This is a genomic window from Parabacteroides sp. Marseille-P3160 (assembly GCF_900162725.1).
Lineage (GTDB): Bacteria > Bacteroidota > Bacteroidia > Bacteroidales > Tannerellaceae > Marseille-P3160.
This window is the reverse complement of sequence record NZ_LT799418.1, coordinates 2,530,300-2,587,970: the sequence shown is the minus strand read 5'-3', so window position 1 is coordinate 2,587,970 and position 57,671 is coordinate 2,530,300. Positions and strand designations below refer to the sequence as shown.

Genomic DNA, 57,671 nt, shown 5'->3' with positions numbered 1-57,671 from the left:
ACAGAAGGTACAGGCGTAGATATCTATACGCATAGCGAAATGCTTCCCGCCCATTACTATCCGCAATTAAAGAAATACAAGCATCTATTCGGTAATTACGGTGGCGCCTGGTGGCAACAGAAGCAAGACTTCGAGACGTTTAACGGCCCGATTCTTTTCACTACCAACTGCATTGTCCCTCCAAACAAAAATGCCTCTTACTCCCACCGTATCTTCACCACCGGAGCCGCCGGCTTGACCGGAGCGCGCCATATCCCGGAACGGAAAGACGGAATGCCGAAGGATTTTTCCGAAATCATTGCTATGGCTAAAACCTCGCAACCACCGGTAGAGATCGAATCCGGCAAGATCATCGGAGGTTTTGCGCATGCACAGGTATTAGCCTTGGCGGACAAAGTGGTAGAAGCAGTCAAATCCGGCGCAATTCGTAAATTCTTTGTGATGGCCGGATGCGACGGCCGGATGAAAGACCGTAACTATTATACGGAATTTGCAAAGGCTTTACCGGACGATACGGTCATCCTCACCGCCGGATGCGCCAAATATCGTTATAACAAACTACCATTGGGGAGCATTGGAGGCATTCCACGGGTACTGGATGCGGGACAATGTAACGACAGTTACTCACTTGCCGTCATAGCCCTCAAACTGAAAGAGGTATTCGGGTTGGAAGACATCAACCAGTTACCGATCGCCTTTAATATCGCCTGGTATGAGCAGAAAGCAGTTATAGTGTTATTATCTCTTCTCCATTTAGGGGTTAAAAATATCCATTTAGGGCCGACCCTTCCCGGATTTTTATCCCCGAATGTAGCCAAAGTCCTGGTCGACCACTTCGGCATTGGAGGCATTTCCACCGTAGAGCAAGACCTGGAAATGTTTATGGCCGGGTAATTGTCCAGCCATCCGGCTCGTCCCGTCCCCGCCAAGAGGCGGCCATACTTTCTTTTTCAACCATCTCCTCCTTTCAATTCTCTATGCAAAAGCAGAGATATCGATCAAGAGGAGATGGTTTTTGCTTTCTAAATAATACCCTAAACAGATTTAAAATATACCGTAAATGCGGTATATTATATTCACAAAATCTCTTTCATCTTTGTAGCATCAACAATAAGTTGATGTTTTTAACTAATATTACAGCAATGAAAAATTCATCATCAATTATCACTCTATTGCACAAATGGCTTTATGATATTCCGACACATACCTTACCCCCTACTCCATTCCATCTTTCCTATATACGAATTCATATTCTACTTCGGCAGATGTAGAGAGACAAAGCACTAAAATATGATAACCGGATGAAACAAATGGAAAAGTTATTCTACATCGGCATTCCTTGTATTTTTGCGAATTGTTATTCTGAAAGTACATCAATAGATAAAACGGAAACAAAGGAACAGCGTCCCAATATTGTAATCATTTATACGGATGATATGGGCATAGGCGATCTGTCTTGTTATAACAGCGGTTGGGTTACAACTCCCAATATAGATCGTTTGGCTGCCAATGGGCTTAAATTCAATCATTATTACACAGCATCTCCTGTGAGTTCTCCTTCGCGTGTATCTCTAACCACAGGAATGTTTCCCACTGAGTGGGGAGTGAATACCTTTCTACATGAAAGAGCCGGAAATGCAGAATGTGAGCAGGTTGATTATCTGGATCCGTCAGCTCCTTCCATGGCTAAAGTGCTGAAAGATGCAGGTTATTCAACCGCTCATATAGGCAAGTGGCATATGGGTGGTGGACGTGATGTAAACGATGCACCACAGATACCCCTTTATGGTTTCGATGAATATGTGTCGACTTATGAAAGTCCGGATCCTGACAAACTAATAACTGCATCCGATTGGATTTGGAGCAAGCAGGACAGCATCAAGCGTTGGGAACGCACCGGATATTTCGTTGATAAAGCCTTAGATTTCTTGTCACGCCATAAGAATAATCCTTGTTTTGTAAATCTTTGGCCAGATGATATGCACGACCCTTGGATTCCACAGGAGGAATTTTTCGATGAAAAAGCAAGCTGGACAAGCCGATCTAATTTTGTTGCTGTACTTAAAGAATATGACAGGCAGATAGGGCGTTTTATAGATGGGTTGGAAAAATTAGGAATATTAAAAAACACGTTGATTATCTTTACAAGTGATAACGGGGCTTTGCCAACATTCGACCAAATCCGTACAAACGGCTTGAGAGGTTCAAAAGTCAGTCTATATGAAGGAGGAATAAGAATGCCTTTCATCATCAGTTGGCCCGCGAAGATAAAAGAAGGTGAAATAGAAGATGAAAGCGTGGTTTGTTCAGTAGACATTCTACCTTCCCTTTGTGCAATTACCGGTGCAAAGATGCCGGAAGGATTCAATTATAGCGGTGAAGATATGAGCAAGTCGTTATTAGGTATCAAAGCGCAGCATCGTAAAAAAGACCTTGTATGGGATTTTGGTCGTAATCGATTCTTTGGTCGTCCACCGCAGGTACATCATCAGAGCCCACATCTAAGCATACGCCGGGGTGATTGGAAAGTATTGGTAAATGCTGACGGAACCAATCTTGAGTTATATAACATCAAAAAAGATCCGAACGAAACTACGAATATGGCTAAGAAACAACCGAAAATAGCGTCAGAGATGTCGGAGAAAGTGATTAAATGGTATTTTACGAAACGTAAAATAAGATATACCATAAATAGATTATAAATATACCATAAATAAGGTATATCATGTTAATTTAAACTACCACATCTTTGCAATATCAATTAATAGGTTAATTTTTTTAATTATTAGTCAACATGGAATATTTATTCTCCCTCATTACTCTATTGCAGAAATGGCTGTACTATTTGTTTATTATTTTAGTTTTTATTATCTCTCGAAGAGTTATTAATGCAAGGCTATGTAATAGTTGTTGTTATCATTAAAATTCGAAAAAATAATAAGCAATCATTTCTATCCTTCCGGATGAGATAAATTTCAAAATAATTCTTATAAATTTTCTTAAGAAAAAAAATGAATTTATTCTTCTGACTTTTTAGAAAGGACCATTTGAAAAAGCAGAAGCATCGTTGTTCGGAAGAAAATACAATACATAAGAGAACAAATAAAAGAAAAGGTGCCCTCTCTACCGACTGCAATTGGATTCGAGGACACCCTGACTTTAATAAATTAAAATCATGGTAAAAATATTATTTTTTTCCCGAGGAATCAAATTATCGATGATATCCTTTATGGTATTATTAATATTTCTCTCCCCGCTTTCTATTTTTGCTCAACAATCCGGCACCAAAATAGAAGGAAAAGTCGTTGATGCAAGAACAAACGAGCCCGTCCCTGGAGTGAACATCATCTTGAAAGACGAAAAAACCGGAACCGCGACGGACATCGACGGGAAATTCACTGTTTATGCTAAGTCATTACCTACCGAACTTAGTGTTAATTTTTTAGGTTTTCGTAATGAATCAGTAGAGATTTATGAATATACGGAGCCTCTCCTCATTAGTCTCAAAGAAGACCTGAACCTATTAAATGAGGTTGTCGTTATCGGGTATGGAACTCAAAAAAGGAGCGATTTTACAGGGTCGCTGTCTTCTGTTTCGACAAAGGAATTGACGCAACTTCCTATTAGTTCATTCGATAATGCCCTCCAGGGAAGGGCTGCCGGTGTTCAGGTAACGCAGACTTCAGGACAGCCGGGTGCTGCTGTCAGCATACGGATACGGGGAGGAAATTCAATAAATGGAGGTAATGAACCACTCTATGTTATAGATGGTTTCCCGGTTTACAACTCAAACAGCGACGCGAGTTCAGGGACTATTAGCGGAGCCAGTATCAATGCTTTGTCTACGATTAACCTTGGTGACATCGAATCGATAGATGTGCTGAAAGATGCATCTGCTACAGCTATATACGGAGCCCGCGGAGCAAACGGGGTTGTATTAATCACGACAAAAAAAGGAAAAGCGGGCAGTAATACGATAACTTATGATGCCTATTTAGGAAATCAGTGGATCGGGAAAAAGATTCCTCTTCTGTCTGCACAAGAATTTGCCTCACTAAAAAATGACGCCGTTACAACCTCTAACGATGTTGTAAGGTTTACAGGAAAAGGGACAATCCGTGAACTTCCTTTCTCCCAATCCGATATCGATGCATTGGCCAATGTGGATTATGATTGGCAGAATGCTGCGTTCAGGGAGGCATTGACTCAGAACCACCAGCTTTCATTTACAGGTGGAGACGACAAGACGCGCTATGCTTTATCTACAAACTATTATAAGCAGGAAGGGATTATCATCCATTCGGATTTTGAGCGTATTTCTGCAAGAGTTAATCTGGACCGGAAAATATCAAAGGATCTGACAATTGGAGAAAACCTGATAATTAGCCAAATAAAAGCTAATGAAGCTCCAACTGGCATTATAAATACGGTATTAGCTGTCCGCCCCGATTTTCCGATTTATAATGAAGATGGCTCTTTTACACTTAAGCAGCCAGGTGAAGCCGCATTAGGAAATCCGATTGCGACATTAACTTTACAAAAAAACTTTGCCCGTACTTTCCGGGTATTGGGGAATGCATATGCGGAATATAAATTCATGAATGACTTTAAGGCAAAAGTCAGTTTTGGTATAGACCAGATTCATAGTAATGAATACCAGTATATTCCGATATCTTTATATGAAGGGCAGTCTGTCAGCGGAGGAGGACAGCAGGGAAATAAGGTTGTACGTTCATGGTTAAACGAGAACACGTTAAATTATAACAAACAGTTGGGCGACCATTCCTATGATGCGCTGATCGGCTATACGCAGCAGCAGTACAAAGCCGATGGAAGAAATGCTTCGCAGGGAGGGTTTACAAGCGATGCGACGCAAGACTATGATTTAGGAGCCGGAGCGATAAATAAGGCGGCCTCATCTTCTTATTCAGCTTGGCAGTTAGTCTCATATCTCGGACGTGTCAACTATAACTATAAAGAAAAGTATTTCGTGACATTTACCGGACGGAGCGACGGTTCTTCCAGGTTCGGTAAAAACAATAAATGGGGATACTTTCCTTCCGGCGCTCTTGCCTGGAATATTAATAAGGAAAATTTCCTGAAAGGGGTTACCCCGATATCGGCACTCAAACTACGGTTAAGTGCGGGAATCACAGGAAATCAGGAAATAGGTGTATATCAGTCTTTGTCTAATATTGCAACCTTTAAATATATTCTGGGTGACCAAGTAGTTATCGGCGGCGCTCCAGGACGAATTGCGAATGATGATTTGACTTGGGAAAAAACAACACAGTATACGGGTGCTTTTGACTTGGCCCTATTTGAAGACCGTATTAATTTGTCCGCTGATTTTTATTATAAGAAAACGACGGATTTGCTCTTGAGCGTATCCATTCCGGCAACTTCCGGGCATTTGACGGCGCTTCAGAATTATGGTTCTGTTGAGAATAAAGGTATAGAGCTTACCTTGAATACGATTAATACAAAAGGTCTTTTTAATTGGAATACGAATATCGTATTCTCAACAAATAAAAATAAGATTTTAAGTTTAGGGGAAGGCATTGATTATATCATTTCAGACCCATCCATAGCTAAAGTTGGAGAAGCGGTCGGTTCTTTTTATGTTCTTAAGACGGATGGAGTTTTCAAATCGACGGATGATATAGCAAACCTGCCTAAAAACAAAGCAAATACTTTGCCGGGCTATCAGCGTTATATTGATGTTAATCAGGATGGTGCGATTACACAGGCAGGCGATCGTACGATCGTAGGAAATGCACAGCCGAAGTTTATTTTTGGAATCACGAATAATTTTTCATATAAAATATTTGATTTGAGTTTCTTATTGCAAGGTTCCTATGGCAATAAACTGTATAACTATACAGCTGCTTATCTGAACCTGGGTACGGGATATACAAATGCAACGACACGATTGCTTAACCGGTGGACACCAAGCAATGAAAATACAGATGTTCAGCGCGCAATTGAGGATCCGGCAGTTCTTCCATCAGATATCTATATTGAAGACGGTTCTTATATAAGGTTAAAAAATATAACTTTTGGAGTCACAATTCCTGAAAGACTGATGAAAGCAGTCAAGATAAAACAACTGCGCCTTTATGTTTCTGCTCAAAACCTAATTACGTTAACAGATTATACAGGTTATGATCCGGAAGCTAGCCGGAATGAACAAACGACATTAACCCAAGGCTATGATAATGCTGTATATCCTATCAGTAAAACAGTATTAGGTGGTTTAAGCATTACATTTTAATTCTATTCAGTTATCATTTGAATTGGCAACAAGGGTGTTTGAAGAAATATTATACTCTTATAAAAATACCTGCTTGCCATAAACTAAAAAAATATGGATACAATAATACAAAAAAAACAATTGGAGAAAAGGTTATTCAGTCCCTTTTACTATTTATTATTTATGGGGGGATTATTTGCCCTTCTACCGTCATGTACTTCTTTAGATGAAGATGCCAGAAGTTTTGTTTCATCTGAAGGCTACTACAAAACAGTAGCTGACGCAAAAGCTGCGGTTACGGCAGTCTACTATGGACTTAATTATAGCGGTTCGCAAACGCCATATAATATTCTTTTCGTCACGGGGCAAGAATTTATGGCGGATGATATAAAGATGGGGCCGGGAGCAACAAATGCCGATGTGAAAGCGCAATCGACATTAGACCATTCTCCTTCGACATTACGTGTCAAGGAAATCTGGCAACAGCATTATATAGCAATTAATAAAGCGAATATAGCGATTGATAAAATACCTTTAATTCCTTTCACTACCGCTGCTGAGGAGGCGCTTTTAAAGCAATATGTTCTGGAAGCAAAGTTTTTGAGAGGTTTATATTATTTTAATTTGGTTCGTTTGTATGGTAGTGTTCCTCTAGTTCTGCATGAAACGACTACTTTGGACCAAAACACTCTTTTAGTATCCCGGACAAGTGCAGAAGAGGTATATGATCAGGTAATCCAGGATTTTACAGATGCAGCGGCCGGGCTTCCCTGGTACTTTGATCAAAACGGTTCGGATGCCGGTCGTGCAAATGCTGCAGCAGCAGAAGCTTTCTTGTCATTAGCTTATTTAACATTGGCGAATGTGAGTTTGGATGATAACCAGCGGGCTTATAATATTTCAGTGATAAAAAACAGGGAAGAGTTGCTTAAAAAAGCAATAGATCATTCCAATAACATTATAAAGCGTTCCGATCGGTATTATGATCTTTTTGAGGATTATGCTGAAGTATTTAATAAAGCGACTAAAAATGGAAAGGAGCATTTGTTCTCAGCGCAGTTCAATTCTTCCACATTAGCGAATGGAAATGGTTTCGGAAACCGTACGGCTCCTTTGGGGATTAAGGCATTAAATGGAACTTTTGCAGATGAACCGACTCCTGATTTGATTAAGCATTTTTCGGATAATGATAAAAGAAAAGCTGTTTCATTGACAACTTCTTATACTATCGGCGGCGTCACTTATACAATCGATCCTAAACAAAATGATGGAAATAGCTATGCTAGTTACAAATATTATGATAGTGACGTACCTACAATGCTTGGACAATCAGGGATTAACGTACCTATTATTCGCTATGCGGAAGTATTGCTGAATAATGCAGAAGCAAATAATGAACTTTATGGACCGAATGAAGAAGCTTATCAAAACTATAATTTGATTCGGAAGCGGGCAGGATTACCTGAATTTAAAATTGGAAGTTTGACAAAAGACCAATTCCGTGATTCCATTTATCTGGATCGTCGCTTGGAACTTAACTTTGAATATCATCGTTGGTTCGACCTTATCCGCCAAATTAATAAGGACGGTGATCATATTATGGTTAAAACATTAAATGATTTTGGTAAACCGAGTGCAAACGATAAACACTACTTATATCCTATTCCACAGGTTGAAATAGATATTAATTCAAAGTTGGTACAGAATCCCGGTTGGTAATTGTACGGCAGCATTCGATCTTGGAAGAACTGCATTTTCTAAGGACTATCAATTTATCAATTATTCTCACTCTTTCAGTTTTCTAACATAATCCGGATAAAATTAAAACAATTAAAATATGAATACACTCAATTTGAAACAGACAAAAATACTTCCACTGACGCTTGTCGGAAGCATTACATTTGGCACAAATATATGGGCCCAAAATCAACAACCTTTCCAAGGGAAAATCGGCAAAACCTATGAAGAATCGACAGAAGCTTGGACAAGAAATCCGAAAGCCCCTGAAAACGCGCCAAACGTAGTATGGATATTAATCGATGATGTGGGTTTTGGAGCAGCCAGTGTTTTCGGTGGATTAATTCAAACGCCTAATTTGGAAAATCTGGCGAATCAAGGTTTGCGTTATACCAATTTTCATACCTGCGCAATTAGCGCACCTACCCGTGCCGCTCTGCTAACAGGACGTAACTCGCATGCCGTACATATGGGAGGATTCGGACATGTAGCTATGTCAGCCGGATTCCCAGGATGGGACGGACGCATTCCGGCGGAAGCCGGTACAATAGCCGAAATTTTACGTGAGAATGGATATAATACGTTTGCCGTAGGTAAATATGGGATTGTTCCTGATGCCGACGTTACAGATGCCGGTCCTTTCGATCGTTGGCCTTCAGGTAAAGGATTTGACCATTTCTTTGGTTTTCTCGGATCGGCAACCGACCAATATAAACCCGATTTGGTAGAAGACAATGCTCATGTATCTCCTGACGGCCGTCACTTAAGTGAACAAATAACAGACAAGGCAATCAACTTTATCTCCCGTCAGAAAAAAGCGGCTCCTAATAAACCCTTCTTTCTATATTATGCACCTGGGGCGACCCATTCACCTCATCAAGTGGCAAAAGAATGGAGAGATAAATATAAAGGTCAATTTGATGAAGGCTGGGACGTATATCGAGAAAAGGTACTTGCACGTCAGAAAAAACTGGGAATCATTCCTGCTAATGCTAAACTACCTCCCCGTGACCCACGGTTAGAAGCTTGGAATACACTCTCGAACAATCAAAAACAACTATACGTACGTTTTTTTGAAAATTATGCCGGTTATTTAGAGTATACTGATTATGAAATAGGACGTCTGGTTAACTATCTAAGACAGTCGGGAGAACTTAATAATACAGCAATTTTTGTAATTATCGGTGATAATGGAGCGAGTAAGGAGGGCAATTTTGACGGAATAGTAACACGACTATCGGCCGGAAAAACAAGAAAGGAAGTCATTGAATATAATTTCCATAATATTGATCAAATCGGTACACCTGAATCGAATGTAAACTATCCTTTAGCTTGGGCGCAAGCGGCGAATACTCCTTTCCGTAACTGGAAGCAAGACGCACATAGCGAAGGAGGTACACATAATCCTCTGATCATTTATTATCCGAAAGGTATTAAGGAAAAAGGTGGCATTCGTAACCAATATGGACATGTCATTGATTTATTACCCACCACTACTGAATTGATTGGTATCAAGCAACCGGAGTATATCCGAAGTGTCAAGCAGGACCCGATTCACGGCGTTTCCTTATTCTATTCACTGAATGATGCAAAAGCCGTTTCTAAACATACATTGCAACATTATTATATTTTTGGATCCCGTTCGATTTATAAAGACGGATGGAAAGCCGCAACAGCACATCGGCCGGACAATATCGACAGGGGAAATTCTTCTACACCTACAAATGAAACGGAAACTCCGGATCCCAAACGATTTGAAAATGACATCTGGGAACTTTATGATATCAACAATGATTTTAACGAGTTAACTAATTTGGCGGATAAATATCCGGACAAATTGAAAGAGCTCAAAGAATTGTTTGATCAACAAGCTGAGAGATATAATCTCTATCCTTTGATTGATCGGTATGATCTCCAAACCAGTTTACAACGCAGAAGGCAAGAAACCATAAATAAATAATTTTCCAAATCTAATCATATAAATGCAAGAATAATGAAAAAGGTAATTTATAATAGAAATATAGGATTGATCTCTTCTGCACTGTTGCTTGGAGTCACATCTGACAAAGCAATACCTTCCGGTGAGGTGACGTTTGAAGCAGATGTAATTTACAGTGGAGAAGAGGATTTTAATAAAACTATCTCTCTTTATATTAACGGAGAAAAAGTAGGAACGAAAGAAATTGGAAGCATTACCAATGCCGGAGGGAATCTCCTTCAGGCAGGACGTAATTTCGGAACGCCTGTATCTCCGTCTTATAAATCCCCCTATATTTTTACCGGGAATCTCAAAAAAGTAACTGTTGATATCCTATAAAAAATTAATATGGAGGGAAATAGGTTTATTGCAAGAGAAATCAATATTTCATTTGCAATAAATTCAGCAGTAAAAGCTTGAAAGATTCCGTTTCCACTAAAATAGCAAATATATTATGGAAAGTAAAATTAGAAGTACATTATTCATTGGAGGAGCTGTCTTGTCTACTCCCGGCCTGCTTTTTTCACAAGAAAAAATCCGTCCGAATATTATTTTAATTATGTCGGACGATATGGGTTATTCCGATATTGAAAAGTATGGAGGTGTTATTCATACTCCGAACTTGAACAAACTAGCGGAAGAAGGGGTTAGCTTCCGACAGTTTTATAATACCGCAAGAAGTTGTCCGACAAGAGCAAGTTTACTCACTGGATTACATCCACATCAGGCAGGTATCGGACATATGATGAACGATAGGGGAAAAGAGGGCTATCGAGGCGATTTGAGTTCAAATAGCGTAACGATTGCAGAAGTATTAAAATCGGCAGGCTATAAAAATTATGCAGTTGGCAAATGGCATGTAACCAGCTATATAAGAGAAGGCGAATCAAAGCATAATTGGCCCCTGCAAAGAGGTTTTGACAAATATTACGGTATCTTGTCAGGTGCCGCAAGCTATTACGATCCGGGTTCATTGTGTCGTGATAATACGTTAATTTCTCCGTTTGCAGATAAAGAATACCATTATCCGCAAACAAACGAGGAAGATTATTATTTGACAGAGGCATTAGGTGACAATGCAGTGAAATTTATTAAAGAACATGAACAGAAAAATAGCAATAACCCGTTTTTCATGTATGTAACCTTTACGGCTGCACATTGGCCGATGCAAGTTCCCGAGCGCTATATAAAGCCTTACTACGGCAAATTTGACAAAGGCTGGGACCAATTGAGAAAAGAAAAATACCAAAACCAATTAAAAGAAGGTATAATTGACTCCAAATGGGTACTATCGGAAGATAGTACAGTTACTCCTTGGGACAGAGTGGAAGATAAAAAATTTGAGACACGCTGTATGGAAGTCTATGCTGGTATGATTTCCTGTTTAGATCATAATATTGGGAAAATCGTAGAGGAATTACGCCGAACCGGACAGTTAGATAATACGGTAATTCTTTTTTTACAAGATAATGGAGCCTGTGCTGAAACTGTCGGTCGGGAACGGCCTTTATATTACAATCCAATACCGGAAGGCAAAACACTTGGACCCATGCAACCGGATGAATTGCAAACTAGCGGACAACCTTGGCAAACGCGTGAAGGTCAATTAGTAAGAAGAGGTTATGGGGTTTTACCCGGCGGACCGGATACATACATTGCTTATGGCAAAGGATGGGCATATTATAGCAATACTCCTTTCAGGGAATACAAACATTGGGTACACGAAGGGGGCATTTCCACTCCTTTAATCATCCGATGGACAAACGGAATTAAAAGCAAAGGAGCAATTCGTCAAACACCCGGACAATTGCCGGATATCTTAGCAACATTGGTAGATATTTCCGGAGCCGTTTACCCCAAAATATACAACGGAAATAATATCATACCATTACAGGGAGTAAGCTTGAAACCTGCATTTGAAGAAGAGGTGAAAAGCGACCGTTACTTGTTCTGGGAACATGAAAACAATAAAGCAATCCGTCAGGGAAGGTGGAAATTAGTTTACAAGTTTACAAAAGAAGATAAATATATAAATGTTGACGAACCAACACCATATAACAAATGGGAGTTGTATGACATAGAAAACGACAGGACGGAAATAAAAAATCTTGCCTCAAAATACCCGGAAAAAGTAAAACAGTTAGCCGACAAATGGGAACGCATTGCTTGGAAAAGTCTTGTAAAACCTTATCCGGAGAAAAAATATTTTTAAACGATGAAACAAATTTATTTATTTGCAATACTTATTTGCAGTCCAATGTGCCCGATCTTGGCTCAGAACAAATCATTAACGATAAAAGAGTTCGCCGAAAAATTGGATAAGGCCGTCCATCCTCAAATATTGGATGCGCGTTCACCGGAAGAATTTACACAGAATCGTATTAAAGGAGCAATCAATGTCAATTTAGCGGACAGCATAGCATTGAAGAATATAGTTGATAAATTGAAACCCCACTATCCGACTTTCACGTATTCTATCAATACGGGCCGTAGTACAATATTGGCAAAGAAATTATTAGACCAAGGATTTAAGGAAGTCTATGCTCTACCGGGCGGACTTGCTAACTGGGTAGGTTCCGGTTATCCGCTCGAAACTTCCAAAGGTTCGGGGTTGACCACCGAACAATTCAAACAACTCACCCAATCCGACAAATTAGTATTGATTGATTTTGGTTCCAAATATTGTGGCGGATGCCGCCGATTGATTCCCGTGTTGGATTCATTGAAAAATGAAAATCAAAAAGGGTTAAAAATAGTACGGCTTGAGCTGGATGAGAATCCCGGATTGATTAAAGAACAAAAAATTGAAGTTCTACCGACACTTCTATTATTTAAACAAGGCAAACCGGTATGGAAAAATAAAGGTTTTATCACCGCATCTGCTTTATTTCAAAAAATTCAAGAACATATAGAATAATAAGCATATATAATAAAAATAGAACGGTATCTGTAAATATTAATTATAAGATGAAAAAGTTACATTTAACAGAAGACTGGGCGGCTACACTTACCGGTTTGTTGTTTGTTTTGATTAGTTTGGGGGCGTTTGCTTTGTCACAGTATACTCCGGAATTCGCTACTTTCGGATGGAAGAATGGGGAGGAACTGATAGCTTTGTTTTCTGCCGAAAACCTCTATAACTTACTACTGGTTTTTATCATAAGCTATGTGCTCTTGGTCTTGGCCTACTTCTTTCAGGGAAAACCAATAAAAGAGACATTCGGTTATGTCGGAGTCTTTTTATTGACGGCCGCCGCCTCTCTATTGGGTGGAAATAAAATGGCAAACGATTGGGGACTGGAAACGGTTATATTCAGTTTAGCCATAGGGTTGCTAATTAATAATCTTTGGGGGACTCCCCAATGGATAAGGAAAGCATTATCATCCGAATTATATATCAAAATCGGATTGATCTTCTTAGGCTCTACTATCCTTTTCCAGAATTTACTGAAGTCCGGCGCATTGGGATTGATCCAGTCGGTGGTGGTGGTTTTCAGTATATGGTATTTTTCTTTCTGGTTATGCAAGCGATTTAAAATAGATAAAGAGTTGTCCATAATGCTTTCGAGTGCCGTCTCCATATGCGGTGTGTCGGCAGCAATAGCCAGTGCAGGAGCCATCAAGGGCGATTCAAAAAAGCTATCCTACGTCGTTTCGCTCGTGCTGATCGTTGCCGTGCCGATGATTATCATTATGCCGATCTTAGCCAAGTTGATAGGGTTAAACGAAACCATTGCCGGAGCATGGATTGGCGGAACTATCGATACAACCGGCGCCGTTGTCGCAACCGGTGCATTATACGGGGAGGAAGCGTTGAGAATTAGTACAATCGTGAAATTTTCGCAAAATGTATTACTGGGTATCGCTGCATTTTTCATTGCGCTTTATTGGAATTACAGTAAAAAAGAGAAGACAGATGCTTCGGGAGAGAGACCCGGTCTGCAATTAATGTGGGAACGTTTCCCGAAGTTTGTATTGGGCTTCATTCTGGTATCGTTACTATTCTCCTTTTTTTTCGCTGGCGAAGGATATAAACCGGTTACCGATTCATTGAAAAAGTTCCAAAATCTCTGGTTTACTTTAGGTTTTGTTTCGATCGGTCTGGAAACAAATTTCAAGGCCTTAATTAATGCAGAAAATAAAAAGGCCGGATTTGTCTTTCTTGGAGCGCAACTATTCAATATTCTTTTTACGCTTCTGGTGGCTTATGTGGTTTTTGGGATCCGATGGGAAACAATCTTCAAATGACGCAAAAACGTATTATTCGACAAATAAAACTTGACAATATTAATTATAAGACAAAACAGCATGAAAATAATATTTTCATTTTTACTTTTAATATCGAGTGCCTTTCTTAGCGCACAACAAATACCTGACAAGGATTTTGAACCGTCCATTGCCAATCCGGCCTATTTAACGCAATCCGGCTCTGTAATCTTATTGGATGAAGCCCATTATAATTTTCATACGGCGGAAGGGAGATACTTCATATTTACTAAGATCTTGAAAAAAGACGGATACCAAGTTATATCGAATGCCAATGCATTTACACCGGAACGATTGAAAAGTGCCAAAATACTTGTCATAGCGAATGCCCTTAACAAGATAAACAGTGATGAAAGCGGCAATGAAACGCCATGGCAACTACCAACCCCGTCAGCATTTACAGTTGACGAAATCAAGTATGTAAATGAATGGGTTAAATCAGGCGGTTCATTGTTTCTCATTGCCGACCATATGCCATTCCCGGGAGCGGCTTATGATTTGGCCAAATCCTTTGGTTTTATTTTATATAATGGATTTGCATCAGAAATTAAGCCAGATCAAACAAGTAATCAAAGATTAAAATTTGATGCATTCACAAAGGAGAACAAAACATTGGCCATACACCCTATCACAACCGGGAGAAATAGTAAAGAACAAGTGGAACAAGTTGCAACATTTGGCGGACAAGCATTTGAAATACCTTCCGAAGCAATTTCATTGCTCACTTTTAATGAAAATTATAGAGTATTACTTCCTGATACCGCATGGGTTTTTAGCGAACACACAAAAACCATTCCTGCAAAAGGGTTATCACAAGGCGCTATACTTCAATATGGCAAAGGGCGTATAGCAATGTTTGGAGAGGCCGCCATGTTTTCCGCTCAACTACAAGGTAAAAACAGACTACAAATGGGGTTAAACTCACCTGATGCCAAACAAAATGTGCAATTTTTATTGAACCTGGTTCATTGGTTAGACCATTATGATAAAAAATAGTCGATATGCCCCCGAAAGTGACATTGCAATTGCTGAGTTGAAAAGATCATTCAAAATAAATAATAGGATTCAAGAAAAATGAACCAGATGGAAGAGTTTGTTTTTAGCCAAAATCCGAATTTCTTTTTTGTGAACTTCTATCAGACCCTCGTCCTGCATGCGACGCAGTTCGCGGGCCAACGATGGGCGGGAAACTCCAAAATATTGCGCCAATGCGGCTTGGGAGTACTCTGTCCGGACTATAGTCTCCTCTCCCTGCACTAAACTTAAGAGATAGGAGGCTATCTTCTGACGGATTGTACGGAAAGATATTAAATATAGTTTCCGGGATAAAGCCGACGCAAAATAGGCACATAAATCCAGGTAATTTTTCAGTAAGGCTTCATTCATCCGCAACATTTTCAAAACAGAAGATTTGGAAATAACCAGCGCTACGCCTTCCTCCCGTGTCGTTACCTGAACCGGAAAACGGTTATTTTCTCCAAAAAGATAGAGAATTGCCAAAGGACTAGGAGCCTCAATATCCTCGACCTTTACCACTTTCCCGGCAGGAGAAGTCATTTCGGCTGTAATGCTTCCTTTTACCAATATAATAAGCCGGTTGCATAGCTCGTCTTGTTTTGCCAAGACTTCCCCTTTATGAAAAGGAACTTCCTCTGCATCTACCGCAAGTAATACTTCCTGTAATTGAGTCTCTTCAACCCCTCTAAACAAGACACACTTAGCTATCTCTTTTATATTCATTTTCCTTTTCTTATTTTACAAACGCACACAAAATAATTATTTTATCGGTATTTTCAATCTCTTCGTCGATTTATTTTCCTGGAAGAGATAATTTAATCTAAATTTGGAACCGAAAGTTGATAACTTAAAATGAAATCATTATGAAACAGTTATTCTTTACTTTAGCTATCATTTCTTGTATGAGCCTGTCGGCGCAACCGCCTCAGAGAGGAAGTTACGGAAGAGGAGGCGGAAATCGTCCTCCTATGGAGAGAAGACTGAAGCCTTCCGAATTAAGGGTGGGTATCCTCACCCTGCCGGAAATTCCCGGCTTGGATGACAAACAGCGGGAAAAATTAACCAAGACTCTATCAAAAGAGCAAAAGGATATCAATAAAATCAATGAAGAACGGGAAAACATACGGATCCAGATAGAGAATCCCTCCCTCAAGGCAAATGCAAAGGCGAACGGCGAAAAACTATTGGTCAAGTTAGACGAGAAAGTTGAGAAAACAAGGATAAAATATGACAAAAAATACCGGTCTATCCTGACGGAAGAGCAATATCAAATCCTCACCCAACACTGGAAGGAGATCGAATTCCGCAAACCTCCGCGGCAAGAGAGTTTCCCAAGGGCTCCCCGTCAGGCTCCCGCCCCAGGTCAAGAAAGGGATTAACGCACTTCTTTCTTCTTGATGAATAAACAAAGGCCGAGAAAAGTAAGGGTGGCGTTCATGATCAGAAGTTCATAGCTGAACCGGTAACCATTAAACCAGGCTTCCGAGTTTTTGTCTATGATCAAGCAGAGTATAGGGGAAAGAAGGGCGACAAATGGAATATATTTATCGTAAACCTGTTTTTTCGTAAAAATACCGAAGATAAACAATCCGAGAATCGGGCCGTAAGTATAGCTGGCCAACACATAGACTGCATCGATAACCGATGTATTGTTCAACAAGTTGATAATGATGATAATGATTCCCATCACGACGGCCATCGCTACATGTACCCGTTTACGGGTATCCGCTACCTTACGGTCTGTTTCTTTTTTTATATTCAGAATATCAACGGTAAAAGAAGTGGTCAAAGCCGTCAAGGCGGAACCCGCTGCCGCATAAGCTGCGGAAACAAGGCCGACAATAAAAAGAATGCTGACGATTGCAGGGAAGTAATCGCCGGTAGCGATCGCCGGGAACAGTTCGTCACTTTTCCCGGGAAACGGTATATTTTCACGCATGGCGAAAGTATAGAGTAAAACACCCAGCATTAAAAACAAGAGAATGACAAACAGTTGCATTACTCCGCTGATGACCATGTTTTTTTGGGAATCCTTATAGCTTTTGCAACTTAACGTCTTTTGCATCATGTCCTGGTCCAATCCGGTCGTTGCAATAACTGTAAAAATACCGGCGAGAAACTGTTTGAAAAAATACCGGCGGTCATTGATATCATCAAAAAAGAAAATCCGGGACATCTTGCTTTCCTGAATCGTGGACAGCATCCCCGAGAAGTTCAACCCCAGGTCTTTGGATATATAATAGATACAAGCGCCTACCGAAACCACCAGGCAAAACGTTTTCAGCGAATCGGTCCACACAACCGATTTGACTCCTCCTTTAAAAGTATAAAGCCAAACCACCCCTACCGTAAAGACTACATTTACCCAAAACGGCAAATGGAAAGGCTCGAAAACCAATAGTTGAAAGACAATACAGATAAGAAGAAGTCGGACAGCGGCTCCCAACATCTTCGAGATAAAAAAGAACCAGGCGCCGGTCTTATAGGTGGAAACACCAAAACGGCTTTCCAGATATTCATAGATGGAAGTCAGATTCATCTTATAGAAAAGCGGAATCAGAACAAAAGCAATAATAAATTGGCCGACCATAAAGCCAAGCACCATCTGCAAGTAGGCAAAACTATTACTTTCCACCATTCCGGGAACCGAGACAAATGTTACGCCGGATATCGCAGACCCGATCATGGCGATCGTCACCAGATACCAAGGGGATTTACGATTTCCCGTAAAGAAACTCTGGTTATCCGCCTTTCGACCGGTTAAATACGAGATCACAAACAGCAGAACAAAATAGGACAAAATTGTCAGAAGTATCAGTAGTGGTGTCATTTGTATATTATCTTAGATATGCAGACGACAAATCTACACAAAAAGAGTCGATTTCAATATCCCCGCGTAAGGAAATAACACATTATTCGTCCCCAATATAGTTAAATAAACAAAAAATTAGTACACCAATCACAATCCCCCTTTTCCTCCTCTGAAAGAAATATCGCTCCGTTTACCGGTAAAACTCCTTGCGCTTCATTCTCACAAGGGTTCCGAAAGAGGCCAGACGCTTCATATCTATCCGTTTCGAATTGCCGACAACGATATAAACCGGTTGACTCCCTTGCATATATATTTGATGGAAACGTACGATATCCTCTATACCCAATGTTTCAAGATTGTTAAACAAAGTCTTATTCGGATCGTTGGCATAGCCATCCCGCTTATACCCTGCAATGCGGGTCGAGATCTCACGCAGTGTCGGATAACCGTTGCTGATCTGATTCAGGATAGATTGTTTTACCGCTTCGATTTTATCCGGCTGCTCCGGCAAATGCCGGAGTAGGGAATCCAGGACAATCATGGCATCCACCGTCTTGTCATTTTGCGTAGACAGGAGCGACACAAAACTGACGGGTTGATCTTTATAGCGCACCGGAGGCAATTGGAATCCCCCGTATGTATAGTAAGCATACGAACGGAATTCTCTTATCTCCTGAAACATAATACTGCTCATGCCACCGCCGAAATAGACGGAAAAGAGTTTGGAGGCATGACGAGTCTCCTCATCAAAAGGTCCTCCAAGGAAATAGCCGTAAACAATGCTTTGGGATATATCCCGCATATCATAAAAGAAAACCATCGGTTTCTTGTAATCGATCGCGGTGCGGTAAAAAGGAGAACGGGAACTGACCGTTATCTGTTCCAACGGCAGATATTCTTTTATCCGCTCGCTCACTTCCAACTCACTTAAAGTACCGCAATAATGTACGCTGCACTCCACCCGCTGGACTTCGGCAAAAAGGCGAAGCAACTCTTCTCCCGTCAGTTCTTTTATATCCGACAAAGATAGTTTCCTCAGATAGCGGGACTGATCACCATACTGCACACGTTCGAACAGAGCAGCCGCCACCTCGTTACTGGATTTGAAGAAAGCCTTTTCCGTCACTTTTGCATTATCAACCAATACACGCAGGCGTTCTCTATCCACTTTGGCATGGTTGAAAAAGTCCTGGACAACCTCCATGGTTTCCTTGAAATTCTTATCGAAGCCACTAACTTTAACCGTAAAGTTATTGTCATCGACATCGAACATCAGCGTGCTGCCTAACGTCTGCAAATGACTCCGGAACTCTTCGTACGTATAACGGTCGGTTCCCAGATAAGGGAGATAGATAGCCAACTGGGATAAGAGCGGACGTTCCAGGCAGCCGACGCCATAGGAAAAATTCAGCGTAAAGATATCGTTCACCGAATTATACTTCGTGTAAAGAGTTACCTTATCCGCCAATTGTATTGTTTTTACGTCCTTTTCGAAGTCGACAAAGCGCGGAACGACTTCACGCACCGGTAACTTCTCCAACTCTTTGGCATACTCAGACGTTGCGTCCGTATGCTTAGGAACAATGGGCGCAAAGTTCGGTTTTGGCAAATATTCCTTCTTATATTTTCCAGTCTTCTTCCGGACATATAAATAATTAGCTCCAAAATATTTATTTGCAACACGCATGACATCCTCTTTCGTCAGCTTGCTGATATTATCCAGTTCCTTCATATAATCATTCCAACTCTTCCCTTGGGAGAAGAGGCGTATCATGACCTGGGAACGGGAATTGATATCTTCCAATCCGGTCATATGCTGGCGAAGCTGTTCCAACTTCAAACTATTGAATGTATCTTCCGTAAAATCGCCTTCCTTAACCCTTTCGATCTCATGCCAAACCAGCTTTTCGGCGTTGCGGTAAGACTGGACAACCAACTGGGGTACGACAAACACCGCCAGGATACCGGCGTCATTCAGGCTCTCATTGATGGACATAGCCGTCATCACCTTTCGTTCGACCGTCAGTTTATCCAGATACCCCGTCCCGTTGGTATTGTTCAATATCCCCACAGCGATATTCAAGGCCGCCTGGTCGGGATGATCTGAAGGCACCCCGCGAAAGCCGAAAGCAAAAGCCTTGATCAGAGGAATTGGAAATTTAGCTACAGCCCTTTCCCTTCCCTTAAATGGAGGAGGAGGAGCAATTACGGAACGGGGAGCTTCTCCCTGCGGAATGCGCGAGAAAGTCCCTTCCAACAAAGGAAGTGTCGTTGCGGTATCGAAATCACCGCTTAGGATCAGCCCCATATTCGAAGCTACATAATATTCTTCAAAAAACTTCCGCATTTCCGACAAGCGCGGATTCTTCAGGTTCTCCGTACTCCCGATGATCGGATAAGCGTACGGATGAGGATAAAAATAGCGCTCTGTCAGTTTTTCGATCGCCTGCCCGCCGATATAATCTCCGGTCATGTTCTTCTCTTCATAAACTGTTTCTAATTCGCTCTGGAACATTCGGAAAATAGGATTTAGCAGGCGTTCGCTGTTTATTTCCACCCATTGGGCAATATATTGGGGGGAGAAGGTATTATAATAAACAGTATAGTCATATGACGTCCCCGCATTAATTTTGCTCCCTCCGTATTTGGAAACCAATTTATCGAATTCATTGGGAATCACATATTCAGCGGCTTTGACGCTCAACCGGTTTATTTCGTATTGGATGAACATCCGCCTTTTCTTATCTTTTGTCTGTCGAAGATCGTCGTATTTACGGGCGATTGAATCCAGGAATACCTTTTCCGCGGCATAATCTATTGTTCCGATTTTGTCCGTACCCTTGAACATCATATGTTCGAAATAGTGGGCGATGCCAGTGTTCGGGCAGTCCTTAGCTCCCGCCTTTACCACTACGGCACCGAAAACCTTCGGCTGGCTATGGTCTTCATTCAACCAGACTGTCAAACCGTTACTCAATTTATACTCATTCACATGAAGTGTCCCTAGAGTTTGAGAAGATGCAATATTTAGAGAAAGAGCCGCAGTCATCACCACATTTACATATTTCATTTTAACTTCTATCGAAAAGTGCAATGAGATACATTCTCATCCGTTATCTCCAGAGGAGAAAGTTCTCTCTGTTATATAAACCTTTGAAGGGACTTATTGTTCAGCTTCTTTTTTGAAAACTTTCAAACGGGATGCGAGCCAGGGCAATCGGCAAAATAAACTTGCTCCCCAACTTCGAAATAACGAAATCCGAAATGAACATCTCACAGATCTGTCCGAGCGGCAGCATGAGCAAAACGGCTCTCCACGTCGTATTATCCAGTTTCAAAGCAGTTTTGATATATGGTATCTGGCTGGCCAAAGAGGAAAAACACAATCCCAAATAAAAATAATTGATAAAAACTGCCAATCGAATCCGTTTTAGAGAAGACGCACTCTCACTCATTATCTTTGCATCCTATTAAAAACCGCTGCAAAATTGCAAAAAAGAATTCAAACGATGGCCTCTTTCCGAAGAGTTATTATTTTTAATTTAGATGAAGCCAAAAGCAGGTTAACCTACTTTTAGCTACCGATTTTGCATAAACAGCTTCTTATATTCAGAAGGGACCAATCCGGTTCTATGTTTAAATACCTTATTGAAATGGCAAATTGTATTAAAACCACATTCAATGCTGATCTGTGAAATATCGTAGGAAGTGCTGAGGAGCAATTTGCAGGCATAGCCTATCCGGAGTTCTTGTACATAATTGACATATGATTTTCCAGTTTTCTGCTTGAAATAACGGCAGAAGGCCGAGGTATTCATAAACATGATCGAAGCGACGTTATCTAACCTTAGATTCTCCGTGTAATGGTAATTCAGATAAGAAAGCAGCTTTTCGATCCGACTGTCGGAAACCTCCGATAGTTTATCACTAAAGCGGGGACTGCACAAAAGACGCTTCGGATGGAACTTCGCCATCTTATCCAATAAAAACAGCAGTCCGACAATCCGATCAAAGCCTTTGGCGGCAGGCAATTCTTCTATGAAAGGGATTATTTCCTTATTTTCGGGATACGGAAAATGAATGCCCCTCCCCGCCTTCTCCAACAAGGTCTTTATATGAATAAAGTCCGCATAATGACCGATTGCCCACGACATGAAATCGGCGGAGAATTGAATGACGGCTCCTTTCACCCTCAGCTCCGGATCCCCCTTGTAAAAGAGTTCGTTACTTCTCATATAATGAGGTAAATTACTTCCTATCAAGATCAGATCTCCCGCCTGGTAGTACTCCATGTTATCCCCGACAAATCTTTCGCCAAAGCTTTCCTTCACATAGATAATTTCATATTCCCGGTGAAAATGCCAAGGATAAGTAAAATAGTCATAGTCATAGAATCTTGCTATAATGGGATTTTGCTCATTAATAGCAAGTTGCTCATTCATCATGGGAACTTCCATCTCTTTTATTTTTAGATGTTGAAAAACATATTATCATGATTCAGTATGCAAATATAATTATAAGTTATGCTAAAATAGTATATACTATAAAAATAAAAAGACTTTTAATTTGCAATATATTAATATAACACATCACAAATTGTTAAAGAAACGCATTATGATTAGAGTTAAGTCATAACATCTTAGAAGACTATTTAATATATCAGGAAAGATAAAAGTAAACACAATATCAAAGAGAGAAATGCTATTAACCTTATTGTCTAATACAAATTTTAAATCTATGCTAAAAAAAAGATTTTCAACTCCCTCTTATCTATCTATACTGCTTATAGCGGCCTCGCTCATAACTGAAGCGAAAGGACAAAATTACGTAGTAACTGGAACTGTAAAAGATATAGAAGGTCATTCGTTAATTGGTGTAAATGTAATCGAAAAAGAAACCACGCGGGGAACTTTAACTGATCTGGATGGAAAATACTCGTTGGAAACGTCGGGGAGAAATATTGTATTAACTTTCTCTTATATTGGCTATACTCCCCAGGAGATCTCTATCGGAAATAAGAAAGAAATAGATATTATCTTACATGAAGATGTCCAAAAACTGGAAGAAGTAGTCGTAATCGGATATGGTACAGCAAGAAAAAAAGATCTAACAGGTTCCATCTCTTCTATTCGAACAGAAAAATTAGAAGCGGAGGCTCCCCGTTCTGTACAAGATTTACTTCGTGCAAATGCTGCAGGTATGATTGTTGGAATGGCAAATAGCGCTAAAGGAGATGCGACTTTATTGATCCGTGGAGACGGAACACTGAAAGCAGATAGCGGCCCGTTATATGTAGTAGATGGAGTAATTTTTGATGGCACTTTCGCAGATATCAATCCGAACGATATTTCATCCATCGATATCTTAAAAGATGCAAGCTCTGCAGCCGTTTATGGAGCAAAAGCCGCTAATGGTGTCATTTTACTTACTACAAAAAAAGGACAGTCAGGAAAACCACGTATTACATTTAATGCCAATATGGGCTTTGTGGAAAATTCGAATATGCCCCGGGTGATGAATGCTCCCGAATTTCTAGACTATCGCTATGACTATGAAATCGGAAAAAGAGCCAGCGATTATCTGGCTAAATATCCGCAAATGTTTGTTGACCCAAGAAAACTAGAAGGCGTCAATCAATTGGATTGGTACAATTATGATCAAAAAACGCCTGTTACATCCGTGACAGAAGAACAATTATTACGCACTTGGCTAAGTCGCTTAGAGTTAAAAACTCCGGAAACTGAGAATTATCTGACCAATAAGATTACAGATTGGCAGGGCTTAGTTTTTCAAACAGGTTTTCAACAAGATTACACAGCAAGCATATCGAACCGGAGCGATAATCTATCTTATTACTGGTCTTTGAATTATGTAGATCGGAAAGGTATTATAGTAGGCAATCGTTTCCAAAATATTCGTTCCCGATTAAATGTGGAATCAAAGATCACAGATTTTTTGAAAGTCGGTTTAAATGCTAATTTCGCAGATCGTAACGAAGGTTTTTTGCAGGCAGACTGGGAAAAATCCGCTGTTATCTCCCCTTATGGCTCAGATAATAGAGATGATCCCAATAGTATTTATCAACGCTTACCGACAGGAGATCCAACCCCGGTAAATCCATTCTATGATAATCAATATCGGGATCGTAGAAATCGATACAATACATTTAATGCAAGTATTTATGCAATAGTATCTCTCCCGTACGGTTTCGAATACCAAGTTAATTATACCCCCTCTTATATATGGCACGAATATTTCAATCATGAATCTTCACAAAATCAGGAATGGAAAGCTAAGGGAGGAAATTCGGAACGACAACATGAAAAAACTTTTAATTGGCAAGTGGATAACATTATCCGTTGGAAAAAAGAATACAATGATATTCATAAATTTGAAGTGACATTATTGCAAAATGCTGAAAAAGGCCAATATTGGCAAACTATAGCGAAAACATCTAATTATAGTCCGTCGGATATACTTGGATATCATCGTTTACAAGCAGGTACGGTTCCTTTAGTTTCAAGCAATGATACTTATAAGACCGGAGATGCTTTGATGGGAAGGATCTACTATTCATTACATGACAAATATATGCTGACAGCCTCCATACGTCGCGATGGCTATTCTGCATTCGGATTGAAGAATCCACGGGCGACCTTTCCGGCTGTTGCTCTCGGTTGGGTATTTACTTCGGAAGATTTTATGAGAAAGACAGATAGTTGGTTGAATTACGGTAAGTTACGTCTATCTTGGGGGAAAAATGGAAATAGAGATTTGGCTGATCAATATACGGCATTATCCGATATGACCTCCGGCTTGCACCCCTATATTGACCAGAATGGCAATATCTATCTTTCTTCTTATCTATATGTAAATCGGATGGCAAATTCTGGTCTAAAATGGGAAAGCAAGGCAGCCTATAACCTCGGGTTGGATTTTTCTTTGTTCAAGGATATTTTGTCTGGGTCGGTTGAGGTTTATACGGCAACAACACATGACTTACTGGTCGACCGTGCTTTACCTGAAATTATAGGGTTTAACAGTGTAGCTGCCAATTTGGGAGAACTTCAAAATAAAGGTTTTGAAGTGACTCTTAATGCCAATATAATGAAAAGGGAAAACTTTGAATGGAGTGGTTCCGCCAATTTTTCGTTGAACCGTCGTGAGATTAAGAAGTTATACGGGGATATGGTGGACGTAAAGGACTCCGATGGAAATGTAATCGGCCAGAAAGAGGCAGACGATATAAAGAACCAATGGTTTATCGGACAGGATCCCGACCGCATATGGGATTACGAACGGATTGGCGTATGGCAACTGGGAGAAGAAGACGAAGCTGCAAAATATGGTTGCCAACCTGGTGATTTCAAATATAAGGATCAGAACAGAGACGGTGTGATGACCGATAATGACAAGGTGTTCCAGAAATATAAAACTCCACGTTTCCGTTGGACTTTTCGTAATGACTTCCGCCTATTTAAGGATTTTGATTTATCTTTCCTTCTATATTCATATTGGGGATATTATAATACATTCAATCGGGCAGCGAATAATTCCAATTTTCCAGATCGTTGTTCAGGTTATGCTTTACCTCGCTGGACACCGAATAATCCTATTAATGACTATGCCCGTGTCGGTTCTAAAAATATTGGGAATAATTATGTCAATCGCTCATTTATACGTCTCGATAACATTACAGCTTCTTACAATGTTCCTCCTAAATTCTTGAAAAAATTCTTTGTTCAGAATATGCGATTAACATTAAGTGTGCGTAATGCTGCAATGTGGGCCCCCGAATGGGATTTTGGAGATCCGGAGTCAGGAGCGGATCCTACTCCTCGTACATATAACCTTAGTGTAAACTTCACTCTTTAATAAAAGAAGATATTATGAAAGCAAATCAAAATACAATCAAACTATTGACATTCTCTATGTTATTACCTCTGTTATGTGCATGTGGAGAAAGTTGGTTGGATCCGAAACCTTTGTCTTTTTATGAACCTGGCGTTGCCCTATCGAATACCGCGGGATTGTATTCGGCATTAAGTACCTGTGAACGTAATNGTACGGTTTCGAATACCAAGTTAATTATACCCCCTCTTATATATGGCACGAATATTTCAATCATGAATCTTCACAAAATCAGGAATGGAAAGCTAAGGGAGGAAATTCGGAACGACAACATGAAAAAACTTTTAATTGGCAAGTGGATAACATTATCCGTTGGAAAAAAGAATACAATGATATTCATAAATTTGAAGTGACATTATTGCAAAATGCTGAAAAAGGCCAATATTGGCAAACTATAGCGAAAACATCTAATTATAGTCCGTCGGATATACTTGGATATCATCGTTTACAAGCAGGTACGGTTCCTTTAGTTTCAAGCAATGATACTTATAAGACCGGAGATGCTTTGATGGGAAGGATCTACTATTCATTACATGACAAATATATGCTGACAGCCTCCATACGTCGCGATGGCTATTCTGCATTCGGATTGAAGAATCCACGGGCGACCTTTCCGGCTGTTGCTCTCGGTTGGGTATTTACTTCGGAAGATTTTATGAGAAAGACAGATAGTTGGTTGAATTACGGTAAGTTACGTCTATCTTGGGGGAAAAATGGAAATAGAGATTTGGCTGATCAATATACGGCATTATCCGATATGACCTCCGGCTTGCACCCCTATATTGACCAGAATGGCAATATCTATCTTTCTTCTTATCTATATGTAAATCGGATGGCAAATTCTGGTCTAAAATGGGAAAGCAAGGCAGCCTATAACCTCGGGTTGGATTTTTCTTTGTTCAAGGATATTTTGTCTGGGTCGGTTGAGGTTTATACGGCAACAACACATGACTTACTGGTCGACCGTGCTTTACCTGAAATTATAGGGTTTAACAGTGTAGCTGCCAATTTGGGAGAACTTCAAAATAAAGGTTTTGAAGTGACTCTTAATGCCAATATAATGAAAAGGGAAAACTTTGAATGGAGTGGTTCCGCCAATTTTTCGTTGAACCGTCGTGAGATTAAGAAGTTATACGGGGATATGGTGGACGTAAAGGACTCCGATGGAAATGTAATCGGCCAGAAAGAGGCAGACGATATAAAGAACCAATGGTTTATCGGACAGGATCCCGACCGCATATGGGATTACGAACGGATTGGCGTATGGCAACTGGGAGAAGAAGACGAAGCTGCAAAATATGGTTGCCAACCTGGTGATTTCAAATATAAGGATCAGAACAGAGACGGTGTGATGACCGATAATGACAAGGTGTTCCAGAAATATAAAACTCCACGTTTCCGTTGGACTTTTCGTAATGACTTCCGCCTATTTAAGGATTTTGATTTATCTTTCCTTCTATATTCATATTGGGGATATTATAATACATTCAATCGGGCAGCGAATAATTCCAATTTTCCAGATCGTTGTTCAGGTTATGCTTTACCTCGCTGGACACCGAATAATCCTATTAATGACTATGCCCGTGTCGGTTCTAAAAATATTGGGAATAATTATGTCAATCGCTCATTTATACGTCTCGATAACATTACAGCTTCTTACAATGTTCCTCCTAAATTCTTGAAAAAATTCTTTGTTCAGAATATGCGATTAACATTAAGTGTGCGTAATGCTGCAATGTGGGCCCCCGAATGGGATTTTGGAGATCCGGAGTCAGGAGCGGATCCTACTCCTCGTACATATAACCTTAGTGTAAACTTCACTCTTTAATAAAAGAAGATATTATGAAAGCAAATCAAAATACAATCAAACTATTGACATTCTCTATGTTATTACCTCTGTTATGTGCATGTGGAGAAAGTTGGTTGGATCCGAAACCTTTGTCTTTTTATGAACCTGGCGTTGCCCTATCGAATACCGCGGGATTGTATTCGGCATTAAGTACCTGTGAACGTAATATGCGCCATGAGTATTTTGGGGATGGTGCTCCTATCCTGACGGAAATGATTCAATCGGAAGTAGCGGTCGAAGGTACAACTGATAAAGCCGGGCCACAAATGAACATGGATATTTCCCTTTTGCCTGATGCTAGCCTGAATGATGTAAATTATACAAAAGTAGGGTGGTATTGGTATGAAGGTTATAAGGGAATCAAATATGCCAATACCACTATCTCTCGCATTAATGATGCGACATTCAAAGATGAAGCGGAAAAGAATGCCGTTTTGGGAGCTGCCTATTTCCAACGGGCTTACCGTTATTTCAAATTGACCCACCAGTTTGGGGATATTCCTTATATGGATTGGGAAATTTCCGAACCCAAATATGATTTTTATTCCTATGACCGTTGGTCAATCTTGGAACGGATGAGGAAAGATATGGAATTTGCCTATCAATGGGTACCCGACAAAGTGGATCGGGGTAGGACTTCAAAAGGAGCATGCGGTATTCTTCTAATGAAACTTTGTATGGTGCTGGGTGATTTTGACCGGGCGATCGAGGTGGGAAAAGAAGTGGTTGCAGCCCATCCTTTGATGACGAAACGTTTTACTGCAAACCAAAGTAAGGCGAGAACGAATCTGATGCATGACCTGCACAGTGTGGAAGCAAAACTGGACATAAGCAATACGGAAGGGCTGATGTATGTCGTGTCTTATCCGGAAGTAGACGGTTCTGATCGTATTCAGACCATGCGTAATGGAGTCCCTTTATGGAGTAGTGGAAATATCAAGACCCCCGACGGACAAACCGGAACAAGTATTACGATTGCATCGGGCGAAACCGATCCTGAAATGGATTTGAACAAGACCTACGGACGTGGTATCGGCCGTTTACGCCCGACCTGGTACTTTACGAATGAGATTTGGCGTGCAGATAAGGAAGCGAATGATTTACGGGGTATCTTCAACCGGGATAGCTGGCGTAAAATGGAGGATTTGCTCTACAATAACCCGAGCCTGAAGAGCTCCGGCAATCAGTGGTACGGAAAGAATTTCGTAAAAAGCCCCTCCATGTCTGTGGAGGACACAATCCGTCTATGGTTTTCGTGGCCTCATTATAAATTGTTTGTTCCCGATCCTTTGCAGACGCAATGGGCAGGTGGCGAAACCCCTTGGTACATTTACCGGTCGGCCGAAGTTTATTTGTTGATTGCCGAATGTTATTATTGGAAAGACCAACCCCAATTGGCTGCAGAAGCATTGAATGTCGTCCGTAACCGTGCGGGAGCATCTCCTCTTACGGCTGCCGATATCAATATCGGCGAAATCTTGGATGAACGTGCCCGTGAACTTTATTATGAGGAGAATCGGCATCTTGAATTGGTCCGTATATCCTATATTTATGCGCGAACGGGGAAACCCTGTGAAATATTCGGCGGACGTGTATATAAACTGGATAATTTATCCGGTCCAGGCGGAACCAATTCGAATGTAAAGCAAGAAGGGTATAATTTCTGGTATGACCGTGTCAATGCCCGTAGTAATTTTTATAACAAGGGAGTAATACATAAATGGGCGGAATACAAGATTAGCGTGCATCACATTCTTTGGCCGATACCGGCAAGTGCGATCAATACGAACACGAAAGGAATAATCAACCAGAACATCGGTTATCCGGGTGCGGAGAAGAATGTTACTCCTTTGAAGGTGCCGGAGGAAGGTACGGTCTTAGGACCTCAGTAAAATGTATTACCTAAAATCAAATATAAAAATGGAAATATCAAGAAGAAATTTTATTAAAAAAGCTGTCACTACAGGTTGTGGATTGATAGTAGCCCCCGCTATCGTTCCGCCTTCCGTTTTTGGGAAAAACGCACCTTCCAATCGAATCAATATTGGAGCAATTGGAACCGGACGTATTTCCCGGGACCATGATATGCCGGGTGTTTGGAAATATGACGATGTGCGGATAATAGCGGTAGCAGACCTTGATGCTCATCGAGTAGCCGAAGCTAAGGAATTAGTAGAAGGTTACTATACTAAAAAATCAGGAAAACCTTACAGAGGAATTACTACGTATGAAAACTATATGGATTTACTGGCCAATAAAGATATTGACGCTGTATTAATCAGTACACCTGACCATTGGCATGCTAAAAATACCATTGATGCGGTTCGAGCAGGTAAAGATGTTTATCTGCAAAAGCCAAGTTCTCTGACAATTGAGGAAGGAAGAAAAATGAGTGATGCTGTAAATGCATCCGGGCGTATCCTTCAAATCGGTAGTCAACAACGATCAATGGAACAATTTCGCTTCGCTTGTGAATTAGTTCGTAACGGACGCATCGGGCAATTAAAGATGATTGAGGTCCGCTTGCCGGGCGACCCCGCTGGAGGAAATGCTGAAGAAATGCCCATTCCAAAGGGATTTAACTATGATATGTGGTTGGGACAGACACCATATGTTCCCTATACAATTGACCGCGTTCATCCGCAAAAAGGGTATGGACGTCCGGGCTGGTTACGTTGTGACCAATTTGGTGCAGGTATGATTACCGGATGGGGAGCACATCATTTCGATATTGCACACTGGGCTATGAATACGGAATACACAGGCCCAATTGAAGTATCCGGACATGCTGAATTCCCAACTTCTGGGCTTTGGAATGTCCATGGTACATTTGAAACGAGCATGTTGTATGAGAATGGCGTTATTGTAACTGGGGTAACTGAAAGTAAAGAAAAGCCAAACGGGGTGTTATTCACCGGTACAAACGGATGGATATTTGTTAGCCGAGGCAATTATAGTGCCTCGGCAAACGACCCGAGCACCAGTAAATCAAAAGCGCTTATAGCTTCCGATTCCAAAATTTTATCTCCATTAACAGAAAATGATCCGGTACGGCTTTATCAAAGTACTGATCATCATGGCAATTGGTTGGAAAGTGTGCGAACTCGTAAGTTAAATATTGCCCCGGCGGAAGTGGCACATCGTTCATGTACTGTTTGTCTCATTCAGTATATTGCAATGAAATTGAACCGGAAACTATACTGGGATCCTGTTTTGGAACGTTTCAAGAACGATGATGAAGCAAATACTATGATTTCACGTCCGTACAGGCCGCCTTATAATTTTTAATATGATAAAGATGAAAAAAGCTTCGTTAGTTGTCTCGTTTTTATGTTTGTTATCTTTAAGCATAAACGCAGGAAATAAAAAAAGCATAATTGTTNGAAATCTTGGATGAACGTGCCCGTGAACTTTATTATGAGGAGAATCGGCATCTTGAATTGGTCCGTATATCCTATATTTATGCGCGAACGGGGAAACCCTGTGAAATATTCGGCGGACGTGTATATAAACTGGATAATTTATCCGGTCCAGGCGGAACCAATTCGAATGTAAAGCAAGAAGGGTATAATTTCTGGTATGACCGTGTCAATGCCCGTAGTAATTTTTATAACAAGGGAGTAATACATAAATGGGCGGAATACAAGATTAGCGTGCATCACATTCTTTGGCCGATACCGGCAAGTGCGATCAATACGAACACGAAAGGAATAATCAACCAGAACATCGGTTATCCGGGTGCGGAGAAGAATGTTACTCCTTTGAAGGTGCCGGAGGAAGGTACGGTCTTAGGACCTCAGTAAAATGTATTACCTAAAATCAAATATAAAAATGGAAATATCAAGAAGAAATTTTATTAAAAAAGCTGTCACTACAGGTTGTGGATTGATAGTAGCCCCCGCTATCGTTCCGCCTTCCGTTTTTGGGAAAAACGCACCTTCCAATCGAATCAATATTGGAGCAATTGGAACCGGACGTATTTCCCGGGACCATGATATGCCGGGTGTTTGGAAATATGACGATGTGCGGATAATAGCGGTAGCAGACCTTGATGCTCATCGAGTAGCCGAAGCTAAGGAATTAGTAGAAGGTTACTATACTAAAAAATCAGGAAAACCTTACAGAGGAATTACTACGTATGAAAACTATATGGATTTACTGGCCAATAAAGATATTGACGCTGTATTAATCAGTACACCTGACCATTGGCATGCTAAAAATACCATTGATGCGGTTCGAGCAGGTAAAGATGTTTATCTGCAAAAGCCAAGTTCTCTGACAATTGAGGAAGGAAGAAAAATGAGTGATGCTGTAAATGCATCCGGGCGTATCCTTCAAATCGGTAGTCAACAACGATCAATGGAACAATTTCGCTTCGCTTGTGAATTAGTTCGTAACGGACGCATCGGGCAATTAAAGATGATTGAGGTCCGCTTGCCGGGCGACCCCGCTGGAGGAAATGCTGAAGAAATGCCCATTCCAAAGGGATTTAACTATGATATGTGGTTGGGACAGACACCATATGTTCCCTATACAATTGACCGCGTTCATCCGCAAAAAGGGTATGGACGTCCGGGCTGGTTACGTTGTGACCAATTTGGTGCAGGTATGATTACCGGATGGGGAGCACATCATTTCGATATTGCACACTGGGCTATGAATACGGAATACACAGGCCCAATTGAAGTATCCGGACATGCTGAATTCCCAACTTCTGGGCTTTGGAATGTCCATGGTACATTTGAAACGAGCATGTTGTATGAGAATGGCGTTATTGTAACTGGGGTAACTGAAAGTAAAGAAAAGCCAAACGGGGTGTTATTCACCGGTACAAACGGATGGATATTTGTTAGCCGAGGCAATTATAGTGCCTCGGCAAACGACCCGAGCACCAGTAAATCAAAAGCGCTTATAGCTTCCGATTCCAAAATTTTATCTCCATTAACAGAAAATGATCCGGTACGGCTTTATCAAAGTACTGATCATCATGGCAATTGGTTGGAAAGTGTGCGAACTCGTAAGTTAAATATTGCCCCGGCGGAAGTGGCACATCGTTCATGTACTGTTTGTCTCATTCAGTATATTGCAATGAAATTGAACCGGAAACTATACTGGGATCCTGTTTTGGAACGTTTCAAGAACGATGATGAAGCAAATACTATGATTTCACGTCCGTACAGGCCGCCTTATAATTTTTAATATGATAAAGATGAAAAAAGCTTCGTTAGTTGTCTCGTTTTTATGTTTGTTATCTTTAAGCATAAACGCAGGAAATAAAAAAAGCATAATTGTTAGCGCCGGTGAATATGACAGAGATAATACAGTCATTTCAGCAGAGATCTCAGTTTGGTCCTTAGACAATAAGACAGATATCATTTTATTGGAAAAGCGGAACGGAAAACAAAAAAAAGTTCCAGTTCAAATTTATATCGATGACATGGGACGTACCTTTTTATATTGGATATTGGATGGCCAAACAAAAGCAGGGGAATCACGAACTTTCATCGCTGAAACAAAGAAAAAAAAGATGCAAAGAAAAAATCCAATGGATGTCGAGGATACTCATAAAGCATTAATACTTAAGAGGAATGGAAAAAACATCTTACAATACAACTACGTATGGATGGATCCTCCGGAGGGAGTCGATAAATCGTTTGGAAGAAGCGGGTTTATCCATCCGGCTTATACCCCTTCAGGTTATATCCTGACACGGATTCAACCAAAAGATCATTATCACCATTATGGCATATGGAATCCATGGACACACGTCTTATATGATGGCACAATGTATGATCTCTGGAATCTCGGTGATAAGAAAGGGACAGTACGTGCGCGGAAAATAGAAAAAATATATAAAGGAGAGGTATTTTCTGGGTATGAAGCAAGCTTAGATCACTATATCTTTTCGACAGTTGGAGAAAAAATTATAATGGATGAATTATGGAATGTAAAGGCATGGAATACACCAGGAGGTTTCTTATGGGATTTCGAATCAACCCTTCACCCTTCGACTGTCTTACCTATTATATTGAAAGAATATCGGTATGCCGGGTTTAGTTTTCGTGCGACCGAAGATTGGACTAAAGACAATTGTGAAATGTTGACATCAGAAGGATATGAACGCCCGGAGATCGATGGAACAACCGCTCGTTGGATTTATGTTAATGGTAATACGAAGCAAGGGCGTTCCGGATTATTGTTCTTATCCAATCCCCATAATTACAACTCTCCGGAACCGCTTCGTATATGGAATGAAAAGGCAAATGGAGGACGTGGAGATGCGTTTATCAATTTTGCACCAACCAAAAATAAAGACTGGACACTGCTTCCCGGTAAACAGTATAAATTACGTTACCGGGTCTTAACTTATGACGGTACTATGACAAAAGAACATGCAGAACAATTGTGGAAAGATTATGCTTATCCACCCCAAGTTAAAGAAACAAAATAGACATTTGAAATGAAAAGGAATATAAAAAAAACACTTTCGTATATTATTATCTGTTTATCAATTTGCCGGATGAATGCACAAGAACAAATGCTCTCCGCCACCTTGGTTGGAGACCGCATTGATGTTTTAATAGGAAGTACTTTCTTTACCAGTTACCATTTTGCGGAAAATGAAAAATATCCTTATTTTTATCCAATAAATGCACCAATATCTGGAAGCAGCATCACTTCTATGAGAAATGGAGAATACCCGCATCATAGTTCTTTATTCTTTGGCTGTGACAAGGTTAACGGAGGGAATTATTGGCAAGAAGGCCTGGAGCGTGGACGGATCATCTCAATCGGTGCCCGGATTATTGAAGCAAAAGGGCCTAAAGTCATAATTGAAGACGAGTGCATCTGGAAGCGTCCGGATGCACCTTCGCCCATTATTGACCGCCGGTTGATTACGATATCGGCTCCAGATAAGAACCTTTATTTGATTGACTTTGAAATCAATATGGAAATGTTGATGGATGTGACTATCTTAAAAACCAACCATTCTCTCTTCAGTGCGCGCATAGATGCGGATTTAAGTGTAAAACAAGGAGGGAAAATGATTAATGCCGAGGGACAAGAAGATGAGAAAGGAACTTTCGGTGTATCATCTCCTTGGATTGATTGCTATGGAAACCGGAAAACCGGAACTGAAGGTATTGCTATTTTGCAACATCCTTCTAATAAAGGGTATCCTTCCAAATGGTTTACACGTAACTATGGATTTATTTCACCTACACCTATGTATTGGCCGGATGATGAATCAACTCACTTGAAGAAAGGAGAAAAAATAAAACTTCGTTATCGTGTATTAGTTCATGCTGGAACAACAAAGGAAGCTAATATTTCTGCTCTTTTTGAGAAATATAAACATGAATAAATATAATAGACTAAAAAGTTTTGTCTGAAATAGAGCCGGGTGTAAAAAGATAGTGAAAGGATAATGGATTTTATATAAAATATTTTGATTATGAGAAAAAATGGTCTATTAATTATGATTGGTAGCGCTTTACTCTTTAATATTTCCTGTATATCAAAGAGTAAAGAAGCAGATTCCAATAAAGAAGAAGTACGATTAATAACGCTTAATCCAGGGCATTTTCATGCGGCACTCATACAAAAAGTCTCCTATCCGGGAGTTAGTAAAGACGTTTATGTATACGCACCAGAGGGAGAAGATATAAAAGAACACCTAAAAAAAATAGAAAGCTTCAATGCACGGACAGATTCACCTACGCAGTGGAATGAGATTGTTTATATTGGTCCGGACTTTCTCGAAAAGATGATTGCAGAAAAGAAGGGGAATTTAATGATAACAGCTGGTAATAACGGCAAAAAAACAGATTATATCCTGGCAACATTAAAAGCAGGAATTAATGTTTTATCCGACAAACCAATGGCAATTAACTCAAAGGATTTCGAAACTTTACAAACCTGCTTCAAGACAGCTCAGCAAAACAATTTGCTTCTTTATGATATTATGACAGAGCGTTTTGAAATTACAACAGTGCTTCAAAAAGAGATATCGCTTATTCCGGAAATCTATGGAAAACAGGAAAAAGGAACGCCGCAAGATCCGAGCATTTACATAAAAAGTGTGCATTACTTTTTAAAGGAAGTGGCAGGTAGCCCATTAATACGGCCAGCTTGGTTCTTTGATATAGAACAAGAAGGAGAAGGTATTGTAGACGTGGCAACACATCTGGTTGATTTAATACAATGGGAATGCTTTCCGGGTGTCATTATTGATTATAATAAAGACATTAAGATACTTGATGCTAATCACTGGAGTACGCCGATTTCGCTTAACGAATATAAGAGAGTGACGAATACAAAGCAGTTTCCTGATTTTCTAACTAAATATATATCACATGATACTTTGCATATTTATGCTAATGGAGATATTCTTTATAAAATAAAAGATATTCACGCTAAGGTATCTGTCCTGTGGAATTATTCTTCAAAAAGGGGAGGCGATCTTCACTTTTCTGTCATGAAAGGCAGCAAGGCCTTGTTAATCATTCAACCGACCGAAGGGATGGGTAATCATCCAGAATTATGTATTAAGGCTAACCTTAAAGTCGATGTCGCTAAGTATGCAAAAAAAATAGAGCAGGCCTTTCAGGTAATCGCAGATAAATATCCGGGAGTAACTCTCAAAGAAAAAGAGAAAGGTTTATGGCAGGTCGAAATTCCAGATAAATATTTTAACGGGCATGAATCTCATTTCGAACAAGTGACAGAAAAATTCCTCGATTACTTGAAGAATCAAACAATGCCCGCATGGGAAATTCCCAATATGATTGCGAAATATTATGTGACTACAAAAGCGTTGGAGTTAGCAAAAAAAAAGAGTGTTACCGGGAACGAATGACCTTACACTATTCTTTCAACCCAAAAGACTCACACTTATAACATAGAATTAGTCACTTAATTATAGTAAAGAGAAGAGGACAAAAACAATGAAAAAAACGTGGAGATGGTTCGGTAAGAAAGACAAGATCACGCTTGACATGCTCCGGCAGATCGGAGTCGAAGGAATCGTTACGGCCTTACACGAAATTCCGAATGGGCAGGTTTGGCCGCCAGATGCCATCAACGAGATGAAAACTTACATCGAGTTACACGGACTCCGTTGGTCGGTTGTGGAAAGCCTTCCGGTAAGCGAATCCATTAAATATGCCGGGCCGGATCGTGACTGTTTAATCGATAATTATATAATAAGTTTGGAAAATTTAGGTAAAGCCGGAATAAAAACAATCTGTTATAATTTCATGCCGGTATTGGACTGGGTGCGTACTGACATAGAGCATAAATGGGTGGACGGTTCCTCTTCTCTTTATTTTGACAAGATTAAATTTGCTTATTTCGATATCCATCTCCTTGAAAGAAAAAATGCCATACAGGATTATTCTCCTGAAGAGCTGGCCAAAGTAGAAGAACTAAACAAGACCATTACAACGACGGAAAGAGATGAGTTGATCGACACCCTGATTGTAAAAACGCAGGGATTTGTCAATGGAAACATTACCTCAAAAGAGCAGCAACCGATAGTCAAGTTTAAAAAACTGCTTGCCCTATACGATGGAATTGGGCGGGAAGAACTCCGGGAAAACCTAACATATTTTCTGGAAAAGATAATGCCTATATGTGAATTATATGGCATCAGCATGTGCATACACCCTGATGACCCTCCAATGCAGTTGCTTGGCCTTCCTCGCATCGTAACGAATGAGGAAGATATCTGTTGGTTGCTGAAAGCAGTTGATCATCCGTGCAACGGACTGACCTTCTGTGCCGGTTCATTAAGCGCCGGATTACAGAACAATGTGCCTGCATTGGCACGTAAATTCGCTTCGCGAACCAAATTCGTACATCTGAGAAGCACTCACATTTTACCTAATGGAGATTTCGTAGAGGCAAATCATTTGAAAGGAAGAGGACATTTAATTGAGGTAGTCCGGATATTCGAAAAGGAAAACCCAGCATTACCAATGCGTGTGGATCATGGCAAGATGATGCTGGATGATGAAAATAAAGGATACAACCCCGGTTATTCTTTCCATGGGCGCATGTTGGCCCTTGGACAAATAGAAGGTGTTATTGCTACGGTCCGGGACGAATTAAAAAACAAACAAAAGAAAATAAGATCAAACAAAAGAAACCAATGAATGAATTATTTAGTGTAAAAGACCAAATCATTTTAATCACCGGAGGGTATGGAGTTTTAGGTTCAAATGTAGCCAAGTACTTAGCTACACAAGGCGCAACCTCCATTATTATCGGTCGTTCCGAACAAAAAGGACAAGCTCTTATGAAAACAATCGAATCATCGGGAGGCAAAGCCGATTTTTTCCAATCTGATGTCCTGGATGTAAAATCTTTATCTAAAAATAATGATGCGATCATAATGAAATACGGCAGAATAGATGCTTTGGTCAATGTCGCCGGAGGAAATGTAAAAGGGGCTACATTGACTCCCGAACAAAGCATTTTCGATATGAAACTCGCCGACTGGGATAAGGTAGTGGATTTGAATCTCAATGGAACGGTATATCCGACACTGATTTTCGGTAAAACAATGGCCACTCGAGGAAAAGGTTCCGTCGTCAATATCACTTCAATGGCTACTTATTCCGCCATCACACGCGTATTGGGCTACTCGGTTGCCAAAACCGGAATTTCAAGCTTTACCCAATGGATGGCAATGGAAATGGCACTGAAATTCGGAGACAAGATAAGAGTAAATGCCATTGCTCCCGGATTCTTTATCGGAGAACAAAATAAAGGAGTGCTTGTTAATCCCGACGGTTCGCTGAGTGAAAGAAGCCGGAAAATACTAACCAAAACACCGATGAAGCGCTTCGGCAACATTTCCGAACTAAATGGTGCCGTCCAGTTTCTTTGCAGTGAAGCCGCCAGTTTCATCACCGGAGCAATCATCCCCGTAGACGGAGGATTCAGTTCTTTCAGCGGGATATAAACCTATCAGAACCAGCTTTCCAACCGGACATTGGCTTCCATCTGCTTCTCTGTCTCATCGGGGAGAAACGGGAAGAAATCAATGCCGGTCACTTTTTCCACACTGTCGATTGGAACAGCCAACGCCTGTAAGGAAGTCTTTCCATATCCCCTGTTTTCAAAAAGGAAGCCGATACCGGAACGTTCCTTATCCCTTGTCGTACAAATCACTTTATAAAATTGGCGAGGAATGCCGATCCTATTTTTTCCCAATCGCTTCAAGTCGGGTTCGATGACCGGTCCGGTAACTATATACAAGCTCCCCTGCTCCACCGCCCACTGGCGGCTTAATTCTTCCAGATCTTTCCAAAGGCCCTGGTTCAATTTCGGTTTCTGGGGACAAATATTGCTAAAATAAAAAGATTCGCGCATGGCCTTGGCCGACCATTTCATATCCCCGGCAGGGGCCAAATGCCCCCGGTCGTATCCCGTACCTGAATAATCTTCTTGTAAGGCTGTAGCGCCTTCCACATCCGGATCTGGAACAAATTTATTGGAACGCTCCACTGTGTTTTTGCGCACCTCTTCACCCGTCAGCTCATATGCTACCCAGTTGGCGATCCGGTAATCCGAATTATAGGAAACCGTATATCCTTCATGTTCGATAATCTGTTCCCTTTGGCCGTTTTGCAATATTGGTATTTCCAGCGCCAAACCATCTCCTGAAAGCGCTTCCGACGGAGAACCGCCCGCTAACGGATCAGTCGCCAGACTCTTCTCTATGAAAAAGGAAGAGGTGTCAGGTTTCGACCTCCCGGAGGCATAATTGAATATATAAAGGACTAATAAAACACAAGCGACGAGGATCACTGCCCAGATAAAAAGATTACGTAAACTAATCCATAAGGGAGAAGCCGCCCGCTTCTTCCGATGGATTGTGCGCCGGGACCTACGCCGTACCGGAGATTTCGGGACAGCCTGCCCGCGTGTTCTGCTTATTTTCTTTGCCATTCCGACCGATTTAACTAATCTCTCGCAAAATTAGGAAAAAAAACAATCCGCCGTTAACGTAAAAAGGGCGCAACTGAACGAGAAAAACTGTTAACCGAATCCGTCCAGTCAGTTAGTCGACTGAAACGATTCGGTCGAGTGATTGATTTGTTCATTTCTTCCGCTTTGAAATAAAGAATGTTTAATTACTTTTGTAACCCGGTAGTGTGATTATTCCGATTATCTAATATACCATAAATAATAATATGAGTTTTAAAATTATTGTATTAGCCAAACAGGTTCCGGACACGCGTAATGTCGGCAAAGATGCCATGAAAGCGGACGGAACCGTTAACCGCGGGGCGTTGCCCGCTATCTTCAATCCAGAAGATCTCAACGCGCTCGAACAGGCGCTCACGCTGAAGGACCGTTATCCGGGTACGACTATCACGCTATTAACCATGGGGCCCGGACGTGCGGCCGAAATTATTCGTGAAGGTTTGTATCGCGGAGCGGACGGAGGATATCTATTAACTGACCGGGCTTTTGCCGGCGCCGACACATTGGCGACTTCCTACGCCTTGTCCATGGCAATCCGGAAGATCGGAGCATTCGACTTGATTCTCAGCGGACGCCAGGCCATTGACGGAGATACTGCACAGGTAGGCCCGCAGGTCGCTGAGAAACTGGGGCTTTCCCAAATCACTTATGCGGAAGAAATCCTGGATATGACGGAAAAGAGCATCACGGTCAAGCGCCGTCTCGAAAGAGGCATCGAAATCGTAACCGGCCCGCTGCCGATCCTCGTAACCGTTAACGGAAGTGCATCTGAATGCCGTCCCCGCAATGCAAAACTGGTACAAAAATACAAGCATGCAAAAACGGTCACGGAAAAGCAGGAAGCAGCAGCTGATTATACGGAACTATTCAGCCACCGCCCCTACCTCAATCTGGAGGAATGGAGCGTAGCAGATGTGCAGGCAGATGTGGAACAATGTGGCCTCTCCGGTTCTCCTACAAAGGTGAAGAAGATCGAAAATGTCATCTTCCAGGCCAAGGAAAACCTGACACTTCAGCCGACTGACGAGGCGATCGATCAATTAATGAAAGAGTTAATAGCAAACCATACGATTGGCTAATAAATAAAAACAGAATGAACAATTTATTTGTATACTGCGAAATAGAAGACGGCATTGTATCGGATGTCAGTCTGGAATTGCTGACCAAAGGACGTTCCCTGGCCAATACGCTGGGGTGCAACCTCGAAGCCATAGCGGCCGGCTCTCCGTTGGACAAGGTGGCCGCACAGGTTTTCCCCTACGGAGTAGACGTACTGCATTTGTTTGAAGACAAAAGGCTTTCCCCCTATACTTCCCTTCCCCACACTTCCGTCCTGGTCAACCTGTTCAAAGCCGAAAAGCCTCAGATCGCCCTTATGGGAGCAACCAGCATCGGACGGGACTTGGGACCGCGGGTATCTTCCGCTTTAGGCAGCGGATTGACGGCCGACTGTACCTCGCTGGAAATCGGCGACCATGATGAAAAGAAAATCAACAAAGTCTATAAAGACCTGCTCTATCAGATCCGCCCCGCTTTCGGCGGTAATATTGTGGCCACCATTATCAATCCGGAGCACCGCCCTCAGATGGCTACCGTGCGGGAAGGGGTGATGAAAAAGGCTGTTCTGGATCCGAACTACAAAGGAGAAATCAAGACATACGACGTCAATCAATACGTGGACGAAACGGACTTTATCGTAAAAGTGATCGACCGCCAGATCCAAAAGAGCAAGATTAATATCAAAAGTTCCCCGATCGTCATCTCAGGCGGTTATGGAGTCGGTTCCAAAGAGAACTTCCAACTGTTATACGAGCTGGCCGGAGTGATCGGTGCCGAAGTCGGCGCATCGCGCGCGGCAGTCGATGCCGGATTTGCAGAGCACGAACGCCAGATAGGACAGACCGGCGTCACGGTTCGGCCTAAGCTTTATATCGCCTGCGGTATTTCAGGTCAGATCCAACACATTGCCGGAATGCAAGAAAGTTCGATCGTGATTTCCATTAATAACGATCCGAACGCTCCGATCAACACCATTGCCGACTATGTCATCAACGGTACGGTGGAGGAAGTGCTTCCCAAGATGATTAAGTATTACAAACAAAACACAAAGTAAGATGGGTAATTTTTATTTAGATACTCCCGGATTAAAGCATCACCTGCACCACCCGCTCATGAAGCGGATTGTGGAACTGAAAGAACGCGGTTATGCGGATAAAGACAAATACGACTATGCTCCCGTCGATTTTGAAGACGCAATGGACAGCTACGAGAAGGTACTAGAAATTGTCGGTGAGATTTGTGAAAACATCATCGCTCCCAATGCGGAAGATGTCGATAAAGAAGGCCCTACGGTATCGAACGGGCGCGTAACCTACGCTTCCGGTACGCAACGGAACCTGGAGGCCGTCCGTAAGGCCGGCTTGATGGGCATTTCGATGCCACGCCGTTACAACGGATTGAACTTTCCGGTCGTACCCTACATTATGGCCGCCGATATGGTCTCCCGTGCCGACGCCGGATTCGAAAATCTGTGGGGACTACAGGATTGCGCCGAAACGCTCTATGAATTCGGCAACGAAGAGCAACGGCAAAAATATATTCCGCGCGTATGCGAAGGCTCCACCATGTCGATGGACCTGACCGAACCGGATGCCGGTTCGGACCTGCAGTCCGTCATGCTAAAGGCTACCTATTCCGAAAAAGACCAATGCTGGCTCCTGAACGGAGTGAAACGATTCATTACGAACGGCGACTCGGACATCCACCTCGTATTGGCTCGTTCGGAAGAGGGGACAAGAGATGCACGCGGTCTTTCCATGTTTATCTATGACAAGCGGAACGGGGGAGTTAACGTACGCCGAATCGAAAATAAAATGGGAATCAAGGGCTCCCCAACTTGCGAGCTCGTCTTCCGGAATGCCAAAGCCGAACTTTGCGGGGAACGTAAGTTAGGCTTGATCAAATATGTCATGGCGTTGATGAACGGAGCCCGGCTCGGAATTATGGCGCAAGCCGTTGGATTGAGCGAAGCCGCTTACCACGAAGGATATGCCTACGCAATTGAGCGGAAGCAATTCGGCAAACCCATCATCGAATTCCCGGCCGTCTATGAAATGATCGCCTTAATGCGCGCAAAGGCGGATGCTTCCCGGAGCATGCTTTATGAAACCGCCCGCTTTGTAGATATCTACAAAGCGCTTGAAGATATCTCCAAAGATCGTAAACTGACACAGGAAGAGCGGACGGAAATGAAGAAATATGCCAAACTGGCTGATGCCTACACCCCTATGGGTAAAGGAATGACCACCGAGTTTGCCAACCAGAACACCTACGATGCCATACAGATCCATGGTGGTTCCGGCTTCATGAAGGACTATGCTTGTGAACGTCTCTACCGGGATGCGCGGATCACGAACATCTATGAAGGGACAACGCAGCTGCAGGTAGTTGCCGCTATCCGACACGTAACGACCGGCACGTATCTGGCACAGATTCGGGAATATGAAGCCGCCAACTACAAACCGGAACTGGAGGACCTGAAGAACAAACTGATCGCCATGACTGCCGTCTACGAGTTGGTTTACACGCAGGTTGCCGAATATAAAGATCAGGAATACATGGACTTCCACGCACGCCGCCTGGTGGAAACTGCCGCCCATTGTATTTTAGGGTATTTATTGCTGCAGGATGCCAATACAGATGAGAGCTTCCGCCGTTCCGCTGAAGTGTACATCAACTACGGGCAAGCGGAAGTAAACAAAATTGAATCTTTCATCAAAAACTTCGACCGCGAAGACTTGGGATACTACAAACAGGTATAAAATAATTATAAAGCCGTGCCCCAGTATGGAGCACGGCTTTTTTAAAATGAAAGCCGTGGGATTCACATCCGACGGCTTTCTTCACTAACCCTTAACTTTAACCAATGAAAAACAATAATCAAACTCTATTATTTTATTTTAATACAGCTAATGCTTTTTCGTAATCCGGCTCCTGTGTTATTTCGGGAACTAACTCCGTATAAACAATCTTGCCCTTTTCATCAACTACGACTACACTCCGTGTCAACAGCCCTTTCAACGGCCCATCCGTCAACAATAATCCGTAGGCATCTTCAAAAGAAGAATTACGGAAAGCCGAAACCGATGTCACGTTTGTAATGCCTTCTGCCGTGCAGAAACGTCCGCTGGCAAAGGGAAGGTCTTTCGAGATCGCCAATACAACCGTATTATCCAATGAAGAGGCTTCTTTATTAAAGCGGCGTACGGAAGCGGCGCATACAGAAGTGTCCAAACTCGGGAAAATATTCAATACAACCCGTTTTCCCTTTAATTCCGATAGGGAAATTTCGGATAAATCACCTTTTACTCCCTTAAAATCGGGAGCTACCGACCCTACTGCGGGCAAATTCCCGTTGGTATGAACATCTGTTCCTTTAAATTTTATCGTAGCCATTATTTATATTCTATTTGTTCTTTATAAGTAAAACAAGGAGCAGAAAAGATTGTTTGAAGTTAAATGAAGTTTAACATCTTTTATAGGCAGAAGAATTTGGGAGAACTCTATCTTTGACAAAAAGTATGTAAAAATGGATTATTTTATACTTGCGATTCTCCTCATCATCCTGATTCTTCAAATTATCTTCCGTCCGAAAAACAATAAGACAAGTTATGAATTGAAACAAGCGATCGACAATTTGCAACATTCTCTGGAACGGATTGAAAAAGGGCTCAAGGAAGATTTCCGTATTAATCGCGAAGAAAGCCGGGCTATGACGAAGGATAACCGTGAAGAATTGTCCCGCACTCTCCGCTCTTTCCAAGAATCCTTCGAACGTTCTGTCCAATCGATGAACGAACTCCAACGGTTGAATTTCCGGAGTATGGATGAAAAGCAGCGGATGCTGATCGAACATACAGAAAAGCGGCTGGAGGAAATCCGGGCCACCGTTGACGAAAAGTTGCAGAAAACACTGAACGAACGGATCGGACAGTCTTTCCGCCTGGTCACCGAACAGTTGGAGAACGTACAGAAAGGTTTGGGCGAAATGCAAAACCTTGCACAGGATGTAGGCGGATTGAAACGGGTGCTGAGCAATGTGAAGACGCGCGGAAATATCGGGGAAATCCAATTGGGTATGTTGCTGGAACAACTGCTTGCCCCGGAACAGTATGAGACGAATGTCCGGACAAAAGCGGGAGGCAGCGACTTCGTCGAATTTGCCGTCAAACTGCCCGGAAGGGAAAACACGAACGACTTTGTCTACCTGCCGATTGACGCCAAATTCCCGAAAGACATATATGAACAATTGCAAGACGCCTATGATGCGGGCAATCCACCAGCCATCGATGCCGCCGGCCGCCAGTTAGAAAATACCATCAAAAAGATGGCAAAGGATATCTCCGACAAATATCTGAACCCGCCGGCGACTACCGATTTCGGTATCCTCTTCCTTCCCTTCGAAAGCATTTATGCCGAAGTCATTCGCCGTTCCTCTCTACTGGAAGAGCTGCAACGTACCTATAAAGTTGTCGTAACAGGCCCCACCACCCTGGCAGCGATCTTGAACAGCCTTCAAATGGGGTTCCGCACACTGGCCATCCAAAAACATTCGGGCGAAGTCTGGCGGATACTGGGCGCCGTGAAGAAAGAGTTCGAGAAAGTGGGCGGTATGCTAGAGAAAGCGCAAAAGAATCTGCAGATCGCCAGCGGACAAATAGATGAAGTATTAGGCACACGCACACGGGCTATCCAGCGCAAACTGAAAGATGTCGACTCGCTGAATGACCTCGAGGCACGCTCTATGATGCCAGAAATCGGTGATATCGAAGAAGATACGGATCAAAGTATTAACAAATAATTGCTCATAGATCCAAGAAAGCCTTCCCGTGGTATTCAATCCGAAAACCCGTATCGGGAAAAGGAAATAGAATGCCGATATTAATAATTAAAGCCGAAATACCACAAGGGAATGATATTCTTATAACCGTACTCGATATCGTCTTTCACGACACATGCGTTTTCAAGATTCAATATTTGTTTTTGCCCCTTGCCTTTTCCGCCCACTTCAAATGTGTTACCTTCAATTTCGAAATCCGCCTCTGGGGATAAAGTCACCATATTGGCAACCCGCATTTGCGAAAGAAAGGTACAGCTTGATGTGTTGCAGCAGCATAGTTGTTTTCTCCACACCACGGGAACCTACCATCCCTACCATCTGCGCCGACCAGTCGATGTCGTCATACAGGTAACGAACGTACGATGTATCCGTCAATTGGAGTAACCTCCGGAAGAGTTCAAAGAATTATTCCATCTGAATTCAAACTTAAAATTGAGAATAAAGGTATAAAAAGCACTGTTTTATTTTTGCAATGTGATTTTATATTTTTCAATTGGCTTTCCATAAAAAAAAGCCGACAATCTTAGAGGGCCAGTATAATTTACCAAACATACGAAAAAGAGGAACTTGCAACCCCTCCTTCCTATTTCCGTATCTCAATATATTCCGAAGGCCTGACCTTCTGTAAATAAAAAGATTATGGAAATCCATATGAAGATGCCTCCTATTGCTTGAAAAATGCATGGAAACACTCCAAAGTATGTCTGATAAAATATTAGCTAATATTCTTATAATTAGCATATTGGTGCGAATAGCGAATCAACCGCAGGATTTCCCCTACTCTCTCTCGGTCAATGAAAAGAAGAAATAAGATAATGAAATTGTCATAGTTCAAAGAGGCCATCTCAATGTCAGATGGCCTCTTTTTTGCTTAAAAAGTACAGCTAGCAGTTACAGAAAATATTGATTTTCTTCTTTCAGTCGCTTCCTTAAATAATGGACATCAATCTTATGCACATCATTATCAGATTGTTTAATTGCATGTTGGGCAGCCATACCTGCAGCTTCACCTGTAACCAGGCAAGGTGGCATAACCCGCAAACTGCCAAATGCTTCTTCATCCGTAGAAATACATCTTCCGGCAGTTAATACATTTTTCAGTCCTTTGGGAGTCAGGCATCGGTACGGAATCCCATGGGATTCTCCCTTCTTATAATGAATTGATTTGTGCCCGGCTTTATGCACATCAAGATAATAACTATTCCGACCAATTTCATCTTCAAAAGTTCTTCGCTGAAGCCAATCATCTACGGTAAAAATATAATCACCTTCAATTCGCCGGCTATCTCGCACACCTAACAAACTTCCGGTTTTGACAATAAAAGCACTTCCGAATGTTTTAGGTTGTAGATCCTTCATGGCCTGAAGATACTGTTGAGCAATATTTCTTCCTTTAATCATTGCCTCAGATACAGCCCAAGGGTCTGTACTATCCATATTCACAATATGCCCTGCATTAAACTGAACAACATTCGGACCTATTAAATTATTACAGAAATGAGAATCAATCAAAGGATATTTACCTGATTTAACAGCTTCATGTATCGGACTATTGGCATTACCTCCATGGAGCGTTGGTCCGTTTACATAGTTATAGGTATCAACATTAGCAAAAGAGAAACAGAGCGTGGAACTCTGAACAACTCCGTTCTCATCTCCTTTTTTAAATGTAGCACCTGCCCATGCAGCCAAATCACCATCTCCGGTGGCATCAATATAAACTTTCGCTTTAAATGCGGTTAACCCGGATTTATTAGCAATGACCAAAGCATCTACCGTATCATTAGCTTTCATTTTGACGGAAGCTAAGCGTGAGAAAAAAAGAACTTTTACTCCTGCTTCCGTAACCATCTGATCATAAACAGTCATTAAATATTCGGGATTTATACTTACCCAGTCTAAGCGGTCTTTTTTCTCATGGGCAACACCCTTTTTTGACTCTATGAAAATTTTCTCTGCCAAACCTCGGTAAATTATTTTTTCTCCATCGGAGAAAGGACACCACGCTGGAATCATACCTGTAGTTCCCATTCCTCCCAGTTGACCCATTCCTTCAATCAGTAACGTTTTTGCACCTTCCCTTGCAGCAGAGATTGCGGCAGTACAACCACCCGGCCCTCCACCAACTACAATAACGTCCCATCCATCCTCTACCTTAATTGAGGATTTTGGAAGAGTATATCCACTAGTCTTATTAATAGCAGGAAGACTTGATACAGTAGATACTAATCCTAAAGCACCCATGTTTTTTATAAAATTCCTTCTTCTCATAAATTCAAACTGTTTTTTACCATCCCGGATTTTGTTCCATTAATTTATTTGCATCTAATTCTGTAATAGGAATAGGAAGGAGATAGTGTTTCTCTTCAATTACAGACCCGATTGTTGGATTCTGTTTCATCATGGCTTCTTTCAATTTATTTGTTCGTAGCAAGTCAAACCGACGTTGTCCTTCAAATGCAAATTCTTTCCGGCGTTCTAATAAAATGACGTCTAAAAAAACATCTTTGGTCAATCCGAAAGGGATATCAATCTCGGAAGTTTCATTCATATCTTTCCCAAAACCTCTCCTCCTTACCGTATTTAGTAAGTTGTATGCTTCCTTATCTCCCGGATTTATCGCATTAAGTGCCTCCGCCCGCATCAAAAGTATATCTGAATAACGTATTATAGGATAATTATTCTCACTACTACCTACGCTGGCATCGACTGATAAATCCTGATATTTATTTACATAACAAGGAAAGATTATGCTTGCCGGAATATTAGTATATTCACTCCTATTATATAACTTAATATTTACATTTTTCCTTAAATCCCCTGTTTCATAACAATCGTAATGATCTTTCGTTACGGGATTGTCCCCATATCCAGTCCATCCGTTAATTTTCAAAAAAGGTGGACGAAAATAACCACTATAATAACTTCCACTGACAGTAGGTGTATTTCTCTTATATTGAATTTCAAAGATGGATTCTTTCCCATTTTCTTTTTCTACATCAAAGTTATCTGCATAATTATTCCAAAGGCTATATCCCATAGACATTACCTCTTCTGTTTTTTCAATCACTTTTTGATAATTTTTCTGCGTCAAGTAGACTTTTGCTAAAAGTCCTTTAGCTGCACCTTTAGTCGCTCTTCCCAAATAATCCGCCGGAATATCTTTTTTATCAGGAAGTGATGTTTCTGCATCTGACAAGTCATTGATAATTTGCGTATAACATTCTTCCAAGGTATTTCTCGAAACATCTAATCCCTCAAGACTTACAGTCTCTTTTAGGATTAAAGGTACTCCTCCATAAATTCGAACCAAATTAAAATAAGCAAGTCCCCGTAAAAATTTTGCTTCTCCTATAATTCTTTTTTGAGAAGACTCCGATATCATTTCCAAGCTCATTTTCTGAACATTCTCTATTGTAAAATTAGCCCGATTAATGGTGGAATAATGTCTATTCCAAACAGCATAGACCAAATTAGTACTTTCATTAAACTGGAACTTATCCAATGCATTCTTGTCCAAATTTTGGGTACTACGGCCTTCTCCCCACTCGGCATCATCGGTACCCTGAGACTGCAATACTTCCGAAAATTGGTTGTATATATCATTATGCTGAAACCCGGCATAGACACCAATAACTGCAGCATCGGCATCGGCCGTCGATTGGAAAAAAGTTTCCGGATTTAAATTAGATTCCGGTGCCAAATCCATATCGACACAAGAGACAAAGGCTATTAATATTAAAATTACATATATCATTTTTTTCATACTAGTAGAAATTAAAAGTTAATATTTAAACCAAACATCACAGATTTAGCAAGAGGATAAGAAAATGAATCATACCCTGCCCCCAAATTATCTTGGCCATATCTACTAACTTCAGGGTTAATGCCTGAATAATTTGTAATTGTAAAAAAGTTCTGTAAAGAAGCATACAGTCTAAATGTGGAAATATATTTAGCCGCAGACAAAAACTTAGATGGCACATTATATCCCAATGTGATATTTTGAAATCTCAAATACGAGCCATCCTCAATATATTGGCTAGAAACTCTCATCGTAGTCTTTGATCTTAACATTCTCGGGAGATTTCCTGTTTGATATTCCGGCGTCCATCAGTTAATTGTAGCTGCAGACATATTTCCAACACCTTGCATATTTTCCAACAGCACCCTTGTTCCATTATATATATCATTTCCATAATTAAAGATCACGTTGACGTTCAAATCAAAATTTTTATAGGAAAAATCATTGGTAAAACCTCCAAAAAATTCAGGTTGAGCATTCCCTATGGTTGTTCTGTCCAAATCATTGATCGTATTATCCGGAACGCCATCCGGTCCACTTAGATCTTTATATTTAATATCTCCCGGAGCAGCATTAGGCTGTGCAGAAGAAGCAATATCATCAGAAGTACTAAAAAGGCCATCGAAAACATATCCGTAAAATGTACCTAAAGGTTTGCCAACCTGAATAATTCTACCTAATTGGATACCAGAATCCTCATGCGAGGGTTGAGCAGGAAAAATAGAAGGTAGTCCTCCTAAATTCAGTACTTTGTTCTTATTAAAAGTTATATTGAAATTAGTAGTCCAGACAAACTCTTTAGCTAAAGGAGTCGCATTAACAGACAATTCTATTCCCTTATTCTCTACTTGACCAATATTTTTTAGTCCTGTGGTAAAACCTGATGAAGATGGAATCGTAACATTCAACAACAAATCGCTCGTTTTCTTATAATATAAATCAAAAACAAAGTTCAATCGATTATTAAAAAAGCCAATATCTACTCCTCCATTATATTGGGCCGTCGACTCCCATTTTAAATTAGTATTTGCGACCTGAGAAGGATAATATCCTGTTATCTTTTTCCCATTTACAGGATAACCTAACGATCCAAGTAAACTAAATGCCGGATAAGTCCCAATACCATCTTGATTACCTGTAATCCCCAAGCTAATACGAGGTTTCAGATTGCTGAAAATACTCCATTCTTTAACAAAAGGCTCTTCTGAAGCTCTCCATGACAAGGCTGCTGAAGGGAAATGCCCCCATCTGTTATTTTTCCCAAAACGAGACGACCCATCTGCCCGAAAAGACATTGTCAATAAATATTTAGAGTCAAAAGTGTAATTAACACGTCCCAAATAGGAATTTAAAGCCCACTTAATGACAGAAGAAGATGGAGCTGAATAGGTTGTTCCAGACGCAAGATTATTCATTTCCAAGATATCATTCAAATAACCGTACGAACCGGCAGAAAGAGCATTATCATTAGATGACTGTTGTGTAAAACCGATTAACCCCGTAAGATTGTGTTTTCCCCACGTATTTGTGTAGGTAAGAATGTTTTCATTAATCCACATAAGTGAATTATTTGAATTTTTAGTTGCGGTACCTCCTTGCACACGTCCGCTTTGGACCGTATTAGGGTTATAAATGTCGCTCGTTGTATATATTATATCAATACCGAATGATGAACGTAACTTTAAATTTTTAAGAAGAGCCCACTCGGCAAAGACATTATTTAAAGTTCGAAACTGAGATCTCCTGTCTACTCTATCTTTTATTATAGCTACAGGATTGTCAAACACAGCATCCGCACCATATTGATAAGTATACTCTCCGTCACTATCTATTACTGGCACATTAGGGGGAACTCCCAAACGATTCCCAAGAGTAGCAAGCCCGCTTCTATTGTTATCGACTTTTGTCATAGTCAGATTAAGGCCTAAGTTGATACTGGATGAAACCTTATGATTTAAGTTTGTCCTAAAAGAGTACTTTTTCATATCAGTCGATTTAATAATACCTTCCTGATCAAAATAATTGAATGAAGTCAGAAAAGTCGTATTTTCATTTCCTCCGGAAAGAGAAAGTTGATAATTTTGTACTAAAGCATTCTCATTTGCAGTCAACTTTTGCCAATCCGTTGTTGCAGGAGTTACACTTTCATCATAAAGTGGTTGTCCACCCGCATTAACAAGGGCCTCATTCGATAAACGTTCAAATGTGGGAGCATCTAAAAGTTTGTATTCTTTAGCTGTATTCTGAATATTTAGATAAGATTCGAAGGAAACAGTCGTTTTACCGCTTTTCCCACTTTTCGTCGTAATGATGATAACTCCATTGGCTCCTCTGGATCCATAGATAGCTGTTGAAGAAGCATCTTTCAAGACTTCTATAGATGCAATATCAGAAGTAGGGATAGAATTCAAAGGATTCAAAGCCGTCTGATTATTATCTGTGCTCGGATAAACAGGAACTCCATCAATGATATACAGCGGTTCATTTCCTCCGGAAATAGAATTACCTCCACGGATCCGAACAGACGAACCAGAGCCAGGCATACCTGAGCTTTGTACCATATAAAGCCCTGCACTTCGTCCTTGCAACATCTGATCAACAGATTTAACAGAAACTCCTTTTATTTTATTAACTTCTATGCTGCTTATAGAACCTGTCAAATCACTTTTCTTCACCGTACCATAACCAATAACGACTACTTCATCTAAAGTTCTCAGATCTTCCTGCAGTGTTACAGAAAAAGAAAATTGATTAAATACTGATACTTCCTGGGGATTATATCCGATGTAAGAAACAGCAATGATGGCATCTTCGGGTACTTCCATGTGGAAGCGTCCGTCCATATCAGTAATGATTCCGTTAGTAGTACCCTTTTCCACGACATTTGCGCCGATAATGGGCTCTCCGTTGACATCCTTTACAACCCCTGTAATTTTCTTTCGGGCTTGTTGCTTAACTTCAGAACTGTTTTTTCTAGAGAGTACAATATTGACGCCTTCCACAGAATAGGTCAAATCCGTATTTTTTAAAAGTTCATTCAGAACCTCCCGTACTGGTCTGTTATTCGCTTTAACAGAAACCTTTTGTTCCAAATCGACATTCAGGTTTGAGATAAAGAGATAGTCCGTTTGGTGTTCAATTTCCTCTAAAACCTCTTTAAGAATAGCTTTCGATTTACTCAAATTTACCCGTGCATTTTGAGAGGTCGCATTTTCAGCAAAAACAAAGCTGGTAAATAATAGTAATAGACAAATTGTTAATCTCATAATTCTAACTATATGGAGACTACCATTGCTTTTAGGCAATGCCATCCCCGACATAAAAATGTTTTTCATATCTTTGTATTGACTTTTAGTGAATAAGTATGTTTTTATAAATGTACTTTTCCGAATCGGTAGATGTTAGCGCATTTACCGATTCCCTTTTACGACTGAATTAGATTATTTCATAGGCATTCGTATTTATTCGGTTAATTAATATAGATTACGTTGGAATCTTTTTTACGTTCATATGTAAAATGAAAATCATTTTGTAAGACACGTAAAGCATGATCAATACCGTCAGCAATCCGCAGTTTTCCCTGATATCCTAAATTCTTTACTTGATGATTACGTATAATAATCTCCAAATCATAATATTTTTCAAACAGATGCATTATTTCATCAAACGAATTATTCTCGAGAATAATCAATCCATCTTTCCAACGAGAACTATTCGTATTGGCCGGTTTTATTTGGAACACTTTGCCGGTTAGCTCTGCAGCTTCTCCAGGATTCAGGTAAACACAGTCAGACTTCTCTTCATCGGCATAAATTTTCACTTTTCCTGTAAACAAAGAGACTTTAAATGCTGTCTTTTTTGCATAAGCCTCCACATTGAAGGTGGTTCCTAAAACTTCGATGCTGCGATTACCTGTTTTTACAATAAATGCTTTTTTATCATCTTTTACCACCTCAAAATAGGCTTCCCCGTCTAATTCTACCGTCCGTTTCTTTCCTGAGAACAAATTGGGATAAGAAAGGGTCGTATTCGAGTTTAGCCAAACTAAAGAACCATCCGGTAAAGTGACAGAGGTGCGGCTTCCGGCAGGTACATTGATATGTTGGAAAGAGTCATCCGAATTATTAGAATGGTAAAGATTAAACAGATAGCTACTGCCAATCAGAAGAAGAACGGCTGCAACCGCTTTAGATAGAGTCCAGAGAAACCTCTTTTTACTATTTTGCCGCTGGATTTGGATTTCATTTTCATCAATAAAAAGAGAGGCATCAAAACGTATCCGTTCATTGATGAATTGTTTTTCATTTTTCTCATCCTCCTCCAACCATTGGCGGATTCTTTCTTTCTCTTCTCCGGAACACTCTCCTTGAAAATAACGAATTAACATATAACGATCCATACCCTTGCTCTTAATTTAGAAAATCGGAATCTCAAATTAGGTTCTATAATAAGAGCAACTGAAGCTATGAAAATCCTAACCTTTTTTAGAATATTTTTTCCAATAAAATCAGAAGCAAGGGCAAATAATCTTTTAAATCATTATATAACAAATCATTGGCTTTATTGATATGGTAATCGATTTTTTGTAAAGAAACGTTCATCTCGGCTGCAATTTCCTTACGTGATTTGTTTTGAAACCGGTTTTGGATAAAGATCTCTTGTGTTTTCCGAGGTAATTTTTTCAGAGAAGAAGATATAATATCCATAATATCTTTGGTAAATATCTTTGAATAGTCAACATCTTCAAGCGTCATGATACGGGCCTTGATTTCCCATTCATATAACTCAACATATCGTTTACTATAATCATTCTCCACTCGCAAGTGTTTCAAATAATTCAAAGATTTATTCCGGATAGTCAATAATAGATACCCTAAGACATCTGTATCCAAAGGGATATTCTCTTTGTTTTCCCAATAATATAGGATCGCATCATGAGTCATATCTTCAGCTATCTGTTGATTATTTACATAATAAAAAGCATAACGGACAAACCTTTTATAATACGTATTATAAAACTGTCCGAAATTTAATTCTGGGTTAACATCAAGAGACATGCTATATAGTATTAGAATTATATTACACGTTATCACTATCAAACAAAATTAAATATAAATTCCCAATACTATTGATTTTAATAAAATAAATCATCCGTTTATAAATTACCAAGCAGGAATTACTTCTATCATCTGTCCATCCTACACATAGTCATCTGCCTGATTATAAGTAACAATATCTGTTCTAGCTGTGTATCAATAACCAACTGAATGGTTTGACACATGTCCGGAATCTTCCCAGGGTATTCAATCCAAAAACCCGTACCGGGAAAAGGAAACAGGATGCTGATATTAATAATTAAAGCCGAAATGCCACAAGGGAATGATATTCTTATAACCGTACTCGATATCGTCTTTCACGACATATGCGTTTTCAAGATCCAATATTTGTTTTTGCCCCTTACCTTTTCCGCCCACTTCAAATGTGTTACCTTCAATTTCGAAATCCGCCTTTGGGGGTAAAGTCACCGTATTGGCAACCCGCATTTGCGAAAGAAAGAATGTCTCACGGATGTTGCCTGTATTTGGGTTGCCTTCCGCCAACGCATAAACCAGGTTCGTATTGTCAAGATACATTTTTTCCACTTTACCCAGCAGGCGGACTCCACCCGTATTGTTACGCAACATGGAAACGATTCCCGCCCGTTCGAGATAATACAGGAAGTCCGTGATTTGATTGCGGTGCACGTCTATCATTTGCCCGATTTTGGTAAAATTGGGTTTGAACGGCACACTTTGGGAGATAATATAGAGCAATTGGCGGATTTTCTTTGCTGAAGCCACATTCATGCCTGCATATACCGGTATATCATTCTCTACGGTCAGGTTGACAATATTCCGCAAGCGTTGGTCGTATCCGGGATCGTTGAAAAACGGGTAATACCCCTTCATCAAATATTCGCGGAACAAAGGCAGCGGATGTTCCACGTCGGGAAGTTCCACCCTGTTCATCAGGATGTCCTGCAAAGAATAAGCCGGCAACTTCGTACTGCGTGACAGGTTCAGATATTCCCGGAAAGAAAGCCCCGGCATGAAATGACTCAATACCCGGCGGCTCAGGTCGGCATTCCCCTTATAGATATCAAGAATGGAAGAACCAGTAAAGACAACCTGAAGGTCGGGGTAATAGTCATACATCATTTTCAGTTCTTTCGCCCATTCGGAATACTTATGTACTTCATCGATGAAAAGATGTTTGCCACCGTTCTTGTAGAAAGAGGAAGCGAGGTCGAAGAGCCTGTGTTCCGCAAAATAAAGGTCGTCGGCATTGACAAAAAGCGTATCATCGGGGGAGAGGTACAGCTTGATGTGTTGCAGCAGCATAGTTGTTTTCCCCACACCACGGGGACCTACTATCCCTACCATCCGCGCCGACCAGTCGATGTCGTCATGCAGGTAACGAACGTACGATGTATCCGTCAATTGGAGTAACCTCCGGAAGAGTTCAAACAATTGTTCCATCTGAATTCAAATTTAGAATTGAGAGTAAAGATATAAAAACGCCAAATAAAAACAGCGTTTTTTGCAAAAAACGCTGTTTTATTTTTGCAATCATGGTGATTTTATCTTTTCAATTGACTTTCCATGAGAAAAAGCCAACAATCTTAGAGAGTCAGCATAATTTACCAAACATACGAAAAAGAGGAGCTTGCAACCCCTCCCTTTGTTTTGTGTTGCAGGTTAACATTGCACTTGCAAGCATTATAAGAATAATTTTCTTCATGTTTATTTATTTGATAAATTCTGATGAATAACCAATAGTCTGATTATTTGGAATCCTATATTCCGACATCGGTAATATTAAAAAAGAGAAACCTTCGAATTATTAAAATTCTATCAACAGTTTCCGATGGTTTCCGATTAGCAAATATTTTGTTCGAAACAACAAGTTTTTATTTCAGATAGGGTTTCCCATCTCTCCAGAAAACCTCGACTTTTGAAATATACCAAGTCTTCCCATGATCATTATTTCCCTGATAGAATAAATAAGTACGCCCGTCCAAATCCGTAAAAAGATGCGGGTGACCGGATTCACTTGAATTCCACTCACCGGGCTTCCCATTATGCAAAAACGGTTCTTCGGACAATCTCGTCCAATGGATACCGTCCTTACTTTCAGCGACTCCTATTTGCTGGGGAGCATTATTGTAAGCCCCTGCATAAAACATATACAATGTATCCCCCTTCCGGGCAATGGAAGCGCCTTCCACACATTCGCCTTCCCAAGGATAAATCGGATAAAGAATAGAAGAATCGGCGACTTGCGTCCAATCACCCCGGCTAAAATCAGTAGACAACGGAGCCGTAGCGACTCCCTGCATCTGTATCTTAAAGTCCTTATCCCGCGTAGCAAAATAGAGAAAATAACGCCCTTTAAACTCACAAACCTCCGCATCGATCGCACGTCCGCATGTCCAATCGCCCGTAGGATGGAAAATGGGATTCGTCGGATTACGCTCAAAATGGATGCCATCCGAAGATACTGCATGGCAAATAGCATCTTTAGGTCCATTTCCATAAGTTTGATAAAATAAATGCACTTTCCCGTCCTTCACAAGGGCCCCGGGAGCGCAAAGTCCCTTTCGTTCATAATCAGCGCCCGGGGCAGGAGTGATCTCTCCTACCTTCGCCCAGTTCGTCAGATCCCGGCTCTCGGCAATCCCGATATTCCAACCGGAAGCAGGATCGTCTTTCAACGGAGGAATAGAATAATACATCAGATACCTTCCTTTGAAATTCACCACATGCGGATCTTTTGAAAAAGGAACCCCTATACGGGAAGTATCGCCGAACATCATCCGGGAAGACTGTCCAATCAATGAAGGCGAAATAACAAGACCTATAGACAACAATAAAAGCACGTATATTCTTTTTTTTAAATCATTAGAAGTTTTCATTATTTATATTTTTCATATTTACCTTCCACTACCTATTTCACTGCTTCCCAATAACCTAATCCGTACAATAAAAAGGTTCTCTTTTCTTCCATTTTTACAATGATAAACAAAGATACTTAAATTATAAAATGGAAATGAACCTGAAAAACATTTTATATAACAACAAATCATTTTTCAATAAGTAAAACCGGAT

The 57,671-nt window shown here is 40.8% G+C and carries 42 protein-coding genes and 1 pseudogene (2 of these 43 only partly in view); 26 read left to right on the top strand and 17 right to left on the bottom strand.

From position 1 onward, the window contains the following. The 10 genes from hcp to BQ8014_RS10190 form a co-directional block, all read left to right on the top strand. Positions 1 to 894: the 3' portion of a hydroxylamine reductase gene (gene hcp, locus BQ8014_RS10235; protein ID WP_080904252.1), read on the top strand. It extends 747 nt beyond the left edge of the window; only the last 894 of its 1,641 coding nucleotides appear in the window; the start codon falls outside the window, past its left edge; its stop codon occupies positions 892 to 894. A gap of 407 nt (positions 895 to 1,301) precedes the next feature. Continuing rightward, positions 1,302 to 2,702: a sulfatase family protein gene (locus BQ8014_RS10230; protein ID WP_200814392.1), complete on the top strand. Its 1,401-nt coding sequence runs from the start codon at positions 1,302 to 1,304 to the stop codon at positions 2,700 to 2,702. 527 nt (positions 2,703 to 3,229) lie between these two features. After that, positions 3,230 to 6,274 carry a SusC/RagA family TonB-linked outer membrane protein gene (locus BQ8014_RS10225; RefSeq protein WP_200814391.1) on the top strand — a complete coding sequence of 1,015 codons (3,045 nt, stop codon included), beginning with the start codon at positions 3,230 to 3,232 and terminating at the stop codon, positions 6,272 to 6,274. Between the two features lie 93 nt (positions 6,275 to 6,367). Continuing rightward, the gene (locus BQ8014_RS10220; RefSeq protein ID WP_080904250.1) at positions 6,368 to 7,972 is read left to right on the top strand and encodes a RagB/SusD family nutrient uptake outer membrane protein; all 1,605 of its coding nucleotides are present in this window, start codon (positions 6,368 to 6,370) and stop codon (positions 7,970 to 7,972) included. Positions 7,973 to 8,090: 118 nt separating this feature from the next. Further along, on the top strand, positions 8,091 to 9,950 hold the full coding sequence (locus BQ8014_RS10215; protein ID WP_080904249.1) for a sulfatase-like hydrolase/transferase: 1,860 nt from the start codon (positions 8,091 to 8,093) through the stop codon (positions 9,948 to 9,950). Positions 9,951 to 9,983: 33 nt separating this feature from the next. Next, positions 9,984 to 10,307, top strand: a complete 324-nt coding sequence (locus BQ8014_RS10210; protein ID WP_080904248.1) for a LamG domain-containing protein — start codon at positions 9,984 to 9,986, stop codon at positions 10,305 to 10,307. Positions 10,308 to 10,422: 115 nt separating this feature from the next. Beyond that, the gene (locus BQ8014_RS10205) at positions 10,423 to 12,180 is read left to right on the top strand and encodes an arylsulfatase (RefSeq protein WP_080904247.1); all 1,758 of its coding nucleotides are present in this window, start codon (positions 10,423 to 10,425) and stop codon (positions 12,178 to 12,180) included. Positions 12,181 to 12,183: 3 nt separating this feature from the next. After that, positions 12,184 to 12,885 carry a thioredoxin domain-containing protein gene (locus BQ8014_RS10200; protein WP_080904246.1) on the top strand — a complete coding sequence of 234 codons (702 nt, stop codon included), beginning with the start codon at positions 12,184 to 12,186 and terminating at the stop codon, positions 12,883 to 12,885. 50 nt (positions 12,886 to 12,935) lie between these two features. Continuing rightward, a complete protein-coding gene (locus BQ8014_RS10195; RefSeq protein WP_080904245.1) occupies positions 12,936 to 14,216 on the top strand; it encodes a YeiH family protein in 1,281 nt (426 codons plus the stop codon). Between the two features lie 60 nt (positions 14,217 to 14,276). After that, positions 14,277 to 15,230, top strand: a complete 954-nt coding sequence (locus BQ8014_RS10190) for a hypothetical protein (protein WP_080904244.1) — start codon at positions 14,277 to 14,279, stop codon at positions 15,228 to 15,230. Positions 15,231 to 15,299: 69 nt separating this feature from the next. Here the strand turns inward: BQ8014_RS10190 and BQ8014_RS10185 are convergent, their stop codons facing one another. Continuing rightward, positions 15,300 to 15,974, bottom strand: coding sequence for a Crp/Fnr family transcriptional regulator (locus BQ8014_RS10185; protein WP_080904243.1), 675 nt, complete (start codon positions 15,972 to 15,974; stop codon positions 15,300 to 15,302). 140 nt (positions 15,975 to 16,114) lie between these two features. Between BQ8014_RS10185 and BQ8014_RS10180 the strand changes: the two genes are divergently transcribed. Beyond that, positions 16,115 to 16,630 carry a hypothetical protein gene (locus BQ8014_RS10180; protein WP_080904242.1) on the top strand — a complete coding sequence of 172 codons (516 nt, stop codon included), beginning with the start codon at positions 16,115 to 16,117 and terminating at the stop codon, positions 16,628 to 16,630. Here BQ8014_RS10180 and BQ8014_RS10175 read toward each other — a convergent pair. The 4 genes from BQ8014_RS10175 to BQ8014_RS10160 form a co-directional block, all read right to left on the bottom strand. After that, the gene (locus BQ8014_RS10175) at positions 16,627 to 18,081 is read right to left on the bottom strand and encodes a sodium:solute symporter (protein WP_080904241.1); all 1,455 of its coding nucleotides are present in this window, start codon (positions 18,079 to 18,081) and stop codon (positions 16,627 to 16,629) included. The two genes, BQ8014_RS10180 and BQ8014_RS10175, sit on opposite strands and share 4 nt — an antisense overlap. 172 nt (positions 18,082 to 18,253) lie before the next feature. After that, positions 18,254 to 21,112 (bottom strand): M16 family metallopeptidase, encoded by a 2,859-nt coding sequence (locus BQ8014_RS10170; RefSeq protein WP_080905918.1) that lies wholly within the window; start codon positions 21,110 to 21,112, stop codon positions 18,254 to 18,256. A gap of 121 nt (positions 21,113 to 21,233) precedes the next feature. Further along, a complete protein-coding gene (locus BQ8014_RS10165) occupies positions 21,234 to 21,518 on the bottom strand; it encodes a hypothetical protein (RefSeq protein ID WP_080904240.1) in 285 nt (94 codons plus the stop codon). Positions 21,519 to 21,641: 123 nt separating this feature from the next. Then, on the bottom strand, positions 21,642 to 22,520 hold the full coding sequence (locus tag BQ8014_RS10160) for an AraC family transcriptional regulator (RefSeq protein WP_234998023.1): 879 nt from the start codon (positions 22,518 to 22,520) through the stop codon (positions 21,642 to 21,644). 280 nt (positions 22,521 to 22,800) lie between these two features. Between BQ8014_RS10160 and BQ8014_RS10155 the strand changes: the two genes are divergently transcribed. The 11 genes and pseudogenes from BQ8014_RS10155 to BQ8014_RS10105 all read left to right on the top strand — a co-directional run bounded on the left by BQ8014_RS10155 (position 22,801) and on the right by BQ8014_RS10105 (position 38,792). After that, positions 22,801 to 25,938, top strand: coding sequence for a SusC/RagA family TonB-linked outer membrane protein (locus BQ8014_RS10155; protein WP_080904239.1), 3,138 nt, complete (start codon positions 22,801 to 22,803; stop codon positions 25,936 to 25,938). 331 nt (positions 25,939 to 26,269) lie between these two features. Further along, positions 26,270 to 27,802 (top strand): SusC/RagA family TonB-linked outer membrane protein, encoded by a 1,533-nt coding sequence (locus tag BQ8014_RS10150; protein WP_200814350.1) that lies wholly within the window; start codon positions 26,270 to 26,272, stop codon positions 27,800 to 27,802. A gap of 14 nt (positions 27,803 to 27,816) precedes the next feature. Further along, positions 27,817 to 29,715 (top strand): RagB/SusD family nutrient uptake outer membrane protein, encoded by a 1,899-nt coding sequence (locus BQ8014_RS10145; RefSeq protein WP_080904238.1) that lies wholly within the window; start codon positions 27,817 to 27,819, stop codon positions 29,713 to 29,715. A 1-nt stretch (position 29,716) separates the two neighbouring features. Next, the gene (locus BQ8014_RS10140; RefSeq protein WP_234997987.1) at positions 29,717 to 31,111 is read left to right on the top strand and encodes a Gfo/Idh/MocA family protein; all 1,395 of its coding nucleotides are present in this window, start codon (positions 29,717 to 29,719) and stop codon (positions 31,109 to 31,111) included. 98 nt (positions 31,112 to 31,209) lie between these two features. Beyond that, positions 31,210 to 31,626 (top strand): annotated as a pseudogene (locus BQ8014_RS10135) (RagB/SusD family nutrient uptake outer membrane protein); the annotation flags it as partial. A gap of 1 nt (position 31,627) precedes the next feature. Further along, a complete protein-coding gene (locus BQ8014_RS10130; RefSeq protein WP_234997987.1) occupies positions 31,628 to 33,022 on the top strand; it encodes a Gfo/Idh/MocA family protein in 1,395 nt (464 codons plus the stop codon). Positions 33,023 to 33,350: 328 nt separating this feature from the next. Next, positions 33,351 to 34,274: a DUF6807 domain-containing protein gene (locus BQ8014_RS10125; RefSeq protein WP_160150067.1), complete on the top strand. Its 924-nt coding sequence runs from the start codon at positions 33,351 to 33,353 to the stop codon at positions 34,272 to 34,274. Between the two features lie 69 nt (positions 34,275 to 34,343). Continuing rightward, positions 34,344 to 35,189: a DUF6807 domain-containing protein gene (locus BQ8014_RS10120; protein WP_200814390.1), complete on the top strand. Its 846-nt coding sequence runs from the start codon at positions 34,344 to 34,346 to the stop codon at positions 35,187 to 35,189. Positions 35,190 to 35,279: 90 nt separating this feature from the next. Further along, positions 35,280 to 36,683: a putative oxidoreductase C-terminal domain-containing protein gene (locus tag BQ8014_RS10115; protein ID WP_080904234.1), complete on the top strand. Its 1,404-nt coding sequence runs from the start codon at positions 35,280 to 35,282 to the stop codon at positions 36,681 to 36,683. Between the two features lie 88 nt (positions 36,684 to 36,771). Continuing rightward, positions 36,772 to 37,980 carry a mannonate dehydratase gene (gene uxuA, locus BQ8014_RS10110; RefSeq protein WP_080904233.1) on the top strand — a complete coding sequence of 403 codons (1,209 nt, stop codon included), beginning with the start codon at positions 36,772 to 36,774 and terminating at the stop codon, positions 37,978 to 37,980. Further along, entirely contained in the window at positions 37,977 to 38,792 is an 816-nt protein-coding gene (locus tag BQ8014_RS10105) for an SDR family oxidoreductase (RefSeq protein ID WP_080904232.1), read from the top strand. Before uxuA ends, BQ8014_RS10105 begins: the two co-directional genes overlap by 4 nt. Positions 38,793 to 38,797: 5 nt before the next feature. On the opposite strand, the gene BQ8014_RS10100 is transcribed toward BQ8014_RS10105, so the two are convergent. After that, positions 38,798 to 39,781, bottom strand: a complete 984-nt coding sequence (locus BQ8014_RS10100) for a DNA/RNA non-specific endonuclease (RefSeq protein WP_080904231.1) — start codon at positions 39,779 to 39,781, stop codon at positions 38,798 to 38,800. A gap of 245 nt (positions 39,782 to 40,026) precedes the next feature. On the opposite strand from BQ8014_RS10100, the gene BQ8014_RS10095 reads away from it, so the two are divergent. The 3 genes from BQ8014_RS10095 to BQ8014_RS10085 are packed head-to-tail and all read left to right on the top strand — an operon-like array spanning position 40,027 to position 43,641. Further along, complete coding sequence (locus tag BQ8014_RS10095) at positions 40,027 to 40,899, top strand: electron transfer flavoprotein subunit beta/FixA family protein (protein WP_080904230.1); 873 nt, start codon at positions 40,027 to 40,029, stop codon at positions 40,897 to 40,899. Positions 40,900 to 40,913: 14 nt separating this feature from the next. Next, a complete protein-coding gene (locus BQ8014_RS10090; protein WP_080904229.1) occupies positions 40,914 to 41,933 on the top strand; it encodes an electron transfer flavoprotein subunit alpha/FixB family protein in 1,020 nt (339 codons plus the stop codon). Position 41,934: 1 nt separating this feature from the next. Further along, positions 41,935 to 43,641: an acyl-CoA dehydrogenase family protein gene (locus BQ8014_RS10085; RefSeq protein ID WP_080904228.1), complete on the top strand. Its 1,707-nt coding sequence runs from the start codon at positions 41,935 to 41,937 to the stop codon at positions 43,639 to 43,641. A gap of 133 nt (positions 43,642 to 43,774) precedes the next feature. On the opposite strand, the gene tpx is transcribed toward BQ8014_RS10085, so the two are convergent. Beyond that, positions 43,775 to 44,275, bottom strand: coding sequence for a thiol peroxidase (gene tpx / locus BQ8014_RS10080; protein ID WP_080904227.1), 501 nt, complete (start codon positions 44,273 to 44,275; stop codon positions 43,775 to 43,777). Positions 44,276 to 44,408: 133 nt separating this feature from the next. On the opposite strand from tpx, the gene BQ8014_RS10075 reads away from it, so the two are divergent. Next, on the top strand, positions 44,409 to 45,680 hold the full coding sequence (locus BQ8014_RS10075; protein ID WP_080904226.1) for a DNA recombination protein RmuC: 1,272 nt from the start codon (positions 44,409 to 44,411) through the stop codon (positions 45,678 to 45,680). A gap of 222 nt (positions 45,681 to 45,902) precedes the next feature. On the opposite strand, the gene BQ8014_RS19190 is transcribed toward BQ8014_RS10075, so the two are convergent. The 10 genes from BQ8014_RS19190 to BQ8014_RS10030 form a co-directional block, all read right to left on the bottom strand. Beyond that, positions 45,903 to 46,094, bottom strand: a complete 192-nt coding sequence (locus BQ8014_RS19190) for a hypothetical protein (RefSeq protein ID WP_139785111.1) — start codon at positions 46,092 to 46,094, stop codon at positions 45,903 to 45,905. Between the two features lie 516 nt (positions 46,095 to 46,610). Beyond that, the gene (locus tag BQ8014_RS10065; protein WP_080904224.1) at positions 46,611 to 47,990 is read right to left on the bottom strand and encodes an FAD-dependent oxidoreductase; all 1,380 of its coding nucleotides are present in this window, start codon (positions 47,988 to 47,990) and stop codon (positions 46,611 to 46,613) included. Positions 47,991 to 48,006: 16 nt separating this feature from the next. Next, positions 48,007 to 49,485: a RagB/SusD family nutrient uptake outer membrane protein gene (locus tag BQ8014_RS10060; RefSeq protein ID WP_080904223.1), complete on the bottom strand. Its 1,479-nt coding sequence runs from the start codon at positions 49,483 to 49,485 to the stop codon at positions 48,007 to 48,009. An 11-nt stretch (positions 49,486 to 49,496) separates the two neighbouring features. Beyond that, complete coding sequence (locus BQ8014_RS19710; protein ID WP_234998022.1) at positions 49,497 to 49,775, bottom strand: hypothetical protein; 279 nt, start codon at positions 49,773 to 49,775, stop codon at positions 49,497 to 49,499. A gap of 57 nt (positions 49,776 to 49,832) precedes the next feature. Continuing rightward, positions 49,833 to 52,859: a TonB-dependent receptor gene (locus BQ8014_RS10055; protein ID WP_234998021.1), complete on the bottom strand. Its 3,027-nt coding sequence runs from the start codon at positions 52,857 to 52,859 to the stop codon at positions 49,833 to 49,835. 134 nt (positions 52,860 to 52,993) lie between these two features. Beyond that, entirely contained in the window at positions 52,994 to 53,923 is a 930-nt protein-coding gene (locus BQ8014_RS10050; protein ID WP_080904222.1) for a FecR family protein, read from the bottom strand. 85 nt (positions 53,924 to 54,008) lie between these two features. After that, positions 54,009 to 54,581, bottom strand: coding sequence for an RNA polymerase sigma-70 factor (locus tag BQ8014_RS10045; protein WP_080904221.1), 573 nt, complete (start codon positions 54,579 to 54,581; stop codon positions 54,009 to 54,011). 291 nt (positions 54,582 to 54,872) lie between these two features. Further along, on the bottom strand, positions 54,873 to 56,042 hold the full coding sequence (locus tag BQ8014_RS10040) for an ATP-binding protein (protein ID WP_080904220.1): 1,170 nt from the start codon (positions 56,040 to 56,042) through the stop codon (positions 54,873 to 54,875). Between the two features lie 431 nt (positions 56,043 to 56,473). Next, complete coding sequence (locus tag BQ8014_RS10035) at positions 56,474 to 57,478, bottom strand: family 43 glycosylhydrolase (RefSeq protein WP_080904219.1); 1,005 nt, start codon at positions 57,476 to 57,478, stop codon at positions 56,474 to 56,476. Between the two features lie 167 nt (positions 57,479 to 57,645). Next, positions 57,646 to 57,671: the end of a hypothetical protein gene (locus BQ8014_RS10030; RefSeq protein WP_080904218.1), read on the bottom strand. The gene runs 1,516 nt beyond the window's last position; the window shows 26 of its 1,542 coding nt (coding positions 1,517-1,542); the start codon falls outside the window, past its right edge; it ends in the stop codon at positions 57,646 to 57,648.

Bases quoted from the DNA above. Each gene is read 5' to 3' on its own strand.
- BQ8014_RS10230 (WP_200814392.1), top strand. From the start codon at position 1,302: ATGAAACAAATGGAAAAGTTATTCTACATCGGCATTCCTTGTATTTTT.
- BQ8014_RS10225 (WP_200814391.1), top strand. From the start codon at position 3,230: ATGGTATTATTAATATTTCTCTCCCCGCTTTCTATTTTTGCTCAACAA.
- BQ8014_RS10220 (WP_080904250.1), top strand. From the start codon at position 6,368: ATGGATACAATAATACAAAAAAAACAATTGGAGAAAAGGTTATTCAGT.
- BQ8014_RS10215 (WP_080904249.1), top strand. From the start codon at position 8,091: ATGAATACACTCAATTTGAAACAGACAAAAATACTTCCACTGACGCTT.
- BQ8014_RS10210 (WP_080904248.1), top strand. From the start codon at position 9,984: ATGAAAAAGGTAATTTATAATAGAAATATAGGATTGATCTCTTCTGCA.
- BQ8014_RS10205 (WP_080904247.1), top strand. From the start codon at position 10,423: ATGGAAAGTAAAATTAGAAGTACATTATTCATTGGAGGAGCTGTCTTG.
- BQ8014_RS10200 (WP_080904246.1), top strand. From the start codon at position 12,184: ATGAAACAAATTTATTTATTTGCAATACTTATTTGCAGTCCAATGTGC.
- BQ8014_RS10195 (WP_080904245.1), top strand. From the start codon at position 12,936: ATGAAAAAGTTACATTTAACAGAAGACTGGGCGGCTACACTTACCGGT.
- BQ8014_RS10190 (WP_080904244.1), top strand. From the start codon at position 14,277: ATGAAAATAATATTTTCATTTTTACTTTTAATATCGAGTGCCTTTCTT.
- BQ8014_RS10185 (WP_080904243.1), bottom strand. From the start codon at position 15,974: ATGAATATAAAAGAGATAGCTAAGTGTGTCTTGTTTAGAGGGGTTGAA.
- BQ8014_RS10180 (WP_080904242.1), top strand. From the start codon at position 16,115: ATGAAACAGTTATTCTTTACTTTAGCTATCATTTCTTGTATGAGCCTG.
- BQ8014_RS10175 (WP_080904241.1), bottom strand. From the start codon at position 18,081: ATGACACCACTACTGATACTTCTGACAATTTTGTCCTATTTTGTTCTG.
- BQ8014_RS10170 (WP_080905918.1), bottom strand. From the start codon at position 21,112: ATGACTGCGGCTCTTTCTCTAAATATTGCATCTTCTCAAACTCTAGGG.
- BQ8014_RS10165 (WP_080904240.1), bottom strand. From the start codon at position 21,518: ATGAGTGAGAGTGCGTCTTCTCTAAAACGGATTCGATTGGCAGTTTTT.
- BQ8014_RS10160 (WP_234998023.1), bottom strand. From the start codon at position 22,520: ATGGAAGTTCCCATGATGAATGAGCAACTTGCTATTAATGAGCAAAAT.
- BQ8014_RS10155 (WP_080904239.1), top strand. From the start codon at position 22,801: ATGCTAAAAAAAAGATTTTCAACTCCCTCTTATCTATCTATACTGCTT.
- BQ8014_RS10145 (WP_080904238.1), top strand. From the start codon at position 27,817: ATGAAAGCAAATCAAAATACAATCAAACTATTGACATTCTCTATGTTA.
- BQ8014_RS10140 (WP_234997987.1), top strand. From the start codon at position 29,717: ATGTATTACCTAAAATCAAATATAAAAATGGAAATATCAAGAAGAAAT.
- BQ8014_RS10130 (WP_234997987.1), top strand. From the start codon at position 31,628: ATGTATTACCTAAAATCAAATATAAAAATGGAAATATCAAGAAGAAAT.
- BQ8014_RS10125 (WP_160150067.1), top strand. From the start codon at position 33,351: ATGCAAAGAAAAAATCCAATGGATGTCGAGGATACTCATAAAGCATTA.
- BQ8014_RS10120 (WP_200814390.1), top strand. From the start codon at position 34,344: ATGAATGCACAAGAACAAATGCTCTCCGCCACCTTGGTTGGAGACCGC.
- BQ8014_RS10115 (WP_080904234.1), top strand. From the start codon at position 35,280: ATGAGAAAAAATGGTCTATTAATTATGATTGGTAGCGCTTTACTCTTT.
- uxuA (WP_080904233.1), top strand. From the start codon at position 36,772: ATGAAAAAAACGTGGAGATGGTTCGGTAAGAAAGACAAGATCACGCTT.
- BQ8014_RS10105 (WP_080904232.1), top strand. From the start codon at position 37,977: ATGAATGAATTATTTAGTGTAAAAGACCAAATCATTTTAATCACCGGA.
- BQ8014_RS10100 (WP_080904231.1), bottom strand. From the start codon at position 39,781: ATGGCAAAGAAAATAAGCAGAACACGCGGGCAGGCTGTCCCGAAATCT.
- BQ8014_RS10095 (WP_080904230.1), top strand. From the start codon at position 40,027: ATGAGTTTTAAAATTATTGTATTAGCCAAACAGGTTCCGGACACGCGT.
- BQ8014_RS10090 (WP_080904229.1), top strand. From the start codon at position 40,914: ATGAACAATTTATTTGTATACTGCGAAATAGAAGACGGCATTGTATCG.
- BQ8014_RS10085 (WP_080904228.1), top strand. From the start codon at position 41,935: ATGGGTAATTTTTATTTAGATACTCCCGGATTAAAGCATCACCTGCAC.
- tpx (WP_080904227.1), bottom strand. From the start codon at position 44,275: ATGGCTACGATAAAATTTAAAGGAACAGATGTTCATACCAACGGGAAT.
- BQ8014_RS10075 (WP_080904226.1), top strand. From the start codon at position 44,409: ATGGATTATTTTATACTTGCGATTCTCCTCATCATCCTGATTCTTCAA.
- BQ8014_RS10065 (WP_080904224.1), bottom strand. From the start codon at position 47,990: ATGAGAAGAAGGAATTTTATAAAAAACATGGGTGCTTTAGGATTAGTA.
- BQ8014_RS10060 (WP_080904223.1), bottom strand. From the start codon at position 49,485: ATGAAAAAAATGATATATGTAATTTTAATATTAATAGCCTTTGTCTCT.
- BQ8014_RS19710 (WP_234998022.1), bottom strand. From the start codon at position 49,775: ATGAGAGTTTCTAGCCAATATATTGAGGATGGCTCGTATTTGAGATTT.
- BQ8014_RS10055 (WP_234998021.1), bottom strand. From the start codon at position 52,859: ATGAAAAACATTTTTATGTCGGGGATGGCATTGCCTAAAAGCAATGGT.
- BQ8014_RS10050 (WP_080904222.1), bottom strand. From the start codon at position 53,923: ATGGATCGTTATATGTTAATTCGTTATTTTCAAGGAGAGTGTTCCGGA.
- BQ8014_RS10045 (WP_080904221.1), bottom strand. From the start codon at position 54,581: ATGTCTCTTGATGTTAACCCAGAATTAAATTTCGGACAGTTTTATAAT.
- BQ8014_RS10040 (WP_080904220.1), bottom strand. From the start codon at position 56,042: ATGGAACAATTGTTTGAACTCTTCCGGAGGTTACTCCAATTGACGGAT.
- BQ8014_RS10035 (WP_080904219.1), bottom strand. From the start codon at position 57,478: ATGAAAACTTCTAATGATTTAAAAAAAAGAATATACGTGCTTTTATTG.